The following is a 57,671-nucleotide window of genomic DNA, read 5'->3' as shown; positions in this document are numbered from 1 at the left end:
CATCGAAGTTATGTCGAGCTTCGTACCAGAGGGGGGAGTGAACTATTTCAACGCGAAAGAGTATTACGACTTTATCTTCAAGTTCATCATCGTCATCGGTATTGCGTTCGTGCTGCCGGTGTTCATGGTGGCTATGAACACCGCGGGAATTGTCACCGGAAGATCGCTCCTCAAAGGCTGGCGTGTCGCGGTGCTCGTGGCTTCATTGTTCGCAGCGATTGCGACCCCTGCGGCCGATATCTTCTCCATGCTCCTGCTCGCAGGAATCCTGGTCGTCCTGTATTTCGCAGCCAGCTTGCTGTCCCTGTTGTTCGACCGCCGCAAGAACAAGCGGCTCAAGGCCGAAGGCCTGCTTCCGGACGCTGCGGCATGACGTCCCCGGCCGAGCGGTATGCCGCGGCGCGTGACGCAGCAGCGCATCCAGAGACGGTTGCCTTCGCTGCAACGCAGAAGTTCGACCTCGACCCGTTCCAGATCGAGGGGTGCCACGCGCTTGAGCGCGGACACAGCGTGCTTGTGGCGGCTCCCACGGGTGCCGGTAAGACGATCGTCGGCGAGTTCGCGATCCATCTCGCCATGCAGACCCCGTCTGACAAAGCGTTCTACACCACGCCGATGAAGGCGCTGTCGAATCAGAAGTTCCGGGAGCTCGTCAACGTCTACGGCCCTGATGACGTCGGGCTGCTCACCGGTGACACCAACATCAACGGCAACGCCCGCATCGTCGTCATGACCACCGAGGTGCTTCGGAACATGATCTACGCGGATTCTGCGGCGCTCACTGACCTTCGCTACGTCGTCATGGATGAGGTTCACTACCTGGCAGACCGCTTTCGCGGGGCGGTGTGGGAAGAAGTCATCATCCACCTGCCGGCCTCGGTCCGGCTGATCTCACTGAGCGCCACCGTTTCGAACGCCGAAGAGTTCGGGGACTGGCTTGACACTGTGCGCGGTGACACAGAGGTCATCGTCTCGGAGATTCGGCCGGTGCCGCTGGAGCAGCACGTTCTCGTCCGCGACGACCTGCTGCCGCTTTTCGACGACCGCGCAGGAATCGCCACGGCGACGGTCAACCAGGAACTCATGCGCATCCGCTCTGCCACGGGCTCCCGCCACGACAACAACAAGAAGTCGCAGGCGTACCGCAGCGACCGGCATGCAGGGCGACAGAGCCCGCGGCCGCCGCGCGGTGGGCGCCGCCCCGTCCGTTCAGCAAACGTGCAGCGGATCGAACGGATGGATCGCCCCGATGTCATCCAACTGCTTGAGCGCACCAACCTGTTACCGGCGATCTTCTTCATCTTCAGCCGTGTCGGCTGCGACGCCGCCGTGCAACAGGTTCGGCGTTCCGGCATCCGCCTGACGACTCCTGAGGAGCGCGCAGAGATCCGGGAGTTCGTCGAAGAGCACACGCGCACCCTGCAGGACGAGGACCTTGGCGTGCTCGGATACTTCGAGTGGGTAGACAACCTCGAACGCGGTGTCGCATCCCATCACGCAGGACTGCTGCCCGCCTTCAAGGAAGTCGTCGAGGAGCTCTATCGACGAAAACTCGTCAAGGTCGTCTTCGCCACTGAGACACTGGCGCTCGGCATCAACATGCCAGCGCGCACTGTGGTGCTCGAGAAGATGGAGAAGTTCAATGGCGAAGCCCGTGTCGCGATCACCTCGGGGGAGTACACGCAGCTGACCGGACGTGCCGGGCGGCGGGGAATCGATGTCGAAGGACACGCGGTCGTCCAATGGACCGAAGGAATGGATCCGCAGGCTGTCGCCGCGTTGGCATCGCGACGCACCTACCCGCTGAATTCCAGCTTCCGACCGACATACAACATGGCGGTCAACCTGATCGACATGTTCGGGCGTCCTCGTGCGCGACAGATTCTGGAGTCGTCGTTCGCACAGTTCCAGGCTGACCGGGCGGTCGTCGGCCTTGCGCGGCAGGTTCGCGAGGCGGAAGAGTCGCTGGCGGGGTACCTGTCGGCGATGGACTGCGAACACGGCGATTTCCTCGACTACGCCAGCATCCGCCGAGAGCTCAGCGACCTCGAGAAAAAGAACCGGCAGGACTCACACGCGCCGCGCAGTGCGCGTGACAAGCGGATGAAGCGTATCCAGTCATTGCGCACCAGAATGCAGCGCCACGGCTGTCATGGGTGCCCGGACCGCGAGTCACACGCACGGTGGGCGGAGCGCTACTGGAAGCTGAAGCGCCAGACCGATCGCACCCGTAAGCAGATCGAGACGCGAACCGGCACCGTGGCGCGCGTTTTCGACCGTGTTGTCGACGTTCTCTTCACTCTCGATTACGTCACCGGGGCAGGAGACGACATCTCGTTGACGGACGCCGGAAGAACGATGCGTCGCATTTACGGCGAACGCGACCTGCTCGTCGCAGAATCACTGCGACAGGGACTCTGGAAGGGACTCGACGCGCCCTCGCTGGCGGCTATGGCGTGCTGCCTCGTGTACGAGCCTCGCCGTGACGAGGCGAACTCGGGGGAGCGCGGATTGCCCCGCGGAGCATTCCGTGTCGCGTACGAGAAGACCAGTGATCTGTGGGCACGGTTGGACGATCTCGAGCAAGATCATCAGCTGCCCGGGTCTGAACCGCTATCTGCTGGTTTGGCCGGTCCTATGCACGCCTGGGCTCGGGGTGCGCTGCTGGATCGAGTGCTCGTCGATGCCGATATGGCCGCCGGAGACTTTGTCCGGTGGGCGAAGCAGACCATCGACCTGTTGGATCAGCTCTCGCTTGTCGCGGAAGACATCTCGATCGCGCGTACTGCTCGTCAAGCGCTGGATGGCGTACGACGCGGCATCGTCGCCTACTCGGCAATGTAAGAATCAAACGGATGCCGAAACACCCCACCGCACGGATGCCGCGCCCGATTCTGCCATTGTGGCTCGCCGTGATCGCGGCCGCACTGTCGGGTGTGCTGATGGATCTTGCCTATCCGGCTGCTGCGGTCTGGGTGCTGGCTTTCCCCGCTGTCGCCCTGTTGCTGCTGGCGCTGATCGGGCGTCGGGCCGGGGGAGCGCTGCTGGTCGGACTCGTCTACGGTGCTGTGTTCTTCTTCCTGCTGGTGTCGTGGACGAGCCGCTATCTCGGCGCCATCCCGTGGGCGGCCCTCGCCACGGTCGAGGGCGTACTGACCGCTGTCGGAGTCATTCCCATCGCTCTGGCCTACCGATGGCTGCCGCGCGCCTTTCCAGGCCTTGTGGGGCGCCTGGTCACCCTCCCTGCCGTTGTTGCCGCGTTGTGGGTGGGCAGAGAGCTGCTCCTGGGGTCATGGCCCTACACGGGCTTCCCCTGGGCACGTTTGGGGATGACCCAGTCAGAGAGTCCATTGGCGTCCCTGTCGTCATGGGTGGGGGTGAGCGGGCTGAGCTTTCTCATCGTCTTTGCCGTCGCGATGCTTATCGAGGGCGTGCGGCTCCGGATATGGGAGAGACCGATTCGCCTGGCGCTGCCGGCTGCACTGGTTCTCATCCTGCTGGTCACACCAGCGTTTCCCACCACGCCAGTCGGTACCATGCGAATCGGCGCGGTGCAGGGCAACGGTCCGACAGGCTACTTCGATGACCGCGAGCCTTACGCCGTCATCCAGTCGCAGATCGATGCCACCGAACCGTTGATCGGGGAAGACGTCGACCTCCTGATCTGGCCGGAGGGCGCGAGCGGCTACGACCCGTTCCAGGACAAGAACACTGCCCGCAAGATGACCAGGACAGCGACGAGAATCGGAGCCCCACTGCTCGCCAACGCGGCCACAGCGCGGGGAGATCTGTACTTCAACACCTCGATGCTGTGGATGCCCGATGGCACGGCAGAGCAGTCGCACGACAAACGCTACCCGGTGCCTTTCGGTGAGTACGTTCCCGACCGGGAGTTCTATAACGCGATCGTGCCCGACTTGATCGGCTTGATCGGCCGTGAGTACACCCACGGCACGAATCCGCCCCTTGTCGATGTCGACGGCGTGGCTGTTGGTCTCGCGATCTGCTTCGATGTGATCTACGACGAAGTGATCACCGAGGGTGTGCTCGGGGGAGCGGAGGTGCTCGTGTTCCAGACGAACAACGCCGATTTCCGCGAGACCGATGAGAACCTGCAGCAGCTCGCATTCGCGCGGATGCGAGCGATCGAGACCGGGCGCAGTGTTGTCAACATCTCAACGGTCGGCACCAGCCAGATGATTCGTGCCGACGGTTCCACAATCGCCGCCCTGAACGCCGATGAGGCCGGTGCGATGCTCGAAAGTGTCGAGCTTCGCACCGGCCTCACTCCGGGTGTGCTTCTTGGTCCCTGGCTGCAGCAGATGCTGTTGTGGGGTGGACTGGGCGCGCTCCTGTTCGGGTGGTGGCGAGCCCGTCGACGGCGCTAGGCGCCGATCTTCTGCTCGCCAGCTCCACGACGCGCACGGATGAACGCGAGGCGCTCCTCGAGGAGTTCCTCCAGTTCGTCACGGCTACGACGTTCGAGCAACATGTCCCAGTGGGTGCGTGCAACCTTCTCGTCGGTAGCATCCGGCGTGATGGTCTTGCCATCGACAATGAGCACTGCCTCGGCGTTGCATGCCCGGCATTCCCATTTCTGCGGCGGTTCTGCATCGGCTGCGAACATCAGTGTCGTCACATGACCACACTGGTCGCACTTATAGGTGGTCTCGCGGCGTTCCATGAAAACGACGCCCTCTTCGCTCTGTAGGCTTTGGGCGCCGAGTCTGATGCCGCGCAGGCTGCGATCTGCCATTTTGTGGTCCTCTCGTCGCTGTCAGGTATACCGGGCTCGTCTGTGCGCACGCTCAACGTCCGCGCCTTCTCGGCGGTATTCACAGACGAATCTCAGTCCCGCGAGTTTCCGGGTCAGAAAAGGGTGCTGAGCGCCAAATCTGCCCGGTCCGTCACAATGCCATCCACACCTCCGGCAATGAGCCGTTGCATCGCTTCGGTGTCATTGATCGTCCACACGTGGACCTCAACATTATGGCGATGCGCGGCCCTCAAAAGAGCCGGTGTCAGTACCTGCAACCGGCCGTGGCGCTCGGGAATCTGCAGGGCATCGATGTCACGGAAGAACCTCGTGGAGGAGAGTCGGAGAACGCTGAGGGCACGCACTCGGATCATGCTCGATCGGCCGGCCGAGGTGGCGGGCCGCAGCTTCGCTCCGGCGGCCATCACTGCTTCGACCACACTGACCCGACGGGCATCCGAGAAGCTCGTCAGGAGCACGCGTTGCGCGTGCGGCGCAACGATCGCCCCGAGCGGAGCAACGGCGGCATCCGTCTTCACATCGATGTTGAATCGTGTCTCAGGAAACATCTCAAGCATTTCCCGAACGGTGAGCAGCCCGCCGTGCGGCGCGAGCAGTTCGACCAGCTCCGCGGTGCGCACGTCTTGGATGAGTCGGTCATCACCGAGCAGACGCGTCAATGTCTCGTCATGAAACAGCACGACATCGCCGTCGGCCGTCACACGACAGTCCGTCTCGATGTATTCGACTCCGGCCGCATGCGCACGGGCGAACGCGGCCGCCGTATTCTCCCAGGCGTCAGAGTCCCCATCCGTCGCAAGAGTGAGCCCGCGGTGGGCGAGGACTCTGGGTCGCCGGGTACCGGCGAAGAAGGGGTGGGTCACGCCCGGGGTGTACCCGATGCTGGGGGTGCATCCGGACGTGGCGTGAACGCGCTGCCCAGGCCCTTCAGCGCTTCGGTGAGCTCGCTGGGGATGATCCACAGCTTGCTGGATTCGCTGTTTGCGATCTTCGGCAGCATCTGCAGGTACTGGTAGGCGAGCAGCTTGTCATCGGGGGCGCCCTGGTGGATCGAGGCGAACACGTTCTGGATCGCCTCTGCCTCGCCCTGGGCGCGGAGAACGGCCGCCTGCTTGTCGCCCTCGGCACGGAGGATCTCGGCCTGGCGAGCACCCTCCGCTTCCAGGATGGCCGACTGCTTCGTTCCTTCGGCGGTCAGGATCGCCGCGCGCCGGTCGCGCTCCGCGCGCATCTGCTTCTCCATAGAATCCTGGATCGACAGCGGCGGGTCGATAGCCTTGAGCTCGACGCGTCCGACGCGGATGCCCCACTTGCCCGTCGCCTCGTCGAGGACAACGCGCAACTGGCCGTTGATGTTGTCGCGACTGGTGAGGGCCTCTTCCAGATTCAGGCCACCCACGACATTACGAAGAGTCGTGGTGGTGAGCTGCTCGACAGCGCCGAGGTAGTTCGCGATCTCGTACGTGGCGGCGCGGGCGTCGGTCACCTGGAAGTAGACGACGGTGTCGATCGACACCACAAGGTTGTCCTCGGTGATCACGGGCTGCGGGGGAAATGAAACGACCTGCTCACGCATGTCGATCAGCGGACGCAACCGGTCGATGAAGGGGACGAGGATGTTCAGTCCCGGAGTAAGGGTCTTGTGGTAACGGCCGAGACGCTCCACAACACCGGCAGTCGCCTGCGGGATGATGCGTACCGAGCGCGCAACCGTGACCACCACGAAGATGATGACGGCGATCGCGAGGATCCACCCGATGGCGGTGGGGATGAACGAGGAGTCGTTCACGAGGTCTCCTAGTCGTTGACAGGTTGGACGATGGCGGTGGCACCGTTGATCGAGCTGATCATGATCGGTGCGCCCTGAGGAATGGTGGCTCTCGTTGCGGCACGCGCGGTCCAGGTGTCGCCGTTGCTGATTTTCGCCTGGCCGGAGATCTGAGTGATGTCAGACAGAGCGGTGCCGCGCAGACCGATCAGAGCCTCGACATTGGATTTCGTCGGGTCTTCCCCGCGGTGCAGGCGGTGAACCAATGGCGGACGGATGAAGAGAATGAGCAATGCGGCGGCCGCGGCGGCCACGATCAACTGCGCCCACAGCGGCAACCCGACCAGACCGGTGACCAGGCCGACGGCACTGCCCAGTCCGAGCATCAGGAAGGTGAAGTCGAGGGTCAGCATTTCGATCACCAGGAAGACAGCGATCAGCACCAGCCAACCGATCCACGACCATTCGGTGACCAGTTCGATGAATACGGAAGCGTCGTTCATGCGCCCTCCTTTGTCGTCAACTTACCACGCACCGTGCACGTAGACCGGTAGTCCGAGAGCGCATTGCTAAAGTGGTGTGGCCGCGTGTTTCGCGGCATTCCCCGTCTTATAAGGAGCCACCGTGACCGACGTTCTGCCTTCAGGTTCACTCACCGACAAGGTTGCGCTCGTGACCGGTTCTTCGCGCGGCATCGGCGCGGACACTGTTCGCTATTTCGCCGAAGCAGGCGCGGACGTCGTCATCAACTTCCGCAACAAGGCACCGCGCGCTGAGAAGCTGGCCACGCAGCTGCGTGAACTGGGTGGCCGTGCACTTGTTGTCGGCGCGGATCTTACGGATCCGGCATCCGTCAGCACCATGATTGACCAGATAAAGGCAGAATACGGCCGCCTGGATATTCTGGTGCTGAACGCCTCCGGCGGTATGGAAGCAGGAATGGCCGAGGACTATGCGCTCTCCCTCAACAGGGATGCGCAGCTCAGCGTTCTGAACACGGCACTGCCGCTGATGGGGGAGGGCTCACGCGTGGTTTTCGTAACAAGCCATCAGGCGCACTTCATCCGCACGACGCCGACCATGCCCGAGTACGAGCAGGTCGCGCTGTCGAAGCGTGCCGGCGAGGATGCACTGCGCGAACTGATCCCTGCTCTTGAGGAGAAGAGAATCGGCTTCACGATCGTGTCCGGAGACATGATCGAGGGAACGATCACAGCCACGCTGCTCGAGCGCGCTAACCCGGGTGCCATCGCTGGTCGCCGGGAATCGGCGGGGAAGCTTTACAACGTCTCCGAGTTTGCTGCCGAAGTTGCTCGTGCCGCTGTCGAGCCGGTGCCGGCGGACAACACGCGCCTCGTGGGCGACACGAGCGGCTTCGTCACGCAGTGACGCTGGACTCGAATGCTGCAGCGTCGGGCGTCTGACCGCGGCCGAGCGTGATCGCTCGTACGATCTGCAGAATGCCGAGGACCACCAAGGTGATTCCGAGCACCCACCACAGTGCAACGGCGGCAAGCAACGGCGAGAAGATGACGATCACGCCAGCAGCGATGCTCAGAATCGCGTAGATGATCGTCCACGCCTTCGACCCGTCCCGGTTCAGCAGGCTGAGCGAGACGATACCGTCGACGATCCAGCTGACACCGAGGAAGATGGCAGTGACGAGGGCGAGGGTGACGGTTGCCGCCTGCAGGTTCACGTAGGCCATGATGCCCGCGACGATATAGAGGAGACCGAGCAGGATGTGGCCGACCCGAACCCAGCCGCCCTTCTTGCCCGAGAAGATGCCGAGTCCGATGTAGACCAGCCCGGCGATGATCAGGTACGACGCGATGATCGCGGTCACGATCATCGCGGTCTTGAGCGGCCACACGAGAAGCACGATTCCGGCGATCAGGGCGACAATGCCGGAAACCGCCAGCGTGACACGGATCGACTTGAACAATGAGCTGACGTCGGCAGCGGCTTCAGACATGAGAGGGAGTCCTTCGATCGAGGTCGTGCATGATGTGCTCAGCGTAGCGCTCAGCCATCGGCTATGTCAGCACCCCGTGGCAGGATCAAAGGATGCCGAGGCTGCGATCATGGTGTCGACATCTTGCTGCGCTCAACCAAGCCGCTTGAACCTCTCCGGAAGGAAGCTGATGTCCGAATCCGTCCACGTCGCCGACGCTCATGATCTGATCCGAGTTCAGGGCGCCAGAGAGAACAATCTCAAAGATGTCAGCGTCGACATACCGAAGCGGCGTCTCACTGTCTTCACCGGAGTATCGGGCTCAGGGAAGAGCTCGCTGGTCTTCGACACAATCGCGGCAGAGTCCCGCCGCATGATCGACGAGACCTACAGCGCGTTCGTGCAGGGCTTCATGCCGTCGGTGCCGCGCCCGGATGTTGACGTGCTCGAAGGATTGACGACGGCGATCATCGTGGATCAGGAGCGGCTTGGCGCGAACCCGCGCTCCACGGTGGGCACGGTCACGGACGCCAACGCGATGCTGCGGATCCTCTTCTCAAAGCTCGGAGATCCGTACATCGGCGGCCCGACGGCATTCTCGTTCAACATTCCCACCCAGAAAGCGAGCGGGGTGATGATCGGGCCCGGCGGTGAGAAGAAGATCGTCAAAGACACGATATATCTCGGTGGCATGTGTCCGCGGTGCGAGGGCAGGGGAGCGGTCTCCGACATCGACCTCGCCCAGGTCGTGGACGAGTCGAAGTCGCTAGATGAAGGCGCGATTATGGTGCCCGGCTACACGGCTGATGGATGGATGGTGAAGGCATTCTCCCAGTCGGGTTTCTACCCCGCCGACAAGGCCATCGAAGACTTCACGGAGAAGCAGCGGCATCTCTTTCTCTACGGCGAAGTCACCAAGGTCAAGGTCAGTGGCATCAACATGACCTATGAGGGGCTGATTCCGAAGATTACTAAGTCGATGCTGTCGAAAGACCTTGATGCGTTACAGCCCCATATTCGTACGTTCGTCGAGCGTGTGGCATCCTTCGCGACATGTCCCGAGTGCGATGGAACTCGTCTCACCGAAGGTGCGCGGTCGTCCAAGATCTCCGGCATCAACATCGCGGACGCCTGCCGCATGCAAGTGACCGACCTCGCCGCATGGGTGAATGGACTCGAACTGCGCGGGGCAGGTCCGCTGCTGGACGCGCTGCGCGCGAATCTCAACTCGTTCGTGACGCTCGGGCTCGGCTACCTCAGTCTGGATCGTCCGTCCGGGACGTTGTCCGGGGGAGAGGCCCAGCGGATCAAGCTGCTACGTCATCTCGGTTCGTCGCTCACCGATGTGACGTATGTATTCGACGAGCCGACAATCGGGTTGCATCCGCATGACATCCAGCGAATGAACTCCCTGTTGTTGCAGCTACGAGACAAGGGCAACACAGTCTTGGTCGTCGAGCACAAACCCGAGACGATCGCGATCGGCGATCATGTCGTCGATCTCGGGCCGGGTGCTGGCAACCACGGCGGTGAAATCTGTTTCGAGGGCACCGTCGAAGGGCTGCGTGCCAGCGGCACATTGACCGGACACCATCTGGATGATCGATCTACGTTGAAGGATGCGGTCCGCACCGGTAACGGGAAGATCGAGGTGCGCGGCGCGTCGACGAACAACCTGCAGAATGTCGACGTTGACATTCCCACTGGCGTGCTCACGGTGATCACCGGGGTGGCCGGTTCCGGCAAGAGCTCGCTCATTCACGGTTCGGTCTCGAAGCGTGACGGCGTCGTGGCTATCGATCAGAGTTCGATCAAGGGATCCAGGCGCAGCAACCCGGCCACCTACACGGGAATGCTGGAGCCGATTCGTAAGGCTTTCGCAAAGGCGAACGGTGTCAAGCCTGCGCTCTTCAGTGCTAACTCGGAGGGCGCTTGTCCCTCATGTAAAGGTGCGGGTGTGATCATCACCGAGCTCGGGTTCATGGACACGATCGAGACGCCGTGTGAGGACTGCGGGGGCAAGCGGTTCCAGGCTGGCGTGCTCGAGTACAAGCTCGCGGGTAAAGACATCACCGAAGTGCTGGATCTGCCGGTCTCGGAAGCGTTGGGATTTTTTGCGGAGGGGGAGGCGAAGATTCCGGCCGCAGTAAAGATTCTGCAGCGACTCAACGATGTCGGACTCGGGTATCTGTCGCTCGGCCAGCCGCTGTCAACGTTGTCGGGCGGTGAACGACAACGCGTGCGGCTTGCCATTCAGATGGCGGAGGACGGTGACGTTTACGTGCTCGACGAACCGACCACCGGTCTGCATCTCGCGGATGTCGACACGATTCTTGGAGTCCTCGATCGTCTGGTGGATGCTGGAAAGACTGTGATCGTGATCGAACATCACCAGGCAGTCATGGCACATGCTGACTGGCTCATCGATGTCGGCCCTGGCGCGGGCCACGAGGGGGGAACGATCGTTTTCGAGGGCACACCAGCAGATCTGGTCGCCCAGAAATCGACCCTGACCGGCGAGCACCTCGCGGCTTATGTCGGTGAGTGATGGCCCGAAACAATCCGAGATCGACGCTCGGATCCAGGCTTATCATGGTGGCATTTTTGACGAGAACGCCCGCCTTTCGACGCGCTCCGCTCAGGGGCCGCTGGAATTTCAACGAACACAGGCGCTGATCGCGGCGACCGTTCACCCTGATACGCGAATTCTTGATATCGGCGGGGGAGCGGGAGCACATGCCGCCGCTCTGCAGGCAGCCGGTCATGCCGTGACGCTTGTCGATCCCGTTCCCCAGCACGTGACAGCAGCGCAGGCCGCGGGTGTAACGGCATCGATTGCTGATGCTCGCGAGCTGCCGTTTCCCGATCAGCCATTCGACGCCACACTCATGCTCGGCCCGCTGTATCATCTGGCTGATGCTGCGGATCGAGCGCTTGCGCTGCAGGAAGCGATGCGCGTCACGCGCCCGGGCGGTAGCCTTTTCGCTGGTGCGATTTCGCGGTATATCGCGTTTGGGCAGGTGTTTCTTACGCGCGAACGGGAATCGGGGGATTCCGACGAATGGATCGCATTGCTGCAGGATGGGCGGCCGTCGCCGCGGATGCGGTTTCCGGCTGGACACTTCCACACGGCCGAAGGGCTGGCACAAGAAATCGCAACCGCCGGATTCGTGGACGTCACTGTTCATGGAGTCGAAGGGCCCGCCGGGATGCTTCTAGAACAGCTGTCAGTTGACACCGACCCCGAGACACGGGCGGCCGTGGCGCACCTGGCGTCTGTCGCGTCAGCGATGCCCGGCATCCGCGACTTCAGCGGCCATCTGCTCGCCGTCGGACGCGTGCATGGGTGATCGCGTGCAGTTGGTGTCCGCACGTAATGAGGAGTGGGCCGCACGTTACACGGCGATCGCTGCTCGCATCGCTGATGTCCTGCCTGACGCAGAGATCAGGCACATCGGGTCAACGGCGGTTGCGGGATTCGAGTCCAAAGATGTGGTCGATGTGCTCGTCGGCGTGCACGCTGCGGCCGTCTCGGAAGCCGCGAACGTGCTGAGCGCGTCAGGTTTTGATCTCGAAGGTGAACGCAGCGAGCACGCGTGGTTGAGTTCGCCGGATCGGCAAGATCGATCAGCGATCATTCATGTCGTCGTTTTTCTCGGCGAGCAATGGCGTAGACGCCTGGCTTTCCGTGACCTTCTGCGTCGAGATCCGGCCGCACGACGACGTTATCTGGCGGTCAAGCGTGCTGCAGCTGCAGCAACGAACAACTGGGGTGACTACACGGCCAGAAAAGCGTCTGTGGTGAGCGAACTTCTGAATGAAGTTGGACCCGTGAATGAACGCCGATAATGCACATTATGTCAGGTGAAAGCGACATCGTCTGTTGCGAGACTCGCAATGCTCTCCTCTCCTGACCGAGCCCCGCGTACGCAGCAAAGTACGATCGTTGGCACGCGGTTCTTTGGGAGGGAAAGCATGTTCACCGGTCTCAGCGCATTCCCGCTCACCCCATTTCGTGATGACACCTTCGACGAGGCTGCCTATGCGGGCCTGATTCGCCGGCTGGTAGCCGCTGAAGTGGACTCGATCACGGCGTTGGGCTCTACCGGCTCGTACATGTATCTGAGCCGTGATGAGCGCGCGCGGGTCGCCCGAGCAACGGTGCAACTCGCTGAGGGCGTTCCCGTCATGGTTGGCATCGGTGCTCTGCGCACTTCCCTCGTCCAGCGCCTTGCTGACGACGCCCAAGAGGCAGGTGCGTCCGCGGTCTTGTTGGCCCCGGTCACATATCAGAGTCTCGGGGACGATGAGGTGTTCGCGCTCTTCGATGACGTCAGCGCGGACCTATCGGTGCCGCTGGTTGTGTACGACAACCCCGGCACCACGCACGTGAGATTCTCTGATGACCTATACGCCAGTGTGGCCGCGCTCCCCCACGTAGCATCCATCAAAATCCCTGGCGTTCCCCACGATTCTGCGGCCGCAGCATTGCGGGTTTCCGGCATTCGCGACCACATCCCGGAAACCGTGACCATCGGGGTGTCCGGAGATGCCTCGGCCGCGATGGGACTGAACGCCGGGTGCGACGCGTGGTACTCCGCGATCGGCGGCACGCTGCCCGTCCTCGCGCAACGGATCACCCGTGCAGCGCGTATCGGAGAGGCCGCCGATGCACGCGCAGCGTCAGCACGGCTGCAGCCGCTCTGGGCATTGTTCGCCGAGTACGGCAGTCTCCGCGTTATAGCGGCAGTTGCGGAACATCTGGGCCTGGTGGCCGCCGGCTGCCTTCCCCGGCCCGTTCTCGGGCTCAGCGATAATAGCCGCGCTCAGGTAATCAAGGTCGTCGCCGAGCTCCAGCTACGCGACTAACGCGCGTGCGTACAGGTGCATATACACGGCCCCTCCCCTGACCGGCCGCGCGAGGATCGCTGTACGGCGTTGATAGGCTCTCCCCCGATGACAACGCCTGCTGTAGACGCAATCGAAGCCGCTGCAAGATGGACCTCTTCACAGATCAAGGAATGGTCGCCGAGGTGGCGGGAGAACCTGACCGGGTGGTTGGAACCAAGCCTCACGCTCGTGGGAGATGCCGAATGGGGCGGGCAGTTCCGCGACATGGTTCAGCTTCCGATCCAGGATCCGCTGGCGTGGGCGAACAGGCGAGTTGAGCTGGCGGATGGCCATTGGGCGATCGTAGGCATTCGGTTTCGTGGGCAAGACATCGAGAAGCCCTTCGTGGACGTCCTAGCGACATCTCTGGCCCCGAGTCCAGAAGGGATCGCGGCGCTCAGTGCAGTTTTGCCGCACTTCGATGATTTTTCACCCCTCTGCTTCCGTGTGAATCTGCCTTCCCTTGACGAACGATTCTTGGCGCTTGCAGATACTGCCGTGGATGCTGGGCACGCGACATCGGATCTACTGATCGTCGCGCGACCGGTGGTGGAGATGCTTGATCAGCCGCTCGCGCAGCGGTACGACGATGTCACACTCGAAAGGTGTGACCCTGAACGAGCAGCGCAACGTGTTGCCGCTGTCTACGCAGAGCTCACCCCGTCGCGACCGCAGCTCCATCAATGGGCTACACCAGCCGATGTCGACGCGCTAGCGGATGCTGCTGAAGAAGGCCTCCTCTTCGACATCTTGGTCGGCGGCACCTCAGCGGGTATCGTCGCTGCGGCACGCGAAGATGCCTACGGATTCACTGGTTTTTGCATGCAGGAGATCGTGATCGACTCAGCACATCGCGGACAGCGGATAGGCATCGCTGCGCTGCAACGGCTGTGCAGGAAGGTTCCTGCGAACCCTAACGATCTGCTGTGGGGCCACATCCACCCCGACAACGTCCCATCGCTGCGCAATGCGCAGGAAAGCGGACGAAAGGTCGTGACCGCTCACGTATGGGTCACGCCGAGTGGGTACTCGGGAATGCCTGGATAACGAGGGCGCTCGCCGGCTAACGCCGCGTAGCGGTGCCCGGCGATCTGCGGATCGCGATTCGCATCCTCACCAAAAGTGATCTACTGTTCTTAACCACATGAACAGTTGGGAGTGCGATGCGCGTTGTGGTTTCGACGGCCTCCGCTACGCCGATCTACGAGCAGATCAGGAGGCAGGTGCGCTCATCGATCCTTTCGGGTGAGGTGCAGCCAGGACAGACTCTGCCGTCACTGCGGCAGCTCGCCGCAGACCTCCGCGTGAGCGTCATCACCGTTACCCGCGCCTACAACGACCTCGCTGCGGAGGGACTCGTGCACAGTGAGCATGGTCGCGGCTTCGTGGTCTTGGAAGTCGAGCCCGGTATCGCAACCGCGGCGCTACGCGTTCGGGTTGATGACGCGCTGCGCGAGGTCGTGATCGCCGCTCGACAAGCCCGATTGAGCCTGACCGACATCCACAACCACCTCGATGAGATCTGGAGGAAAGATGACTGATTACGTAGCGAAGATCACGGACCTGCACGTACGACGGCCGACCTTTGAGGTCGACGGTGTCTCACTCACACTTTCTCGCGGCACCGTCGTCGGCCTTGTTGGCCCTAACGGGGCTGGAAAGACCACGGTCATCCGCGCCCTGCTCGGCCTGCTGATTCCCGAATCGGGTGGGGTAGAAGTTTTCGGGCGTCCTGCGGGCGCATCGCACGCGCTCGCGCGCACCGGCATCGTCCTCGATCAGCCGACCGCCGCCCCGGAGTGGCGCGTGAGTTCACTCGGGCGACGTCTCGCACCGTTCTACCCAGGGTGGAACAGCGATCGGTTCAGCGAGTTGCTCGATCGGCTTTCGGTGCCGCCGGGTCAGCGCGTAGGTGACCTGTCGCGAGGGCAAGGCGTGAAGTTGTCGTTAGCCGTGGCGCTCGCGCAGTCTCCTGAGTTACTGATCCTCGACGAGCCGTCCAGCGGCCTCGATCCAGCCAGCCGCCGAATCATCGGGGACCTCATCCGAGAGTTCATGTTCGACCCGTCCCACGCGGTGTTGTTTTCGACCCACATCACTACAGATCTCGACAGCCTCGCCGACGAGCTCGTCGTCCTCGTCGATGGTCAGATCGCCTATCAGGGTGCGCTCCTCGACGCCGCTGAGGAGTTCGCGATGGCTCGCGGTTCCGGCACCACCCCCGCCGGCCCGCTCATCGGGCTGGAGCGTGCGGGCGAGCAATGGTCCGCGCTGATCCGACTGTCCGATTCTGCGGCATTCGGCCAGGAGGTGATCATCGATTCGGCAAGCATCGACGACATCGTTATCCACCTCGCGTCGCAGCGGCGGGAGGTCACCGCATGATCGCCGCGTTCACCCGACTGGACCTGTCCTCTTGGTTCCCTCGCACGCAGACCGCCCTCACCTTGCTCTTCGTTGTCGTTGTGGGCGTGCTCCTTCCCGTTCCCGGCATGGCGATCGTCGCAGCCGCTCTCGTCACCTCATTGATGGTGTCGGCCCCGTTCCTCGGCGATGAGCGGGGGCGCTTGGACACTCTCTACGGAGTGCTGCCGGTTTCCCGCAGCACCGTTGTGATCGGACGCACGCTGTCGATCATCGCCTACTACCTCGTGGCAGCAGTGTTGGCGACAGCCGTCACCGTCGTCAGCGCGATAGTGCGGGGTGGGCAGATCGAGACCGAACTGCTTCTCATCGCCCACACCGTCGCGCTGGCGTTCGTCGGGCTGTCGATGGCGCTGCAGCTCCCGGTTCTCTTCCGTATCGGGTACACGCGGGGTCGGCTGATGGCTTACACCCCAGCGTTCGCCGTAGCGGGCATTGCCTGGCTTCTGCAGACGACAGGCGCACTGGTTCCAGTTCAGCAGGCCTTCGAACGAGTCCCCGTCGCGGCGATCTGCGGAGCCGGCGCGTTGATCGGCATCCTCGGAATCATCTGCGCGGTCATCATCTCCGCGCGGCTCTATCGCACCCGGGAGCTGTGACGGGCGCGCAACCCCCGTGTTGGACTGCAGCAATCTAGAATCGGCGGTGTGTCAATTCTGACTGCCCAGCGCATCGCGAAGACAGTACTATCCGATGGAACTTCCGTTCGAACCAGGCATCCCTGTCGGCCCTACTGCACTCGCCGAATACGCCAAAGTTCTGGCGGCCGCGCTCTAATACCGCCGTCCATTCCATTTCCCTGGCATCCGCGCGCGCGGAAGCACGCTGAGTAGAGTCGCTAGGTCAGGCAGTATTGACGCATGAATAATGGAGCACGGACGACTGATCAGGACTACGTCCGCGTACAGGCTCGCTATCGCGGTCGCCTCGGTGTCGAGGTCGGCATCTTCGTCGCCGTTGATCACCTGCGCCGTGCCGCGGTTCTCAGCCCCGATGAAGAAGATCAGTACTTCGACATCGACGACTGGTTCCAGACGCACTTGCCCAATCCCCCGTTCTACGAAGACGGGAACTCGATCGAGGCTGTCACCTGGTTCAAGACACCGATCCCGGCAGCCATGTCCGAACGGATCGACGTTCTATGCCGAATCCTGACCGCACACAGCGTCCCTCACGATGTGGTGACGACGGACGATCCTGGTCCCCTCATCTACGAAGACGAGTTCCAAGCGGGAATCATTCCGCGCGTACGCCACGAGCAGACTGCGATGCCGGAAGGGCGGAAGCTCGGGCCGACCAGCGCCGGCACGAAGCGTCAGTTCGCACAACCCGCGACAAGGAGTTGAAGATGTCTGACATCGCCCGCATCAGCGCAGCCGCGCGCACCGCAGGACTGCGAATCGCCGTGGCAGAATCTCTCACCTCGGGGCAGCTCGCCAACACGGTAGGCGCCGGCGAGAAAGCGGGCGAATGGTTCGCCGGTGGAATCGTCGCGTACCTCCGCGATGTCAAGGAGAAACTCCTCGGAGTAACGCCCGGCATCGACCTCTGCTCTGCACAGTGCGCGGAGGAACTGGCACGCGGCGCCGCTGCCGTTTTCAACGCGGACGTCTGCGTATCCACCACCGGCGTCGGTGGTCCGGACCCCGAGGACGGACACCAGCCGGGGACGGTATACATCGGCTGGGCCGCCCGCGGGACCGTCGGGCACCTGCGTCTGGCGTTGCCCGGTGATCCCCCAGCAGTCCTGGATGCCACGGTCGAAGCAGCCCTCCGGGTGCTCGTTGCACGGGTGGAGCGACTCGCACAGTAGCGTGGACAGGTGACCGTTTCCTCGACGCCTCTGCACTCCACGCCCGGCTGGCGAGGATGGCTCATATGGTCTGTGGGCGTAGCCGCTTATATGCTGGCGGTCGCGAACCGCACATCACTGGGCGCCGTCGGAGTTGACGCCGCAAACCGGTTCCATGCCGACGCGTCGACACTCTCGCTGTTCGCTGTCGTGCAGCTCGCTGTCTACGGTGGGATGCAGATCCCCATTGGTGTGCTGCTGGACAAGTACGGTGCGCGGCCGATGATCACGATCGGGATGGTTCTTATGGCGGCGGGGCAACTCGTCATGGCCGTCTCCCCCAGCATCGGCATCGCGATCCTCGCTCGCATTCTTCTCGGTGCGGGTGATGCGGCCGTCTTTCCTGCAGTACTCCGGCTCGTGGCAACATGGTTCCCCGCCCAGCGCGGCCCAGTCATGGTGCAGTTCACCGGAATCATCGGGCAGGCCGGTCAGCTGATCGCACTGGTCCCGCTGGCTGCGCTCTTGCATGCCACAACCTGGACGATCACCTTCGGGAGCATCGCGGGCCTGGGCATGCTTTTCGCAGTTCTGGTCTTCGTCATCGTCCGCAATCACCCGCCGGAGCAGATCGCCGATGTCTCGGTGAACACCGACACCGGTGTTGTGCGGGTAGTGACCTCTACAGTCGACACGGGCGTCGGCATCCGCGCCGCCTGGGCACACCCGGGCACCCGACTCGCATTCTGGTCGCACTTTACGACCCCGTTCGCTGGAACGGCGTTCGTGTTGCTCTGGGGTATGCCGTTCCTGACGGCCGGAGAAGGGCTGTCGGACACCGCCGCAGCCGGTCTCATCTCGATATATGTCGTTTCGGGAATGTTGCTGGGACCTATGATCGGAACCCTCTCCCAGCGTTTGCCGAACCAACGTTCCTTGGCGTTGGTCCTCCCCGCTGTCAGCATCCAGTTCCTGGCATGGATCGCGGTAATCGCCCAGCCGGGGCCAGCGCCGCTCTGGTTGCTTTATGTATTGGCCGTTGCTCTGGCAACGGGCGGCCCTGCGTCGATGATCGCTTTCGATCATGCCCGCACACACAATCCGTCACACCGGCTGAGCACAGCAACAGGCCTCACGAACGCCGGCGGCTTCATCGCGGCGCTGCTGGCAGTGTTCCTCATCGGACTCGCGCTCGACCTCCAAGGGGCAGGCAACCCCGAGACCTACTCCCTGAGCGCCTTCCGCGTGGCATTTCTCACGCAGGTACCGGTCTGGCTTCTCGGGGCAACCTTCATAGTTGTTGAACGGCGCCGGACTCGCGTGCGGATGGGTATCGCACCCAAGACCCGCCGGACCCGATAGTCAGTACGCGCCAGGGTCGTCCGCGCGTGTGGACTTCCGGGTGACCTGCTCCCCCGCGGCGGGGTCGATCGTGCGCGTGACGGTTTCTGACCTGCGGCGTCGAGCCATCAGGACCAAGCCCACAATGAACACGACGACGCCTGCCCCCATCAGGATGTACCCGATCAAGTCAAGGTCCGCCCACTCAACCTGGATGTTGATAGCGAAAGTGAGAATTGCGCCGATCACGAAGAGGACGACGCCAGTTCCGATGCTCATATTCATACCTTTCGGCCGAGGGTGCCGAGCGCGATCGCGTCAACACCACCACCAGTATGCCGCGCGTTGTGTAGCCGCACCATAGGGGTTGACACGGAACGGGTTCACCCGCGTCGAGGGGTCCATCCCATCGGTAGCGGACCGGATGCAGCCGCGCGCTCGCGATCCACCGCTGCTGACCAGCCCTGAGCGGAATTCGTAGAGTCGAACCCGCCTCGGGCCAACCGCATCCCCACGTCTTCATGGTGCATACGTGGCGCTCCCCCGCGCCGTACCGAAGCGCGTACGTTCCACGCGTCGTCAGCGTAGCCACCGCCGCGAAAGACCCGGTAGTCGTCATAGCGCGCCGGATCAAGCAGATCCCAACACCATTCCCACACGTTGCCGAGCGTGTCGAACAGCCCGTTCAAATTCGGCATCTTGCCACCGACATGCTGCGGATGCGGCACGCCATCTGCGCTGGTCCAGGCAATGTCGGCGAGCAGACCGTAGTGAGGTCCGCTTGAGCCCGCCCGGCACGCGTACTCCCATTCGGCCTCGGTCGGCAGGCGATACCCGTCACTGTCAACGTGCCAGGTCACCTCTTCGCCGTCGAAGGTATAGGCAGAATCCAGACCTTCCCATTCGGATGCTGCGTTGCAGAAGCGAATGGCGCGCAACCAGCTCACGTCCGCAGCCGGACGACGGGGATGACGAGAAGCGATGCCGAGAACCTCTGCCATCTGCTCCTGCGTCACCGCGTACATTCCGATCTCAAACGGTTCCAGCTGCACGGTGCGCTGAATCTTGCGCCGCGCGTCCTTGAGGAGCACCGACCCGGCCGGAATCCGCGCCATCTCGAAGTCGCTCATTGCGCCGCCGAGGAGCGTGGTTCGACATCCATCCGGATGGCGAAGACACGCATGAAGTACTGGCAGAGCGGTCCAACCAGGAGCGCGAAAGCGAGGGTGCCGAAGCCGACATTCCCGCCCAAACTCCAGCCGATCAGCACCACAGTCACTTCCAATCCGGTCCTGACCGCCCAGATCGGCCACCCCGTTCGCGCGTGTAGCCCGGTCATGAGGCCGTCTCGGGGCCCAGGGCCGAAATGCGCGCCGATATACAGTCCGGTTGCGACGGAGAGCACGACCAGCCCGATGATGAAGAATCCGATACGCAGCCAGAGCGGCTGCCCGGTCGGAATCAGCAACAGCCCGATGTCTGCGGATGGGCCGACGAGGAGCGCGTTCAGCAAGGTCCCGATACCGTAACGCTGCCGCAACGGCAGCCAGAACAGCAGAACGACGATGCTCACGAAAATCGTGATCACCCCGAATGTCAGCGGTATGTGTCGTGCGATCCCTTGGGACAGGACGTCCCAGGGAGCAGCGCCGACCTCGCCGCGAAGCATGAACGCGATGCCGACGCCGTAGAGGAACAGTCCGATCAGCAGCTGTGCAGAGCGTCGTGGCAGACGGCGACCACGAACACGGATCACTGGGGCGACCGTTCCACCCACGTCGGATACTTCGCCTGGCGCCCATCACCCGAAGATTTGCGCGTGAGCCGCCGCTTCACCCACGGTCCCACATGCTGCCGGTAATAGGCCATCCCCGCTGGACCGGCAATGGCAGCGGCGCTCGGTGACCACCACTCGGTCGGCGGCTCATACCCCAGGGCGTGCAACACGCGAGCCGCAACCCGGTGATGGCCAGCGGAATTCATGTGCAGCCGGTCCTCTGACCAGTAGGGCGCCGTTGACAGTTCGCGGTCGGGCCAGTTGAGCGCACGAACGACGTCCGGACGGTTTGCCACGCGTCGGAGCACAGCGGCAGACAGTTCGTCACCGCGCCGCTGGATGAGGGAGCCGAGCGGAAGTTGCCCTGCCGGATTGGCGCCGGAAAGCAGGATGAGCGTCACCCCGTGGTCATCACAGCGACGAAGCACGCGCGAGAACGTATCCGCGATGTGCTCGGGATCGGTGCGAGGCCGGAGCATGTCGTTTCCGCCGCCGTTGAATGAGAGATGGGTCGGGTTCAACGCCAGAGCCGGCTCCAGCTGCTCCTCGAGGATCGGCCAAGCAAGTTTTCCGCGAATGGCGAGATTGGCGTACTGGATCGAGTGTCCGGCAGCATCCGCCCATCCCTGGGCGGCGATGTCAGCCCAGCCACGCACTCGTCCATCAGGCAATTCATCGCCGACGCCCTCGCTGAAAGAGTCGCCGATCGCCACAAATCTCACACCAGTCACTGCCCCAGCCTATGCCGGGTCGGCCCCCAACAGCCTCACCGATCATCCAACGACTGGCCACGCTTGTCGACGAGCCCCCACGCCGCCACCGCGGCGACGATGAAGAACGCAGCGAACACGACGAAGAGAAGCTCCACTCCCCCAGCGACGAGCAAAACCGGAACCAGCACCGGCGCGATGATAGAGGCGATCCGTCCGACGCCGGCGGCCCACCCTGATCCGGTGGCGCGCACCGACGTCGGGTAGATCTCCGGTGTCACCGCATACAGCGCGCCCCAGGCACCGAGATTGAAGAAGGACAAGGCCATTCCGGTGCCGATGATCGCGGTATCCCCCTCGGCACTGCCGAACAGCACTGCCGAGGCAGCCGAGCCGACGAGGAAGACCGAAAGCGTCGCCCGGCGTCCCCACACCTCAATCAGCCACGCCGCCACCGCGTACCCCGGCAGCTGCGCGAGTGTGATGAGCAGAGTGAATCCGAAGGATCGCACCAGATCGTATCCGGCATCCACGAGGATGCTGGGGATCCAGATGAATGCGCCGTAGTAGGCAAAGTTCACGCAGAACCAGACCAGCCAGAGGCACAACGTACGGACGCGGAACTCGCTCGCCCACAGCGTGCTCAGCCGCGAGGTATTCGTCAGAGCCGGGCGAGACGGAGCGGCGGGAGGCGTGGCGGGTGCGCTGACGATATCGGCATCCGCTTCGAATCGGGAAACGATCCGCTCTGCCTCGGCCAGGCGCCCACGTGAGGCTAGCCAGCGCGGTGACTCCGGGAGTCCCCAGCGAATGACGAGGGCGTACACCGCAGGAATCGCGCCGAGCGCGAACGCCCATCGCCAGCCGTCATCGGATGCCGGGATTACGAAGTACCCGATCAGCGCTGCAGCCGTCCAGCCGACCGCCCAGAACGCTTCGAGGATAACGATCAGCCGCCCACGGATGCGTGCCGGGGCGAACTCGCTGACGTAGGTGGATGCGACGGGAAGCTCGGCTCCCAAACCCAAACCCACGAGGAATCGCAGTACCAGCAGAACCGTGATGCCGCCGGCCAGCGCGCTGGCCCCGGTCGCTATACCGTAGACCAACAGCGTCAGTGCGAATACCTGTCGCCGACCGAAGCGGTCAGCCAGCAAGCCGCCCAGGCTCGCGCCCAGAGCCATGCCGATGAATCCGACCGACGCGATCCAGCCGCTTTCGGCCTTGCTGAGGTCCCACTGCTGTGCGAGCGCTGCCAGGATGAACGAGATGAGTCCGACGTCCATCGCGTCCAATGCCCAGCCCACCCCCGAACCGGTGAGCAACCGGCCGTGTCGACGGGTGAAAGGCAGTTGATCGAGCCTGGCTGCCAGCGAAGACCGGCTCGGAACGACATCGGTCATGACAGCAGCTCCCGTACGCGCGGGATGACCTCGGTACCGTACAGCTCGATGCTCCGCATCATCTGCTCATGCCCGAGAGTTCCGGTCGCGTACTTGAGATCGAACCTACTGATCCCCAGGGTGCGGACAGTGTCGGCGATCTTCTGAGCCACCCGTTCCGGAGAGCCGGAGTAGATCGCTCCCGCAGACCCGACATCGTTCTGGAATCGAGCGCGACTGTACTCGGGCCACCCGCGTTCGCGGCCGATGGTGTTGTTCATCGCCTCGAACCCCGCGTAGGCGCCATCCCACGCTTCCTCATCGCTGTCCGCGATATGCCCGGGAGAGTGCACGGCGATGGGATGCTCCGGTGTGCCGAACGCCGCAATCGAGCGGTGATACAGCTCGACGAACGGCTTGAACCGTACCGCCGGTCCGCCGATGATTGCCAGCATGAGTCCCAGACCGTGCCGCGCGACGCGGACGACTGATTCGGGGCTGCCCCCGACGCCGACCCACGTGCGCAGCCCGTTCTCGGTCTTGGGGAACACGTCTGCGTTGTCGAGCGAGGCGCGCATCGTTCCCGACCACGTCACAGGTTTCTCCTTGAGTAGCTCAACGAACAGCTCGAGCTTCTCTTCGAACAGCGCTTCGTAGTCGCGCAGGTCGTATCCGAACAGCGGGAACGACTCGGTGAAGGACCCCCGTCCAAGCACCACCTCGGCGCGGCCGTTCGAAACGGCATCCAGCGTCGCGAAGCGTTCGTAAACGCGCACGGGATCATCGGAGGAGAGCACAGTGACAGCGGTTCCGAGTCGGATTCGCTGCGTACGCGACGCGATCGCCGCCAACACCATTTCCGGTGCGGATACGGCAAACTCAGCGCGGTGGTGTTCACCGACTCCGAAGAAGTCCACGCCGACGCGGTCCGCGAGCTCGGCCTGCGCCACGATGTTTCGTATGGTCTCTGCTCCGGTGAGCAGGGTGCCATCAGCTGAGCGCGTGATGTCGCCGAAGGTGTCGAGACCGAACTCGAGGGCCATCTTTCCTACTTCTGGAGGAGGGCTGCGCGCAGCGTGTCTAGACCGACGCCACCGAGATCAAGGGCGCGCTTGTGGAAGTCCTTGATGTTGAAAGCGTCGCCCTGCCGCGCTTGGTAGCCGTCGCGCACCTGTTCCCAAATGCGCTGGCCGACCTTGTACGACGGAGCCTGGCCCGGCCAGCCCAGGTACCGATTGACCTCGAACTGGACGAATTCGTCCGACATGTTCACGTTCTGGCGCATGAAATTCAGTGCGTAATCAGCGTCCCAGGTCCCTGTGCCCTCCAGGCGGGGCTTGCCGAGGTGCACTCCGATATCGAGCACGACACGGGCCGCGCGCATGCGCTGTCCGTCCAGCATGCCGAGCCGGTCGGCCGGGTCATCGAGATAACCCAGCTGCTGCATCAGACGCTCGGCGTAAAGCGCCCAGCCTTCCGCATGCCCTGACGTGCCAGCCAGGAGCCGCCGCCAGGAGTTCAGCTCGGCGCGGTTGTACACCGCCTGTCCGATCTGCAGGTGGTGCCCTGGAATCCCCTCGTGGTAGACGGTGGTGAGCTCGCGCCAGGTGTCGAACTCGGTCACGCCCTCCGGCACCGACCACCACATGCGACCGGGACGTGAGAAATCGTCGGTGGGACCGGTGTAATAGATTCCGCCCTCTTGCGTGGGGGCGATCATGCACTCGAGCGTGCGAATCTCCTCCGGAATGTCGAAGTGCGTTGCACCGAGCTCGGCTACGGCGCGGTCGCTGGTTTCCTGCATCCACCGCTGCAGCGCATCGGTACCGATGAGCTTGCGGGACTGATCAGCCTCGAGGTGCGCTACCGCTTCTTCGACGGTGGATCCCGGCAGGATCTCGTTCGCGATCGCCGTCTGCTCCGCGATCATGCGAGCAAGCTCTTCGCGACCCCACTCATACGTCTCGTCGAGGTCGATCTCGGCTCCGAGGAAGCGACGAGAGTGCAGCGAGTAGAGTTCCCGGCCGACAGCGTCGACGTCGGATGCTGCCGGTGCCAGTGTGTCCGTCAGGAATCTACGCAGCTCGTCGTAGGCGGTGCGGGCGGCATTCGCGCCCGTGGCAAGATCCGCAGCGAGCGACGTCGGAATCTCGCCCCCGTCTAGAGCTGCGCCAGCAACGAAGTCGGTGAAGAAGCCATCCGCGGCGGTGTAGCGGACGATCTGATCGGCGACTTCGCGCACCTGTCGCTGCGACGGTACGACCCCCTGGGCGATGCCCTCGGCCAGGGTGGCGGCGTAACCTTCCAGCGCGCTCGGCACCGCAGCCATACGTTTGGCGATCACCGACCAGTCTTCGGCTGTCGCTGTCGGCATCAGGTCGTACACCTGCCGGATGTCCTGCACAGCCGAGGCGATCACATTCAGATCCCGCAGGTGCCACTGCGCCTCGTGGAACTCGAGCTCGAGTCGTAGTTCACTCGTCAGATCGGTTTGCGTGACCTCATCCACGGCGTCGACAGGGGCAGCCGCCTGTAACGCCGCGAGTGTCTTGGCCGCCTCCGCCGCATATTGCTGCTGCCCGTCGGGGCTGAGGTCACCGTAACGGTCGTTGACATCGTTTCGACCGATGTACGTGCCCAGCGTCGGGGCCAGCGTTACGAGAGTATCCACCCAATCTTCGGCGATCTGATCGATCGCAGTGGGTGTGCGAGGGGTAGTCGTCATGCCCTCAGCGTAGCGCCGCCACGGTCTCTCGCGGCTTAGTGCGCGGCCTCGTTCCAGTCACGACCGCGACCGACCTGCACATCAAGCGGCACAGTAAGGCTCGCGGCATCCGCCATTCGCGCACGAACGATCTGCTCGGTTGCATCCCACTCCCCTGGCGCCACCTCGACCACGAGCTCATCATGAATCTGCAGGAGCACACGCGAACGCATCTGTGCACGCCGCAGGTCATCATGAATCTCCACCAGTGCGATCTTCATGATGTCGGCGGCACTGCCCTGGATCGGTGCGTTGAGCGCGGCTCGCTCGGCGTTCTCACGCAGCACGCGGTTAGGGCTGTTCAGGTCAGGGAACGGGCGACGACGACCGAAGATCGTCTCGGTGTAACCGTCTTCCTTCGCCTTCAGAACCGACGCGCGCAGATAGTCGCGCACCGCACCGAAACGAGCGAAGTACTCCATCATGAGCTTCTTCGCTTCGGACTGCTCAATACGCAACTGTTTCGACAGGCCGAAAGCGCTGAGGCCGTAGACCAGACCGTACGACATCGCCTTGACCTTGGTGCGCATCGCCGAGGTCACTTCTTCTGGCGTTACGCCGAAGACGCGTGCGCCGACGAAACGGTGCAGGTCCTCTCCGGTATTGAACGCTTCGATCAGACCTTCATCGCCAGAAAGGTGCGCCATGATGCGCATCTCGATCTGCGAATAGTCGGCGGTCAGCAGAGTTTCATAGCCTTCACCGACTTGGAACGCGCTGCGGATGCGGCGGGATTCCTCGGTGCGCACCGGGATGTTCTGCAGGTTCGGATCAGTGCTGGAGAGCCGACCGGTCTGGCTGCCTGTCTGCACATAGGTCGTGTGAACGCGGTGGTCCTCTTTGATCGCGGTGTCCAGCGACTCGATGATCTGGCGAAGTTTCGTCGCTTCTCTGTGCTGTAGCAGCAGGTCGAGGAACGGGTGCGGGTTGCTCTCTTGCAGATCGGCGAGAACCGCAGCATCCGTCGAGTACCCGGTCTTGGTCTTGCGGGTCTTCGGCAGCTGCAGATCTTCGAACAGCACCTCTTGAAGCTGCTTCGGTGAGCCCAGATTGAACTCGCGTCCGACCAGCGCGAACGCGTCGATGGCGATCGCATCGGTACGACGAGCGAGTTCTCCGGAGAAAGTGGAGAGCACATCGTGCGAAACAGAGACGCCGGCTTCTTCCATATCGGCCAGAGCCAGGAGCGTCGGAAGCTCGATATCGGTGAGAACGGATGCCACAGGTTCAGGCAGGTCGTCGCGCAAAGCTGCCGCTGTGCGCACCGTGAACCACGCCTCCTGCGCGGGCGTTGCCCCATCAGTCTCGGGGACGAGTTGCGAAGGATCAGCCACCGGGAGTTTCTCGCCCAGGTAGCGCTCGACGAGATGAGCGAGCGTCTTGTCGGGGAAACTGGGCCGCAGCAGCCAACCTGCCAAGAGCGTGTCGTACATCACACCACCCAGCCGGATACCTGCGCGCAGAAGCGCCTTGATCTGAGGCTTTGCGTCGTTCAGAACCGTGGGCGCGTCAGACTCGAGCCACGAGCGCAAGGCCTCGACGGTGCCCTCAGACCAGTCGGTTTCACGCAGTTCAGTGAGACTTGCAACGCCGACTCGGCTGATCTTCCCGGCGGCGACGGCGAGCGTAAGACCGAGCTCACCTGTTTGGCTCGTGATCCATTGTGCGAGTTCGACCGCGGAGACCTCGCTGGGCGTGGGCATCTGCACTGCCGGTTCGTCGTGGGTCGGCTCATCGCCTGCTCCGACTGCGTCGAAGACTCGGGGCAGCAGGGTGCGGAACTCCAGCCGCGCGAAGATGTCGCGAACGGCTTGTGCGTCGATCGGAGCGACAGCGAGGTCGCCCGGCAGAACGGGCAGTTCGACATCTGTGAGAAGTCGGTTGAGCCTGCGGTTTCGTCGCACAGCATCCATGTGCTCGCGGAGGTTACCTCCGACGACGCCCTTGATCTCTTCTGCCCGCTCGAGCAGGTCATCCAGGGTGCCGAACTGCGTGAGCCATTTGACGGCCGTCTTCTCCCCCACCTTCGGCACGCCGGGAAGGTTGTCGCTGGTCTCGCCCACGAGAGCTGCGATGTCGGGGTACTGCTCCGGGCGCACGCCATATCGCTCCATGACTGCGGCAGGGTCGTAACGCTTAAGCTGCGAGACGCCCTGAACAGATGGATAGAGCAGGGTCACCTCATCAGTGACGAGCTGAATCGTGTCGCGGTCGCCCGAGACGACGAGGACGTCGTACCCCTCCTGAGCGCCCTGAGCCGCCAGCGTGGCGAGGATGTCATCGGCCTCGAAGCCCTCTTTCGTCAGCACCGGGATCGACATCGCCGCGAGGACGTCCTGCAGCAGCGGAACCTGACCGCGGAACTCCTGCGGAGACTCGGAGCGAGTCGCCTTGTATTCGGGGTACTCATCCGTGCGGAACGAATGCCGGGAAGTATCAAAGGCGATGGCCAGGTGAGTGGGCTTCTCGGCCTTGATGAGATTCACCAGCATCGACAAGAAGCCGTAGATGGCGTTGGTGTGTTGATTGTCCTTCGTGGTGAAGTTTTCGACCGGCAGTGCGAAGAATGCGCGATAGGCGAGCGAGTGGCCGTCAACGACCATGAGGGTAGGCTTTGCGGAGTCCGTCACACAGTAAGCCTAACGAGGACGACGGACACCCGCTGAGGAGGATCCGTGAGTGAGAGCGTCCAGATGACCGGTTTGGATTGGGCGATGCAACGAGGCTTGGGCGCACTCGCAGACAAGATGGGGATCATCTTCACCGAGTTCACGCTCGAACGTGCGGTCGCGACGATGCCGGTTGAGGGCAACACACAACCGGTGGGGCTGCTCCACGGCGGCGCCTACGTCGTGCTCGGCGAGTCTCTGGGATCGATGGCCGCGAATCTGCACGCAGGTCCCGGGCGTCTCGCCGTGGGCGTTGACATCAACGCCACCCACACGCGCTCCGCGACCACGGGAATCGTGACGGGCGTCTGCACGCCGATTCACCTCGGGCGCAGCGTCGCCGTGCACGAGATCGTCGTGACAGACGATCAGGGGCGTCGCTGCTCGACCGTCCGCATCACGAACATGATCAAGGACCTCCCCGCCTGATCACGAGGCCTCGCCACGGTCACGTATCGCTAGTAGTCGGGCCAGTTTCTCGTCGACGTCTTCGAACTTGTCGAGTCGCCGGTCCACTCCTCCAAAACGAGCGTCGCTGATGCTGTCGGTTCGTCATCTGCTCAAAACGGCCCCGTTGCTGGAGCAGCGTTCCCCCGGTTGTGATGAGTTGGGCATACGCCTCCGCGGGGCCGTAACCCTGGATCGGGAGACTCTCGTCGTAGTCTTCGCTGTCCGCCGTCAACGCTCCGTCAGGATTTCAATGACGGTGGCCAGCTTGACCTCGATGCCATCGAGGCGTTTGTCGACACCATCGAAGCGCTTGTCCATGCCATCGAGGCGCTTGTCGACACCATCGAAGCGCTTGTCGATGCCATCGAGGCGTTTGTCAACACCATCGAAGCGCTTGTCCATGCCATCGAAGCGCTTGTCCACACCATCGAAGCGCAAGGTATGCGCCTTGAGTATCTCGTAGAACTCTTCTGCGTCGTTCTTGTTCTGCTCGACACGACGCTGTAACTCCGCGTTGCTCATCACCATGCACACGAGGTTACGCCTTAGCAATCACGAGAGAAACCCGGGTGCTGAGAATTGTGGAGGACCACCGAGAGAAGGCAATCGGTGCAGAAGAAGTCACCAATTAGAGGATCCGCTGGAACAACACGTGGTCCTGCCACTCCCCCGCAATCCGCAGGTACTTTCTGTTGGCATCGTATGCGGCGGCCATCGCGGCGCCGTCCCCCGCCTAGATCGCTCGGAGACGGATTCCGTCGCCGAGGTCGGTCATTCCTTCTTGGGCGCGAGCTGCTCGATGATCGCCTTGGCGACATCCTGCATCGTCAGTCGGCGATCCATGGATGCCTTCTGGATCCAGCGGAACGCCTCAGGCTCGGACAGTCCCATCTTCTCGTTGAGCAGGCCCTTGGCACGGTCAACGAGCTTGCGGGTCTCGAAGCGCTCGACCATGTCGGCGACCTCAGCTTCGAGCGTGATGATCTGCTCGTGACGCGCGAGAGCGATCTCGATCGCCGGAAGAAGGTCGTTCGGAGTGAACGGCTTGACGACGTAGGCGAGCGCACCGGCTTCGCTGGCTCGTTCGACGAGCTCTTTCTGGCTGAAGGCCGTCAGCAGCACCACGGGGGCGATGTTCGCCTTGTGCAGGCGCTCTGCAGCGCTGATTCCGTCGAGCTGCGGCATCTTGACGTCCATGATGACCAGATCGGGACGCAACTCTGTAGCCAATGCCACAGCGGTCTCACCGTCACCTGCTTCACCGACGACATCGAAGCCGTTGTCACGAAGAATCTCGACGATGTCGAGACGAATCAGCGATTCGTCTTCGGCGACGACGACGCGTCGCGGGGCGGATGCCGTGGGCTGCTCAGACAGTTCTTGCTCGGTCACATACACATTCTAGTCGAGACTCGCTGTGCCGCTGCCGCACCCGCCGAGCGTGGACAAGATCACCCCTCACTCTGCGCTAAAGTCGAATACGCAACATGTGAGCCGGCGTGGCGGAATGGTAGACGCGGAGCACTCAAAATGCTTTGTTCGCAAGGACGTGTGGGTTCGAGTCCCACCGCCGGCACTCACTTGTATTAACGTCGCTGCAGCAGGTAGACGTACCCGCCGCCGACGGGGTTGTCCCACAGCATGGTGTCTTCATCCCAGGCTGTGACCGTATAGCCGTACTTACCGCCCGGCAGCTCGATCGTGGTGTCGCTCAGAGTGACATCCGCTGCGTTCTCTGCGTACTCGGTGGCTCCCGGAACATGCTGGCAGTACAGCAGCCGATCCGAAGCGGGGAACACGAACCTGTGGTCATTAGGCACCTCCTCGAAGCCCGATCCCTCATCCGTGTGAGTGTGCTGCCACGCTCCGACGAGTACCTCGGACAATTCAAGACCGTGTTCTTGAGGGGTGTCGACGGAGCCCGTGATCCGCGGTGAGTTCCAATCACACGACTCCTCCTGCGTGTTGTCGACCGGCTCCTGCGTGTTCTCGACCGGCTCCGCCGTGGAGCCGCCGTCAGACGCGGTGGCTGGTTCAGAAGCCGAGGCCTGCTCATCGGCGACTCCACCGGGCGCGGCTTCCTCGGGTGCTGCGGGCACGGTGCAGCCCGCAAGCGCGAGCACAACGGCGAGCGAACCGACAGCGAGGCCCCACCTGAATCTCGAGGGCGCCACTTTCCATCCCAAAGAACCAGGAGCGTCGGTCAAATGATTCTGCGGATGCGTCATGATCTCGGTCTACCGGATGGCCCTCACAGATTGCTCACATCCCGCCCGCGGTTGCAGCCCGGGCATGCGAAAGGGGCGGTACCGAAGCACCGCCCCTTCCTCAACGCGCTGAGAGTTACTTGCTCTCCTTGTAGATCGGCGCGGCGCCGTTGACGGCGTCTCCGACCTTGTGAACGCGGATGTCGTTGGTCGATCCGACGATTCCGGGAGGGGAACCGGAGATCACGACGACCTTGTCCCCTTCCTTGGCCATGCCGTTCTTGAGCAGGTACTCGTCTACCTGCAGGAACATCAGGTCGGTGTGCTGCACCGGGTCCACCAGCGTCGAGTGCATTCCCCAGGTCAGCGCCATGCGCCGACGAATGCCGGGCTCCGGCGTGAAGGCCAGCATCGGGATGCGCGAGCGCAGACGCGACAGGCGACGAGCCGAGTCACCGGACTGGGTGAACACGCACAGGTACTTGGCATCGACGAAGTCGGCGACCTCAAGAGCTGCCAGCGTGATGGCACCACCCTGGGTGCGTGGCTTGTTCGTAAGCGGTGCGATGCGCTCCAGGCCGTGCTCTTCAGTGGACTCGACGATGCGTGCCATCGTCTCGACGACGACAACCGGGTACTCGCCCACGCTCGTCTCGCCCGAGAGCATCACAGCATCCGCACCATCCAGCACGGCGTTCGCCACGTCGGAGGTCTCAGCGCGAGTCGGAACCGGGCTCGAGATCATGGACTCGAGCATCTGCGTTGCGACGATGACCGGCTTCGCATTACGACGGGCCAGTTCCACTGCGCGCTTCTGCACGATCGGCACAGCCTCGAGCGGCAGCTCGACGCCCAAGTCACCACGGGCGACCATGATTCCGTCGAAGGCGTCCACGATCTCTTCGAGCGCGTCGACAGCCTGCGGCTTCTCGATCTTCGCGATGACGGGGACCTTGATGCCCTCTTCTGCCATGATCTCGTGCACACGCTCGACATCGCTGGCGTCGCGCACGAAGGACAGCGCGATCAGGTCGGCGCCGATGTTCAGGCCCCAACGAAGATCTGCCTCGTCCTTCTCGCTCAGCGCGGGAACGTTGACAGCGACACCGGGCAGGTTGATGCCCTTGTTGTTCGAGACGGGACCGGCGACGATCACCTTGGTGGTCACGACCGTGCCATCGGTCTCGACGACCTCGACGCGCACCTTGCCATCATCGATGAGCAAGAAGTCGCCGGGCTTGACGTCGTTCGGGAGACCCTTGAAGGTGGTTCCGCAGATCTCGCGGTTTCCGACGATGTCTTCCGTGGTGATCTTGAAGATGTCACCCTCAGCGAGGTCGTACGGGCCGCCCTCGAACTTGCCGAGACGGATCTTCGGACCCTGAAGGTCGACGAGAACCGCTACAGCCTTGCCCGCGTCATCCGCCGCGCGACGAACGTTCGCGTAGTTGGCGTCGTGAACCGAGTAGTCACCGTGGCTGAGGTTCAGTCGAGCAACGTCGACTCCTGCTTCGATGATGGCTCGAACATTTTCATAGCTTGAAGTTGCCGGGCCCAGCGTGGCGACTATTTTCGCGCGTCTCAAGTAATTCTCCAGGGTAAGAGGTGAGGGAACAGAACTGGCGACGTTGCCTTAGCCAGCCTACGCGGGCTGCAGGCCGATCGCGACATCATTCGGCATAACGGGCGACGGCAATACCGACTCCCCCATCAGGAACCGGTCGACACTTGCTGCCGCAGCCCGCCCTTCAGCAATCGCCCACACGATGAGCGACTGGCCGCGGCCAGCGTCACCGGCGACGAAAACGCCGGGAATCGTAGACGCGTACGCCCCATCGCGCGCGAAGCCACCCGATGTCGTCACCTCTGGCCGCAGCTCATCGGTGAACAGATCGTGTTCGGGACCGGTGAATCCCATCGCGATCAGGATCAAGTCCGCCGGGATCTCACGCTCCGTACCGCTCTTGGGCACACGCTTGCCGTCGACGTACTCAGTTTCAGCGACGCGCAACGCGCGTACCTCACCGGCCGCGTTCGCGAGGAACTCGACAGTGGATGCCAGGTAGTGACGTTCACCGCCTTCTTCATGCGCGGACTGCACCTCGAAGATGTTCGGCATCATCGGCCAGGGCTGATGATCGGGCCGTTCGGTGCCGGGTTGCGTGCCGATGGCCAAATTCGTGACGCTCAATGCCCCCTGCCGGTGCGCGGTTCCGATGCAGTCAGCACCGGTATCTCCGCCGCCGATGACGATGACGTGCTTGCCCTTGGCCGTGATCTGATCTGTCACCGTGTCACCGGCAACGGCATGGTTCGACTCCACGAGGTACTCCATCGCGAAGTGCACACCGTCCAGATCACGCCCCGGCAACGGTAGATCGCGTGGCACCGTCGAACCGGTGGCGATCACCACGGCGTCATAACGTGCCCGCAGATCCGCCCAACTGATGTCCCGGCCGATCTCCACTCCGGCGCGGAAGCGGGTGCCCTCTTCCTGCATCTGATGCAGGCGGGCCTCGACGTGAGACTTCTCCATCTTGAAGTCCGGGATGCCGTACCGCAGCAGCCCGCCGATACGGTCGTCCCGCTCAAAGACAGCAACCGTGTGTCCGGCCCGCGTCAACTGCTGAGCGGCCGCGAGCCCCGCCGGGCCCGAGCCGACGACAGCGACGGTCTTCCCGGTGAGTCGCTCAGGCGGCTGCGGCTCCACCCACCCTCTGTTGAAAGCGTTGTCGATGATCGAGACCTCGACCTGCTTGATGGTCACCGCGGGTTGGTTGATTCCCAGCACGCATGCGCTTTCGCACGGTGCAGGACACAGCCGGCCCGTGAACTCGGGAAAGTTGTTCGTCGCGTGGAGGCGTTCGATAACCGAACGATCCTCGCCGCGCCAGGTCAGATCGTTCCACTCGGGAATGAGATTGCCGAGCGGGCACCCCTGGTGACAGAACGGCACACCGCAGTCCATGCAGCGGCCTGCCTGACGGCGCAGCACCGCCGTCTCCCCCGGCTCGTAGACCTCTTTCCAATCCATGATGCGAACCGGAACGGGGCGCCGTGCGGGCAGCTCGCGCTCCGTCACCTTCAGAAAGCCCTTGGGATCAGCCACCGGTCACCTCCAGGATCCGGCTCCAGACTGCGTCGCCATCCGGATCGATACCGGCTGCCTCTGCTTCCTGGCGCATGGACTGCACCGCCGCGAAGTCACGCGGCAGTACTTTTACGAATTCGGATGCCACGACATCGAAGCCGTCCAGCATCCGCTGAGCCAATGGAGAATCGGTACGCTCGGCATGCTCGGCGAGCAGGCTGCGCAGTACTTCGAGATCCGCCCGGTCGAGCTCTCGCAGCTGCAATTCTCCGCTTTCCTGAGACTGCTGGTTGACGTTCTCGGTACGCAGCGCGTGAACGTAAGCCACACCGCCGGACATCCCGGCGCCGAGGTTGCGCCCGGTGTTTCCCAGAATCACGGCCACACCACCGGTCATGTATTCCAAGGCGTGGTCGCCGACTCCTTCGACGACCGCGGTCGCACCGGAGTTTCGCACCAGGAACCGCTCCCCTACGACTCCGGAGATAAACATCGCTCCCGAAGTCGCGCCGTAGCCGATGACGTTGCCGGCGATCACATTCTCATGCGGGGCATAGCTCGAGCTGCGCGGTGGGCGAACGACGATATCGCCTCCGGACAGCCCCTTGCCCACGTAGTCATTCGCGTCGCCCTCGAGTCGGAGGATGATTCCTGCGGGCAGGAACGCTCCGAGCGACTGCCCAGCGGTGCCGTGCAGGGTCACATCGATCGTCTCGCGCGGCAGTCCCGCTGCGCCGAACCGGGTAGTCACCTCATGACCGAGCATGGTGCCGACGGCGCGCTCGGTGTTGCGAATCGGCAACGCGGCGACGACCGGAGCCTTCTCCTCGAGAGCATCCTTCGCCATCGTTATGAGCTGAACATCAAAGTGCTTATCGAGTTCGTGCTCTTGCGGGCGTCCACTCCGACGAGGCTCGGATGCGGGGAACTCCGGTCCTTCCAGGATCGGGGAAAGATCCAGACCGTCCGCTTTCCAGTGAGCTATCGCCGCATTCGCCTCGATGAGGTCGGCGCGGCCGATGATCTCATCAAGCGAACGGAAACCGAGTTCGGCGAGGATCTCGCGCACCTCTTCAGCGATGAACTCCATGAAATTGACGACGAATTCCGGTTTACCCGTGAAACGCTCGCGCAACACCGGGTTCTGCGTCGCGACGCCCACTGGACAGGTGTCCAAATGACATACGCGCATCATGATGCATCCGCTGACGACCAGCGGAGCGGTTGCGAATCCGAATTCCTCCGCACCCAGCAGTGCACCGATGATGACGTCGCGTCCGGTTTTGAGCTGTCCATCAACCTGCACCACAACGCGATCGCGCATGCCGTTGAGCATGAGTGTCTGCTGAGTTTCAGCGAGGCCCAGCTCCCAGGGTGTCCCCGCGTGTTTCAGCGAATTGAGTGGACTCGCTCCCGTCCCGCCGTCGTGTCCGGAAACCAGGATGACATCGCTGAGCGCCTTCGCGACACCGGCGGAGACCGCACCGATGCCGGATTGGCTCACGAGCTTGGTGTGGATCCGCGCCCCGGGGTTCGCGCGTTTCAGATCGAAAATGAGCTGCTTCAGATCTTCGATCGAGTAGATGTCATGGTGCGGTGGCGGCGAAATGAGACCGACTCCCGCGGTGGCATGACGCGTCCGCGCAACCCAAGGGTAGACCTTGCCCGGTGGCAATTGCCCGCCTTCGCCGGGCTTCGCACCCTGTGCGAGCTTGATCTGGATATCGTCGGACTTCGTCAGATACAGACTCGTCACGCCGAACCGACCGGATGCAACCTGCTTGATAGAACTGCGTCGTTCAGTATCCAGCAGCCGATCGACGTCCTCGCCGCCCTCACCGGTGTTCGATTTGCCGCCGATACTGTTCATGGCGATGGCCAGGGTCTCATGCGCTTCGCGTGAGATAGAGCCGTAGCTCATTGCGCCGGTCGAGAATCGCTTCACGATCGAACTCACGGATTCGACCTCATCCAGTGGCACAGCAGGGTGCGCTCCCTGACGCAGCCGGAACAGCCCGCGCAGCGTCTTCAGCTCAGCAGCCTGGTCATCAACGAGCTTGGTGTATTCGCGGAAGATGTCGTATCGCCGATTACGCGTGGAGTGCTGCAGTCGGAACACCGTCTCGGGGTTAAACAGGTGAGGCGAGCCGTCACGTCGCCACTGGTACTCCCCACCGGTCCACAGGCGCTCATGTGCACGCGCTGCCGCGTCCTCCGGATATGCATAGTCGTGACGGGCCTGATTCTCCGCGAACACGTCTTCGATGTCGATGCCGCCGAGTTTGGTCTCGGTTCCGGTGAAGTATGCGTCGACGAACTCCTGGCCCAGACCAACTGCTTCGAACACCTGAGCGCCCGAGTACGACGAGATCGTGGAGATGCCCATCTTGGACATGATCTTCAAAACGCCCTTGCCGAGCGCGTAGATCAGGTTGCGGACCGCCGTCTCCGGGGTGATCCCGGTGATGAAGCCGGTACGAACCAGATGCTCGACAGTTTCCATCGCCAGGTACGGGTTCACCGCGGAGGCCCCATAGCCCATCAGGGTCGCCACATGATGCACCTCACGCACATCGCCTGCTTCGACGATCAGGCCGACCTTCATGCGGTTCTCGCGCCGGATTAGATGGTGATGGATTGCCGAGACCATGAGCAGCGACGGGATCGGGACGAGGTCCTTGTTCGAGTCCCGATCGGAAAGAATGATGAATTCGGCCCCGCTGGCGATCGCGTCGTCGACCTCGGCACACATCTGGGTGAGCCGTTCCTGCATCGTATGAGCGCCAGCGTCGAAATGATAAAGGCCACTGATCGTGACGGCCGAGCGATTCGGCAGCGCCCGGTCGATATAGCGGATCTTCGCCAGTTCGTCGTTATCGATCACCGGGAAATCGAGGGTGACGGTACGGGTGTGCTCCGGACCCCAGCTCAGCAGGTTCCGCTCCGGGCCGAGCCCGAGCCGAAGGCTGGTGACGACCTCTTCCCGGATCGAATCCAGCGGCGGGTTCGTCACCTGAGCGAACTGCTGGGTGAAGTAGTCGAACAGCAGACGCGGACGCTCGCTGAGCACGGCGATCGGTGTGTCAGATCCCATCGCGCCCAAAGGCTCTGCGCCGTGCTGTCCCATCGGCGTGAGCAGAATGCGCACTTCTTCTTCGGTGTAGCCGAATGTGCGCTGGCGCCGCGTGATGGATGCCGGCGGGTGCACGATGTGTTCGCGCTCGGGAAGTTCCGCTAGCCGCACGGTGCCCTCATCGAGCCATTCCTGCCACGGATGCATCGTCGCAAGGTCGTGCTTGATCTCCTCGTCCTCGATGATCCGCCCGGCCTCGGTATCGACAAGGAACATCTTGCCCGGCTGCAACCGTCCGCGGCGCTTGATGCGCTCCGGCTCGAACTCCAGGACGCCGGTCTCGGAGCCGATCACGACCAGCCCGTCCGTCGTCTCGGTCCAACGGCCCGGGCGCAACCCGTTGCGATCAAGGGTTGCGCCGACCAGTGTGCCGTCGGTGAAGATGAGAGCGGCGGGGCCGTCCCAGGGCTCCATGTGATTGGAGTGGTACTCGTAGAAGGCGCGCAGGTCCGGCGCGATGTCCGTCTGCTTCTCATAGGCCTCCGGCACCATCATCATGATCGCGTGGGGCAGGCTGCGGCCGGTGAGAGTCAGCAGTTCCAGGACCTCGTCGAAGGATGCCGAGTCGCTGGCTCCGGGGGTGCAGATGGGCAGCAGCGGGCGAATGTTTCCGAGCAGCTCCGATTCGAGCTGGGACTGTCGTGCACGCATCCAATTGCGGTTGCCGCCGACGGTGTTGATCTCGCCGTTGTGCGCCAGCATCCGCAGCGGCTGCGCGAGCGGCCACGACGGGAAAGTGTTCGTCGAGTAGCGGGAGTGCACAACCGCAAGCTCCGAGGCGAACCGCTCGTCCTGCAGATCCGGGTAAAACGGCTCGAGCTGAAGGGTGGTGACCATTCCCTTGTAGCCGATGGTTCGGCTGGACAGGGAAACGAAATACGCCCCGAGCTCATGACCCGCGCGCTTGCGAAGCCGATACGCGGCGCGATCCAGCGCGATACCGGAGAGTCGCTGCTGATCCGCGGGAGCAGGATTCGTGGCGACGAAGAGCTGCTCGAACGCAGGACGCGCTTCGTCGGCGAGCTTGCCGAGGTTCTGGTTGGCGGTGGGAACCACTCGCCAGCCCAGCACCGTGAGGCCCTCTTCGCGAGCGATCTTCTCAACGCCCGCCTTCTGGGTGCGGCGCTCTGCGGCGTGCAACGGCAAGAAGGTGAGGCCTGCGGCGTACTCGCCTGCGGCGGGAAGATCGAAGTCGGTAACTTCGCGGAGGAACGCATCTGGCATCTGCGTGAGGATGCCTGCCCCGTCGCCCGTTCCGGAGTCGGAACCGATAGCGCCGCGGTGCTCGAGGTTGCGTAAGGCCTCTAGTGCTAACTGGATGATGTCGTGCCCCGCGCTTCCGCGGAGCGTTGCGACCATGGCTAGGCCGCAGGCATCCTTTTCGAATGCCGGGTTGTACATGCCCTGCTTCGGGGGGTAAGCGCCTGATGCGCCATAGGGAGGTTGAAAGTACACCTGTACCGTCCTCAGATACTCAAGTGACACTGGGGACGACGTTGGCCCGCTCGTTCAGTGCAATGGATTCCTTACTCGGCGAGTGAGGCTTCGGGAGCTTCCCTCACTCAGGGAGCGGTGCTTGTGGCGGTGGCTCCGGTGGAAACTTCGACGGGAGGCTCGCTCACATCGACGAAGTCGTCGAGATTGTTCTGCGATTCTACAACAGCGTCGGCATCCTTCCGGCCCCGTCCGGGGACGTACGGCGATGCCTCACGTCCGGTGTGACGGCGGCTCTGCACGATCAGGATGACGATACCGACGACGACGCTGAGAATCGCTGCCCACACGTTGCTGCGCAGACCCAGGATGATCTCGCTCGGGTCGATACGAATCGATTCCCAAAGGATGCGGCCGGCGCTGTACCAGATGAGGTAGATCGCGAAGACCTTGCCCCACTGCAGGCTGAGCTTGTGACCGATCCACAGCAGGAAGAAGACGCCGAGCACGTTCCAGATGACCTCATAGAGGAACGTCGGGTGAAATAGGGTGCCCTCGGCAAGGCCGGGAGGGAAGGCTACATTGTCCGATTCGATCTCCAGGCCCCAGGGAAGATCGGTGGGAAGGCCGAACAGTTCGTGGTTGAACCAGTTGCCGAAACGACCCATCGCCTGTGCCAGCAGCAAGCCGGGCGCGAGAGCGTCTGCGAATGTCCAGAACCGGATGCCGGTCCACTTGCAGCCGAGGTATGCGCCGACGGCACCGCCCAGAAGCGCACCGAAGATGGCGATACCGCCCTCCCAGATCGCCCAGACCGAACCCGGCTCCAAGGGATTCCAGGTGTTCTTGCCTTCTCCGAAGTAGAAGTTCGGATGCGTGAGCACGTGGAAGATGCGCGCGCCGATGATCGCCAGCGGAACGGCGAGGATCGCGATGTCGATGACAACCCACGGCTCTGCTCCACGCCGGGTCAGCCTGTTATTGGTCAGAAGCGTGGCCACCACAATGCCGGCGATGATGCACAGCGCGTAGAAGTGAATCCGCAGCGGACCGAGGTCGATGTAGCTGACAGCGGGGCTCGGGATGCTGGTGAGCACGCCGGTGAAGGCTGTGTGGAGCGCGAGGGACATGAGTGCGATTCTAGTTCCCGTGTGAGGTGGCCGCCGACGAAGTGCCGGCGGTGAGGGTTTTGGTGACGTCGGCCAGGGCATCCAGTCCCCCGTCGCGCAGAGCGCGTACGAGGGCGGTTCCAACGATCGCGCCGTCGGCGTAGTCGACGACGTCCGCGATCTGGTCGGCGGTGGAGATGCCGATGCCGACACAGGCGCGAGTCGCGCCGTGCGTACGCAGGCGGCTGACCAGCGTGCGCGCTGCCTTATCGAGTTGCGCACGCTCGCCCGTGATGCCCATGGTGGAGACCGTGTAAATGAATCCGGTCGAGGACTTCACGACGAGCTCGAGGCGTTCGTCGGTGGAGGTGGGGGCTGCCAGGAAGATCCGATCCAGACCGGTGCGTTCGCTGGCGGCGATCCACTCCCCTGCCGCTTCTGGCGTGATGTCTGGAGTGATGATCCCCGCACCGCCGGCCGCCAGAAGGTCATCGGCGTAGCGGTCGATGCCGTACTGCACGATCGGGTTCCAATAGGTCATCACCACGACGGGCACATCAGTGGCCGCCGCGATGGCCTTCACCGCAGTGAACAGGTCGCGGGTTCTGAAACCCGCTGCCAGTGCGCTGCGGGTGGCTTCCTGGATGATTGGTCCGTCCATCACCGGGTCGCTGTAGGGCGGACCGAGTTCGATGACGTCGGCGCCGTTCTCAGCGAGTGTGATCGCGGCCTGGATGCTGGTCTCAAGATCCGGGAAACCAACCGGCAGGTAGCCGATGAACGCACCGCGTCCAGCATCCTGAGCCTTTTGCAGGGCGCGTTCGATACGACTCATCGGGCAGTCTCCATACCGGCGGCGCTGTCATACAGATCGAAGTAGCGCGCGGCCGTATCCATGTCTTTGTCGCCGCGTCCGGACAGACACACCGCGATGATCGCATCCGGCCCGAGTTCTGCACCCAACCGAAGCGCGCCGGCCAGTGCATGGGCCGATTCAATCGCCGGAATGATGCCCTCGGTGCGACTCAGAAGTCGTAGCGCCTGCATCGCCTCATCATCGGTTGCGGGAATGTACTCCGCACGGCCGATATCGGCGAGCCAGGAGTGCTCGGGGCCGACGCCGGGATAGTCCAAGCCCGCCGAGATCGAGTGGGACTCGATCGTCTGGCCGTCCTCATCCTGCAGCAGGTACGTACGTGCACCGTGCAGCACGCCCGGACGACCACGCTCGATCGATGCCGCATGCCTGTCGGTGTCCACGCCGTCACCGGCAGCTTCCACACCGTAGAGCTTCACGTTCTCGTCATCCAGGAAAGCGTCAAACATACCGATCGCGTTCGATCCGCCGCCCACGCACGCCACGACGGCGTCAGGCAGACGACCGACCTCGTCCAGCAGCTGCTGGCGGGCCTCTTCTCCGATGATCTTCTGGAAGTCACGCACCATCGCGGGGAACGGGTGGGGACCGGCGGCGGTACCGAAGATGTAGTTGGTGGTCTCGACGGTGGCGACCCAGTCGCGGTACGCGTCGTTGATCGCATCCTTGAGGGTGCGCGAACCGGTGGTGACGGAAACGACCTCGGCACCCAGCAGACGCATGCGCGCAACGTTCAATGCCTGACGCTCGGTGTCGACTTCGCCCATGTAGATCGTGCAGTCCAGGCCGAACAGCGCTGCCGCTGTCGCTGTGGCGACACCGTGCTGACCGGCTCCGGTCTCGGCGATCACGCGTGTCTTGCCCAAGCGCTTGGTGAGCAGCGCCTGACCGAGCACGTTGTTGATCTTGTGGCTGCCGGTGTGGTTCAGATCTTCACGCTTGAGGAACACCCGTGCGCCGCCGGCATGGGCCGCGAAGCGCTGCACCTCGGTCAGCGCCGAGGGCCGGCCAGCGTAGCTGCCCAGCAGTCCGGCGAGCTCTGCACGAAACGCCTCGTCAGCGATGGCTTCTTCGTAGGCCACGGTCAGTTCATCGATCGCTGCGATGAGCGACTCCGGCATGTACCGGCCGCCGAACTCGCCGAAGAACGGACCCGGCTGGTCGCGCAGGCTCATCCCACCTCCAGGAAACTCTTCAGGGTGGCGACCGGGTCCCCGGTCACCAGCGCTTCGCCGATCAGCACCACGTCTGCTCCTGCAGAGCGGTAGCGCGCGACGTCGGCGGGCTCGAGCACAGCAGACTCAGCGATCTTCACAGCATCCGCAGGAATCCGGTCCACCAGAGTGCTGAACAGGTCGCGGTCCAGCTCCAGCGTCTTGAGATTGCGAGCGTTCACTCCGATGAGTGCTGCGCCCAGGTCGATCGCTGCTTCGAGCTCCTCTGCCGAATGGGTCTCCACCAGCGGGGTCATCCCGAGTTCCGTGATCAGGGTGTAGAGCTGCTGCAGCACCTTCGGCTCCAGACCTGCAACGATCAGCAGGGCGAGATCGGCCCCCGCCGCGCGCGCTTCGAGCACCTGATACGGGGTGGCGATGAAGTCTTTGCGCAGCACCGGAACCGAGACGCGATCGGTGACGGCCTCGAGGTCGGCCAGGCTTCCGCCGAAACGGCGCTCTTCGGTGAGCACGCTGATCGCCGAGGCGCCACCGAGCTCGTAGAGGCCCGCCTGGTGCGCAGGATCCGGAATCTCGGCGAGAGCACCGCGAGAAGGACTCGCGCGCTTGACCTCGGCGATGATCTTGACGCGTTCTGCCGGAGCGAGTGCGGCCAGCGCATCCCTGGCCGCTGGGCGCGCGAGCGCGGCCTTTTCGACCTCGGCGAGGGGGCGTGTCAGCGCACGACGCTCAGCGTCCTGAACTGCGCCGGCCGTCAGGTCGGCGAGGACCATCAGTGGCCCTTCGGCGAGTACTTGGGTCCGTTCACTCCCCATCCGGCTTTCGCCAGAATCGGGCCGAGAAGAGCGCCGACGACGATGATGCCGACCGAAATCCACACAAACAGCGGCGCTTCGAAGCAGAACGCTACCGTGCCGGCCGCGACGCCGATCAGCATGACCACCACAGCGGTCCAAGCCGCAGGCGAGTGTCCGTGGCCGGGGTCAGCAATGGGGTTGGTCATGTTCTCCTCCGAGGCAGTCATGGGGTATTGCAATCAGTCTATCCGGGTCACTGGGTGGGGTCTGTCCCGCGCGACAGGTCATCCCAGGAGTCAATGGCATCAACGGTGCCCTCAGCGTCGTGAACGGTGTCGGTGCGGTAGCGCTTGCCCCCGCTCTTCCACCGCCTCGCCGTCGACAGCACGAACAGCGCGGTGGCGATCAACAGCACCCATCCGATCAGAGCAGCCCACGGCCACAGAGATGGAGAGAGCGTTTGGATGACGTCGGCAACGGCTGTTCCGCCGGCAAGACCCGTGGTCTCAGTCACCGTCGGAGCGTACGCGGCCTCGGGCGCCTCGATGAGGATCTCGGCCGTCCACCAGGTCAGAAAGCCTCCGGCGAGCAGCGCAATGGCCGCAAAGACATAGCGCAGCACCACTCCGGCGATGGCCAGCGCCGCGCCGAGCGCGAGCACGGCAAGACTCAGAGGTGCCAGCAGCGCGAGAGCATCCGCACCGGGGATCAGAATCGGCTCACCGCCATCGGAGCGCTGGAGTGTCAGCCAGGTCTGCGTAGACGAGATGATTCCGATGCCGCCCGCGAGCAGAAATCCGATGGCCGCGGTGCTGCGGCCGCGCTTGACCGCGTTCATTCTGGGGTGCCTGACTCCGCCTGTTCAGCGGAAAAGGCGACAGCTTCGAGGTCGTTCGCATCGAAGCATGTGCGTGTTCCGGTGTGGCACGCGGGTCCGATCTGCTCGACGAGCAGCAGGATGGCGTCACCGTCGCAATCCAGACGCGCTTCGCGCACCTGCTGCACGTGGCCTGAGGTATCGCCCTTGCGCCAGTATTCCTGCCGTGAGCGGGACCAGTAGGTGACGCGACCGGTAGTCAGAGTGCGCCGAAGAGCCTCAGCATCCAGCCAAGCCAGCATGAGAACCTCACGCGTGTCCCACTGCTGCACGATCGCGGGCGCCAAGCCGTCGGCGTTCCACACCACCTGGGCGATGCGCGCTTCCAGATCAGTCATCAGCATCGCCCCGCTCGCTAGATGCCGCGTCTCGAACCAGAATCCCCTCAGCACGCATAGCGGCTTTGACGTCACCGATGGTGAACGCCCCAGAGTGAAAGACACTCGCGGCCAGCACAGCATCCGCACCGGCCTTGATCGCGGGCGCGAAGTCGGTGACAGCGCCCGCGCCGCCGGAAGCGATCACGGGAACCGACGAGACTTCACGCATCAGGCGCACCAACTCGAGATCGAAGCCGTCGCGGGTACCGTCGGCGTCGATGGAGTTGACCAGCAGTTCACCGGCACCGCGCTCGATCGCCTCACGTGCCCAGTCCAGTGCGTCCAGCGTTGTTGCCGTGCGTCCGCCATGGGTGGTGATCATGAAGCCGGATGCCGTAGTCGTCGACCTTTTGATGTCGAGCGAGAGTACGAGCACCTGCGAGCCGAAACGATCCGCGATCTCGCCGATCAGATCGGGTCGCGCGATCGCGGCTGAGTTGACACCGATCTTGTCTGCGCCAACGCCCTGCAGCCGGGCGACGTCCTCGACGCTGCGAATGCCCCCACCAACGGTGAGCGGAACGAAAACCTGTTCGGCGGTGCGCTGAACGACGTCATAGGTGGTCGCGCGCTCATCGACCGTGGCGGTGACATCGAGGAAGGTGATCTCGTCGGCTCCCTGCGCAGCGTAGTGCGCCGCGAGTTCGACAGGATCGCCCATGTCGCGCAGGTTCTCGAAATTCACGCCTTTGACGACGCGACCTGCTGCAACATCGAGGCAGGGGATCACTCGGCTGGTGAGAGTCATCAGAGCCTCGCAGCGTGGATCGCGGTGACCAGCAACGCTCTGGCGCCCAGAGCGTACAGATCATCCATCACACCGTTGATGCCCTTCTGCGGGATCATCACACGCACGGCCACCATGGAATCGTCCTTCAGCGGCGAAATCGTCGGCGACTCGCGGCCCGGAGCGATCGCAACAGCTTTTTCGAGCAGTTCGACCGGAAGCACGTAGTCCAGAAGTGCATACCGTCGTGCGACGATTACACCGCGCAGGCGACGCAGCAGTTTGTCGGTTCCCTCCGCGTCGCCGGGACGGCTGATGAGAACGGCTTCGGATTCGATGATGACCGGACCGAAGATCTCCAGCCCCGCCTGCCGCAGGGTGGTGCCCGTCTCCACGACATCGGCGATCGCATCGGCAACGCCCAAGCGCACAGCGGACTCTACGGCCCCATCGAGCGACACCAGGGTGGCCTCGATGCCGTGCTCGCGCAGGAAGCGGTCCACCAGACCGGGATAAGCGGAGGCGATGCGCGCTCCTGAAAGCTCCTCGATCGTGGAGTACTGCCCGCTGGGAGCAGCGAAACGGAAGGTCGACCGCGCGAATCCGAGTTCTTGGATCTCCCGCGCCTGCTGGGGGACATCGCGCAGCAGGTCACGGCCAGTGATGCCCACATCGAGCGCACCCGATGCCACGTACGTGGCGATGTCACGTGGGCGGAGGAAGAAGAACTCAACGCCGTTGGGTGCGTCGACGAGGTGGAGAGTCTTGGAATCACGGCGGCCGGCATAACCGGCTTCGGCGAGCATCTCGGCGGCGGTCTCAGACAGTGAGCCCTTGTTGGGGACAGCAATACGAAGCATGGGGCGCTTTCAGATCAGAGGGGAAGGGTCGGGAACGCTTCACAGATGTCGGTAGACATCCTGAAGGCTCAGTCCCTTCGCGATCATCATCACCTGCAGGTGATAAAGCAGCTGCGAGATCTCCTCGGCAGTTTCATCGTTTGATTCGTACTCGGCAGCCATCCATACCTCGGCTGCCTCTTCTACGATCTTCTTGCCGATCGTGTGTACACCGCCGTCGAGCTCGGCGACGGTTCCGGATCCGGTTGGGCGGGTCTCGGCCTTGACGCTGAGCTCAGCGAACAGCTCTTCGAAAGTCTTCACGATTCCAGGCTAGCGGCTCGCGCACGCTCTCGAAGCCCGTGGATGGCCGCTTCGATGTTCTCGGCACCGAATACGGCAGATCCCGCGACGAATGTGTCGGCGCCCGCCTCGGCTGCCTGCGCAATCGTGTCGAGTGATATGCCGCCGTCGACCTGGAACCAGACCGTCGAGTTGCGCCGCCGAGCTTCCTCGACCAGCGCACGCAGCTTCGGCATGGTCGATGACAGGAAGCCCTGACCGCCGAAACCGGGTTCGACAGTCATCACGAGGATCTGATCAAACTCATCCATGATCTCGTAGAGGCTGTCACCGGCAGTGTCCGGTTTGATGGCGACCCCGGCGCGGGAGCCGATCTCACGGAGGCGTCGGGCAAGTTCCACTGGACGGGCCGCTGCTTCCAGATGGAAGGTGACGCTGGCTGCGCCCAGCTCGGCGTACCCCGGCGCCCAACGATCGGCATCGGAGATCATGAGATGAACATCCAGCGGCACCGGGCTCGTCGCTTGAATACGTTCCACCATTTGCGTCCCGAATGTCAGATTGGGCACGAAGTGATTGTCCATGACATCGACGTGCACGAAATCAGCGGATGCGATGCGTTCCAGATCCGCCTGCATATTGACGAAGTCCGCGGACAGGATGCTGGGGTTGATGCGCGGGGCCGAGGGAAGGCTCATGGGGTCATTCTCCTAGCTCATAGTGCGCTGCAGGAGCGCGAGGAACATCGCGTCGGTGCCGTTGCGGTGCGGCCACAGCTGCACTCTGCCGGTCCCGTCGGATGCGAGGTCGATGGGACTGTCGACGAGGGATGCGAGGATCGCCGCGGCATCCAGTTCAACGACGTCATCGCGGGTGCGCAGCACCTCGGCGACCACGCCGCTGGTCTCGGCGAGGTGCGGCGAGCACGTGACGTACGCGACCACACCTCCCGGTGCGAGAGCATCGATGGCACCGGCGAGCAGCTGCTCCTGCAGCGGAACCAGCTCGGCGACATCGGCCGGCGTTTTGCGCCAGCGGGCTTCGGGGCGACGACGCAGAGCGCCCAGTCCCGTGCAAGGCGCGTCGACGAGGATCCGGTCGAACCGCGCAGGGTTCGCTGCAACCAGGTCACGCCCGTCCTGCTCGTGGACAGTGACCTCACCGGGGACGGCCCGCAACGCCTTGCGGACGAGCCCTGCGCGTGCCGGGATCACCTCGTTGGCTTCGAGCGTAACCTCGTGCTGGTTCGCGATGGCCGCAAGCAGTGCTGTCTTGCCGCCGGGGCCGGCACAGAGGTCGAGCCACTGCTCCCCCGCCGCAATCGGCTTCGCAGCGGCCAGCGCGAGGGCGACGAGCTGCGAGCCCTCGTCCTGCACGCGGATCCTCCCGCCGGCTTCGGAGATCATCTTCAGCGGGTCTCCGCCCGGTGAAGCGAATGCGGTCGGTGCGTAGGGACGGGCGGGAGTACCGCGCTCGGCGAGGCCGGGAAGGGCGACGAGGGTGACCTGGGGCGAGATGTTGTCGGCCTCGAGGAGCTCTTCCAGCTCTTCGACTCGGCCTTCGGCAGCGAGTGCACGCCGCAGTGCGCGGATGATCCAAACCGGGTGCGCGGTGCGCAGCCCCAGCCGCTCATCGTCCGAGCGTGCCGCCGCTTCGATGCGTTCCTGCCACACACCGGGTGTGTCTTGAGAGATTCGACGCAGCACGGCATTGGTGAATCCGGACGGCCCCCGACCGACAGCATCAGAGACGAGGTTCACGGACTCGTTGACCGCTGCGTGCGAGGCGACGCGGGTAGCGAGCAGCTGGTGGGTGGCGAGGCGCAGAGCGTCGAGCACCGGCGCGTCGATCTCGTCCGCTGGCCGGCCGGCAGCGGCGGCGATGATCGCGTCGTAGGTGCCGCGTCGGCGGAGCGTGCCATAGGTGAGTTCGGTCGCCAGCCCCGCATCCTGCGGGTTCAGCTGGGCCTCGGCGATCGCCGAGGGCAGCAGCAGGTTCGCATAGGCATCAGAGTCGCTGACGGCGCGGAGAACGTCGTAGGCGACGCGTCGCGCAGGAGACACCTGGCGTGCCTGTGGCGCACGCGCGGGGCGGCGCTGCTGTGCTCCGCGTGCCGGGGAACTCTGTCTGGCGTTACCGCGCCTCTGCTGGCCGGTCATGCGCCGAACCGCACGTTCTCGTCGGCGCGGAGACCCCGCCACCAGTCGGTGGCATTCATCGCGCCCTTGCCAGCGGGCTGCACGCGGGTCACGGCCACGGGTGATGTTCCGGTGCCGACCAGCAGCGCCTGTTTCGTCGTCCAGACAGTTCCGGGCGCCTGCGCCTCGGCGTCGATCGGCGCCATCGCCAGGACCTTCACGCGAAGTCCTTCGACCGTCGTATGGGCGCCGGGTTCGGGCGTGACGCCGCGGAACCGGGCGAACAGCTCGGCCGCGGACTGCGTCCACTCCAGCGCACCGTCTTCGAGGGTGAGCTTGGGGGCGACGGTGGCCTCGCCCTGCTGCGCAACAGCCACGCCGGTGCCATCAGCGATGGATGCGACGACATCTGCTGTCAGGCCTGCCCCGTCGTCCGCGAGGATCCGCAGGGCGACGTCCGCGGTCGCGTCCGCCGCAACCGGCACCGTGCGAGCGGCATAGACGTCACCGGCATCCAACGCGGGAACCAGCTGGAAGACGCTGGCGCCGAGTTCGGTATCCCCGGCGATCAGCGCGCGCTGCACGGGGGCAGCGCCCCGCCACTGCGGCAGCAACGAGAAGTGCAGGTTGATCCACCCGTGTTCAGGAGCAGACAGCAATGGCTCGCGCACCAGCCCGCCATAGGCGACGATGACGCCCAGTTCAGGCTCCAGCGCCGTGATCTTTTCGGTGGCCTCGTCATCCAGGCGTGCGGCCTTGATGATCGGCAGCCCCAGCTCCTCGGCAGCCTGAGCCACGGGTGAGGGGGTGAGGACGCGTTTACGCCCCAGCGGGGCATCCGGTCGGGTGATGACGGCTGCGATCTCGTGCGAACGCACGAGGGTTCGCAGAGTCGGGACGGCTGCGGCGGGGGTGCCGGCGAAGACGAGGCGCATAAAGGTTCTCCGGAAGGAAGGGATTAAAGCTCTGGATCGAGGATATCGAGCCGCAGTGATAGTGGGATGCGGTTGTTGCCTGCTTTGCCCCGTCGCCGTTTGACAGCTTCGGCTACGACCGCAGCACGAAGTGTCGTCGCCACTGTCGCGCCGGCGGCGTACTCGAAGCGGACGAGCGCCCGGACACGGTCCTCATCGGATTCGATCGGCACCGGGCCGAGAATGGCGTCAGCCGGTAACGGCAGTGCACGCAGGCTCGTGAGTGCGCGCTCCACGGATGCCCCGATCCCCTCGATCAGGGCGACTCTCGCTGCCGGCGGCATGTGCAGCGGTGCACGCTCCGCCAGCTCGGAACGGGCGTAACCGGACTGGTTCCAGGTCGCCAGCGCCCGAGCCACCGGTCCATCGACGCCGACCAGGTGGATCGGTGCTCCGGGAGCTGCCAGAGCGGCGGCATTCGACCACCAGCGCAGGCACGACTCACCGACGCGGAGGTCGGGGGCCTGCAGCATTCGGGAGCCGTCCAACAGCACAACGGCACGATATCCACCCTCGGCGATCGGCTCCGCTCCCCTGGTGGCGACAACGAGTGCGGGCTTGTCCGACACCGATTCGACCGGGTGGGCGCCATCGGCGATGATCACGCGCACGCCGGGGAATGCGCGCCCCAGCTCGTCTGCGGTTCGCTCACTCCCGGATGACGCCAACCGCAGCTGAGTGGATGAACACGAGGGGCACGCCCACGCCCGAGCCGACCGTCCGCACCAGCCGCACACCGGCACGGCACCGCGATGGCGCGCGCCCAGCGGGCCGCCACAGGGTGCACAGCGTGCGGGCGCGCGGCATTCAGCGCAGACGAGAGTGGGCGAGAATCCGGGTCGGGAAACCTGAACCAGCACCGGGCCGGATTCGGTGGCAGTGCGGGCCGCTGCGAAAGCGCTGGAGTGCACCCGCTGCGTGGGCGCTTCCAGTTCATGCTGTGTGCTCAGCACGACCTTCGGCAGGACCCGGCGCGCTGCACGGACGTCCTGCAGCCAGCCGTGGATCACCAGTCGCTCAACGTCGGTGGTCCGGCTGTGCGCAGCCACCAGCAGCGCAGAGGATTCCTGCTCCTGCCGCAGCAGCGCCGCGTCCCGAGCGTGCACGTAGGGTGCGAGGGGCTCGCCGAGGAGCGAGTCGCCGTCATCCCAGATCGCCACGAGTCCCGCACGCACCGGCGAATACACGGCCGAGCGGTTTCCGACAACCACGCAGGGCGCGTCTTCCAGTGATCGCAAGAACCCGCGATAGCGGTCTGGATTTGTCTGCCGCGAATCGTGGCGCACGATGGCTTCGGCGGGCAGCATCGTCTCCAACGCCGTCAAAAGACGATCCAGATCGCGGTGATCGGGAACCACGAGGATCGATGATGCACCGGCAGCAAGGGTGTGGGTGGCGGCGGCCGCGAGCAGCTGTGTCCACCGCGGCATATCGTCGCGGATTCCGGGGATCGCTTCGACCCCTGCTCGTCCGCGTTCCTCGAGCACGGCGCTCAGTCCCTCGTACTCGCTGAGTACTGCGCTGGCTCGGGCGATCGCATCCGGACCCAACACAGGAACCGGTGCATCCGCCTTCCAGGCCTTCTCTACACGCACCTGTCGTTTGGGGATCACCAGACGCAGAATGTCGGATGCCGACCCTGCTGCCCGGTCCGCGGTACGACGCGCGAGCCGGTAGAGGCGATCCGGTAGAACGGCGATCTGCGATACGACGTTGTCCACCTCGGAGAGTGGGCGCTCAGCGTCATCCTCTTCAGCCACCTCGACAACGTAACCATCGACAAGACGTCCGGCGCTGCGCAATGGCACCCGCACCCGAACCCCGGGAGAGACGTCGCCGAGTTCCGCCGGTAGCGCGTAGTCGAACAGCCGGTCCAGCTGGGGCAGCGGAGAATCCAGCTGCACCCGCGCGATGCGCCGGCTCATCGCCGGGCTCCGCGCGTGCCCATCACAGTCCTGCGGCGCGGCGCAACTCGTCTGCGCGGTCGGTTCGCTCCCACGTGAAGTCGGGAAGCTCACGGCCGAAGTGTCCGTATGCTGCGGTCTGCCGGTAGATCGGACGCAGCAGTTGCAGCTCTTCGATGATTGCCTGGGGTCGGAGGTCGAAGACGGTGCGAATCGCCTCGGTGATCACCTCGTCGGTGACCTTTCCGGTTCCGAATGTCTCGACATACAGTCCGACCGGACGCGCGACGCCGATCGCATAGGCGACCTGCACTTCGAGTCGATCGGCCAGGCCAGCTGCCACGGCATTCTTCGCCACCCAGCGCATCGCGTAAGCGCCCGAGCGGTCGACCTTGGACGGATCCTTGCCGCTGAACGCACCACCGCCGTGGCGCGCTGCACCGCCGTAGGTGTCGATGATGATCTTGCGACCGGTCAGCCCGGCGTCGCCCTTGGGGCCACCGGTCACGAAGGGGCCCGCCGGGTTGATGAAGTAGCGGTCAGCTGCCGGCATCTCCAGGCCCGTGCTCTCCAGAACCGGGTCGATGACGAGGCGCCGAACCTGTTCCTTGAGCTCATCCTGTGCAATGTCGGGGTGGTGCTGCGTGGAGAGTACGACGGCATCGATCGTCTTGGGCGTGAAGCCCTCGTAACCGAGTGTGACCTGGGTCTTGCCGTCCGGCCGCAGGAAGGCCAATTCGCCGGAACGGCGCACCTCGGTGAGGCGCTCCGCGATCCGGTGCGCAGTGTGCCCCGCCATCGGCATCAGTTCCGGCGTCTCGATCGTCGCGAACCCGAACATGATGCCCTGATCGCCTGCGCCCAGGCTGTCGAGCGCATCGACCGAGCTGCCATCACGCTGTTCCTGTGCCTGGTCAACGCCGTGGGCGATATCGGTGGATTGCTCCCCCACCGAAATGCTCACGCCACAGGAATCGCCGTCAAAACCGGTCTCACTGGACGTGTATCCGATGCTGTTGACGACCTCGCGGACGATCGTCGGAATATCGACGTACGCCTCGGTGCGGATCTCTCCTGCAACGTGCACGAGTCCGGTGGTGACCAGGGTCTCCACCGCGACTCGTGAACCGGGGTCTTTAGCGATCAGCCCATCGAGGATGCTGTCAGAGATCTGGTCGCAGATCTTGTCAGGGTGTCCCTCGGTGACGGACTCAGACGTGAAAAGGCGCAGCGCGCTCATCGACGAAGCAGCCCTCACTCGACGTGGCGAAGGCGCAGCTTGTCCTCGTTGATCTCGTGAAGCGCGATGGTGAGCGGCTTGTCCTCGACGGACGAGTCGACCAGCGGTCCGACGTTGTCGAACAGGTTGCCCTCGTGGAGATCTGCGTAGTAGTCGTTGATCTGACGCGCACGCTTGGACGCGTAGATCACGAGCTCGTACTTCGAGTCGACGCGGTCGAGCAGGTTGTCGATGGGGGGATCGATGATGCCCTTGGTGTGGTGTCCGGCCATGGTGGGACCTCCAGATCAGGCGACGGGTTCGTCGCGAAGTCGAATCGGCGGGCGCGCGCCCCTTTGACGGGCTCCGGGAACGCTCAGCGCGCAGACGCCTCAGACAATCCTACGACCTCGCGCGCAGCTCGGGCGACTTCCTCGTTCACAATCAGATAATCGAACTCATTCTGCGCGGCCAACTCGACCTTCGCAGTGCGCAGTCGACGGGCGCGCTCTTCTTCGTCCTCGGTCCCTCTTCCGACCAGCCGGTGCACGAGTTCATCCCACGAAGGCGGCAGCAGAAACACCAGCGTCGCCGACGGCTCTGCCGCACGGACCTGACGCGCTCCCTGCAGATCGATCTCGAGCAGCACAGTCTTGCCCTCGGCCAGGGCGGCATCGATCGGGCGCCGCGGTGTGCCGTACCGCGAACGATTATGAACGACCGCGTGCTCCAGGAGCTCTCCCGCTGCAACCATCCGATCGAACTCGGCCTCGTCGACGAAGAAATAGTGCACGCCATCGGTCTCGCCAGGGCGCGGCGCGCGGGTGGTCGCCGACACCGAGAGGTGGATCTCAGGGTGATGCTCGCGGATGTAGGCGGCAACGGTGCCCTTGCCGACCGCAGTGGGCCCGGCAAGAACCAACAGTCGGCTGCGTCCGGCGCGCGGACCGTGCTCAGGGAATCGAAGATCAAGCCACTGCAGGAGGCTCGTGCGCTGGCGGACGCCGAGACCGCCCAAGCGCTTCACAGGCGAAATATCGAGGTCAAGCAGAATCCGGTCGCGTTTGCCGACACCGATGGCCGGCAGTGCGATCAGAAAATCCGTGATGCGCATGGAACCGGCAACCGAGTCCGCATCATCGAATGCCTGCCGGGCGACAGCCTGCGGCGCTACGACACGCATCGTGAGCGAACGCTTCACCGCAGCACGCGCACGACGACGCTCGACGGCGCGACGGGCCGCGGCGGCGCGATCTACTTCGGGGATGCTGCGCTCAGCCATTCAGAGCCTCCTGATACTCCGCAACACGGGAGTCTATTGTCGCGGTCAGAGCCTCGAAACCGGCTGACAGGATGCTCCGACTCTCGGTCGCAATAACCATCGCTGCTGCATCGCCGAAGCGTGCGGAGAGGTCGGCGGGTCCTGCACCCTGCGCGCCGAACCCGGGCGCGAGGATGGGTGCCGGTGGGGCGAACGGTGAAATGCCGACATCCGACCATTCGACGGTTGCGCCGATGACGAAACCAACGCTCGCCCAGCGCCCGGCTGGTGTGACCTGGGCGTTACGACTGCTGACCTGTTCGATGATCGATCCGGAGACGGTCTGCCCGACATCCACGCCCGAATCCGCAATCGTGCGCGCCCGCTGCACACCGTGCGCCTCGGGGTTGCTTGTCGCGGCCAGGACGAACACGCCCTTGCCATGACTCTCCGCGAGCGAGAACGTGTGGTCCAGCGTGCCGATGCCCAGATAAGGGTTCACCGTGAGCGCATCTGCCTCGAGCGGCGAGCCGGGCGTAAACCAGGCCGCAGCATAAGCATCCATCGTGGTGCCGATGTCGCCGCGTTTGGCATCCGCAATCACGAGCAGATCGGCGTCACGAGCGGCTCGGAGCACATCTTCCAGCGCAGCGAATCCGGCCGAACCGAAGCGCTCGAAGAACGACACCTGCGGCTTCACCAGACCGACGCGTCCGATGGCAGCATCCACGGTCCGCAAGCCGAAATCGCGTACGCCTGCCGCTGAATCAGGCAGGCCCCAGGCCTGCAGCAACGATCCGTGCGGATCGATACCCACGCAGAGCGGGCCGCGTGTGCTGAGCACTGCGCGGACCCGCTCTCCGAAGCGTTCGGTCACAGGGCTGCCTGTCGGTCGATCGCATACTCCTGCAGGCTCTTGACGCTGAAGCCCTGGTCTGCGGCATCCATCCCGCTGACGGCAGCGCCGAGCACGGCGATGGTCGTGAACAGCGCCTTGTCTGCGGCCACGGCTGCCGCGCGGATCTCGTAACCGTCTGCGCGTGCGGCCCCACCGGACGGCGTGTTCACGATGATGTCGATCGCGCCGTTGTTGATGAGGTCGACGATATTCTCGCGGCCGTCCTGCTGGGTCTCACTGAACTTCGACACGACCTGCACCTTGATGCCGTTGCGCGAGAGAATCTCGGCCGTGCCCTCGGTTGCGACAAGGTCGAAGCCCAACTGCTGCAGACGGTGCGCGGGCAGGATCACTGCGCGCTTGTCTGCGTCGGCGACCGAGATGAACACCGTGCCGGACGTGGGCATGCCCCCGTACGCGGCAGCCTGGCTCTTCGCGAATGCGGTCGGGAAGTCCTTGTCGATTCCCATGACCTCACCGGTGGAGCGCATCTCCGGGCCGAGCACGGAGTCAACGATCTTGCCGTCCTTGGTGCGGAACCGCTTGAACGGAAGCACCGCTTCCTTGACGGAAACTGGAGCATCCAGCGGGACGCGGGAGCCGTCAGACTGCGGCAGCAGACCTTCGTCCTTGAGCTCGGCGATCGTTGCACCCACCATGATGCGGCTCGCGGCCTTCGCCATCGGAATGCCGAGTGCCTTCGACACGAAGGGAACGGTGCGGCTTGCGCGCGGGTTCGCCTCGATCACGTAGAGCACATCCGCGCTGACGGCGAACTGCACGTTGAGCAGGCCCCGTACACCGACGCCCTCGGCGATCGCGAGAGTCGCCTCACGCACACGGTCTACGTCGCTGCGACCCAGCGACATCGGTGGCAGCGTGCAGCTGGAGTCGCCGGAGTGGATGCCAGCCTCTTCGAGGTGCTCCATCACACCGCCGATGTACAACTCGCTTCCGTCGTACAGCGCGTCCACATCGAGCTCGATGGCGTCGTCCAGGAACCGGTCGACGAGCAGCGGTGTGCCGGGACCGACGATGACCTCACCGGCGGTGCGCACGAAGTAGTCGCGCAGGCTCGGGGTGTCGTAGACGATCTCCATGCCGCGGCCGCCGAGCACGAAGCTCGGGCGCACGAGCACCGGGTATCCGATGTCCTCGGCGATCACAACGGCGCCGTCGGCGTCCGTCGCCGTGCCGTGGCGGGGCGCGACGAGGCCGGCCCTGTCGAGCAGCTGCGAGAACAGCTCGCGTTCCTCGGCGATGTCGATCGCCTCGGGGCTGGTGCCCAAGACCGTGTAGCCGGCGGCCTGGATCCCCTTCGCGAGACCCAGCGGGGTCTGTCCGCCGAGCTGGCAGACGACGCCGAGGATCGTGCCGCTGGCGGCTTCCGCGTCGAGCACCTCGAGGACGTCCTCAAGCGTCAGCGGCTCGAAGTAGAGACGGTCCGAGGTGTCGTAGTCGGTGGAGACGGTCTCCGGGTTGCAGTTGACCATGACGGTCTCGTATCCGGCATCCGACAGCGCGAAGGATGCGTGCACGCAGGAGTAGTCGAATTCGACACCCTGGCCGATGCGGTTCGGGCCGGAACCGATGATGACGACCTTGGTGCGCTCGGAGGGAGCGACCTCGGTCTCAAGGTCGTAGCTCGAGTAGTGGTACGGCGTCGTGGCCGGGAATTCGCCGGCGCAGGTGTCGACGGTTTTGAACACCGGGCGCACACCGAAACCATGGCGGATGCTTCGAACCGCTGCCTCGTCGATACCGCGGATCTCTGCGAGCTGCGCGTCGGAGAAGCCGTGATCCTTGGCATAACGGATCGTGTCGGCGTCGAGCTCTGCGGCCGTGCGCACGTGCTCGGCGACCTCGTTGATCAGTACGATCTGGTCGATGAACCAGGGGTCGATCGCCGTGGCTTCGAATGCCTGCTCGATCGTCGCGCCCTTGCGCAGCGCCTGCTGCAGCACGACGATTCGACCGTCGGTGGGGGTCTCCGAAACCTTCAGAAGCTCTTCGACGCTGCGGGATTCCTCGCCCCAGTGGAAGCTCGAACCACGCTTCTCCAGCGAGCGGAGCGCCTTCTGCAGCGCGGTGGCGTAGTTGCGGCCAATGGCCATCGCCTCGCCGACCGACTTCATAGTGGTCGTCAGCGTGGCATCGGCCGCCGGGAACTTCTCGAACGCGAAGCGCGGAACCTTGACCACGACGTAGTCGAGCGTGGGCTCGAAACTCGCCGGCGTCACGCCGGTGATGTCGTTCGGGATCTCGTCGAGGCGGTAGCCGAGCGCGAGCTTGGCGGCGAGCTTGGCGATCGGGAAACCGGTCGCTTTGGAAGCGAGCGCGCTCGAGCGCGAAACACGCGGGTTCATCTCGATGACGATGATGCGGCCGTTGGACGGGTCAACGGCGAACTGGATGTTGCATCCACCGGTGTCCACGCCGACGGCGCGGATGATGTCGATGCCGATGTCGCGCATCTTCTGATACTCGCGGTCGGTCAGGGTGAGCGCGGGTGCCACGGTGATCGAGTCGCCGGTGTGCACACCGACCGGGTCGACGTTCTCGATAGAGCAGACGACGACCGTGTTGTCGGCCGTGTCACGCATGAGCTCGAGCTCGTACTCCTTCCAGCCGAGGATCGACTCTTCCAGGAGCACCTCGTTGGTCGGTGAGTCGTGCAGACCGGCGCCGGCGATGCGACGGAGGTCGGTTTCGTCGTAGGCGAACCCGGAGCCGAGGCCGCCCATGGTGAAGCTGGGGCGGACGACCAACGGGTATCCGAGCTCTGCAGCACCGGCGAGCACCTCGTCCATGGTGCGGGCGATGCGGCTGTCAGCGACATCGGCACCGGCATCCAGCACGAGCTGCTTGAAGATCTGACGATCTTCGCCCCGGTTGATGGCCTCGAAGTTCGCGCCGATGAGCTCGATATCGTACTTCTCGAGGATGCCGTGGTTGTGCAGCTCGATCGCGGCGTTCAGGGCGGTCTGACCGCCAAGCGTCGGGAGGATCGCGTCGGGGCGCTCCTTGGCGATGATCGTCTCGATGACCTGCCAGGTGATTGGCTCGATGTAGGTCGCATCCGCGAAGTCAGGGTCGGTCATGATCGTGGCCGGGTTGGAGTTCACGAGGATGACGCGCACGCCCTCTTCGCGCAGCACGCGGCACGCCTGGGTTCCGGAGTAGTCGAATTCGCAGGCCTGGCCGATGACGATCGGGCCGGAGCCGATGACGAGGACGGACTTGATGTCGTCGCGCTTGGGCATTAGTTCTTGTCTCCCTGGGTGGCGATGACCAGATCGCGGAAGCGGTCGAAGAGATAGTTGGCGTCGTGCGGACCGGCAGCGGCCTCGGGGTGGTACTGCACCGAGAATGCCGGGATGTCGAGGGCGCGGAGGCCCTCGACGACGTTGTCGTTCAAGCCGACGTGGCTGACCTCGACCAGCCCGTAGCCGTTGGGGCTCTCGAAGGACCCTTCCAGCGGCGCTTCTACGGCGAACCCGTGGTTGTGCGCGGTGATCTCAACCTTGCCTGTCGACTTGTCGAGCACCGGCTGATTGATGCCTCGGTGGCCGAACGGCAGCTTGTAGGTGCCCAGTCCCAGGGCCCGCCCGAGCAGCTGGTTGCCGAAGC

55 protein-coding genes and 1 tRNA gene (2 of these 56 only partly in view) are annotated in these 57,671 nt (G+C 63.9%); 17 read left to right on the top strand and 39 right to left on the bottom strand.

Features of this window, described 5'->3' with window-relative positions; translation table 11 throughout:
* The 3 genes in view from tatC to lnt are tightly spaced (at most 11 nt apart) and all read left to right on the top strand, a layout consistent with a single transcriptional unit that may run on beyond the window.
* Positions 1–373 carry the 3' end of a twin-arginine translocase subunit TatC gene (tatC, locus tag ACSU1L_RS02855; protein ID WP_438254862.1) on the top strand. Its footprint begins 395 nt before the window's first position, so only the last 373 of its 768 coding nucleotides appear in the window; its start codon lies off the left edge, out of view; its stop codon occupies positions 371–373.
* Complete coding sequence (locus tag ACSU1L_RS02850) at positions 370–2,844, top strand: DEAD/DEAH box helicase (RefSeq protein WP_439254657.1); 2,475 nt, start codon at positions 370–372, stop codon at positions 2,842–2,844. The genes tatC and ACSU1L_RS02850 overlap by 4 nt, the downstream gene beginning before the upstream one ends.
* 11 nt (positions 2,845–2,855) lie before the next feature.
* Entirely contained in the window at positions 2,856–4,388 is a 1,533-nt protein-coding gene (gene lnt / locus ACSU1L_RS02845) for an apolipoprotein N-acyltransferase (protein ID WP_439254656.1), read from the top strand.
* Here the strand turns inward: lnt and ACSU1L_RS02840 are convergent.
* The 4 genes from ACSU1L_RS02840 to ACSU1L_RS02825 form a co-directional block, all read right to left on the bottom strand.
* Positions 4,385–4,756, bottom strand: a complete 372-nt coding sequence (locus ACSU1L_RS02840) for an RNA polymerase-binding protein RbpA (RefSeq protein ID WP_439254655.1) — start codon at positions 4,754–4,756, stop codon at positions 4,385–4,387. The genes lnt and ACSU1L_RS02840 overlap by 4 nt on opposite strands.
* 113 nt (positions 4,757–4,869) lie before the next feature.
* On the bottom strand, positions 4,870–5,640 hold the full coding sequence (locus ACSU1L_RS02835; protein WP_438254611.1) for a glycerophosphodiester phosphodiesterase family protein: 771 nt from the start codon (positions 5,638–5,640) through the stop codon (positions 4,870–4,872).
* Positions 5,637–6,566: an SPFH domain-containing protein gene (locus ACSU1L_RS02830; protein ID WP_438254610.1), complete on the bottom strand. Its 930-nt coding sequence runs from the start codon at positions 6,564–6,566 to the stop codon at positions 5,637–5,639. The genes ACSU1L_RS02835 and ACSU1L_RS02830 overlap by 4 nt, the downstream gene beginning before the upstream one ends.
* Before the next feature lie 8 nt (positions 6,567–6,574).
* Positions 6,575–7,048 carry an NfeD family protein gene (locus ACSU1L_RS02825; protein ID WP_438254608.1) on the bottom strand — a complete coding sequence of 158 codons (474 nt, stop codon included), beginning with the start codon at positions 7,046–7,048 and terminating at the stop codon, positions 6,575–6,577.
* Between the two features lie 121 nt (positions 7,049–7,169).
* Here ACSU1L_RS02825 and ACSU1L_RS02820 point away from each other — a divergent pair, with 121 nt between their 5' ends.
* A complete protein-coding gene (locus ACSU1L_RS02820; RefSeq protein WP_439254654.1) occupies positions 7,170–7,934 on the top strand; it encodes an SDR family oxidoreductase in 765 nt (254 codons plus the stop codon).
* Here ACSU1L_RS02820 and ACSU1L_RS02815 read toward each other — a convergent pair.
* Positions 7,924–8,520, bottom strand: a complete 597-nt coding sequence (locus ACSU1L_RS02815; protein ID WP_439254653.1) for an HdeD family acid-resistance protein — start codon at positions 8,518–8,520, stop codon at positions 7,924–7,926. The genes ACSU1L_RS02820 and ACSU1L_RS02815 overlap by 11 nt on opposite strands.
* Before the next feature lie 169 nt (positions 8,521–8,689).
* Between ACSU1L_RS02815 and ACSU1L_RS02810 the strand changes: the two genes are divergently transcribed.
* The 11 genes from ACSU1L_RS02810 (at position 8,690) to ACSU1L_RS02760 (ending at position 18,967) form a co-directional block, all read left to right on the top strand.
* Positions 8,690–11,047, top strand: coding sequence for an ATP-binding cassette domain-containing protein (locus ACSU1L_RS02810; protein ID WP_439254652.1), 2,358 nt, complete (start codon positions 8,690–8,692; stop codon positions 11,045–11,047).
* Positions 11,040–11,849: a class I SAM-dependent methyltransferase gene (locus tag ACSU1L_RS02805; RefSeq protein ID WP_439254651.1), complete on the top strand. Its 810-nt coding sequence runs from the start codon at positions 11,040–11,042 to the stop codon at positions 11,847–11,849. The genes ACSU1L_RS02810 and ACSU1L_RS02805 overlap by 8 nt, the downstream gene beginning before the upstream one ends.
* 4 nt (positions 11,850–11,853) lie before the next feature.
* Entirely contained in the window at positions 11,854–12,348 is a 495-nt protein-coding gene (locus tag ACSU1L_RS02800) for a GrpB family protein (protein ID WP_439254650.1), read from the top strand.
* Positions 12,349–12,474: 126 nt separating this feature from the next.
* Positions 12,475–13,368, top strand: coding sequence for a dihydrodipicolinate synthase family protein (locus ACSU1L_RS02795; RefSeq protein WP_439254649.1), 894 nt, complete (start codon positions 12,475–12,477; stop codon positions 13,366–13,368).
* An 87-nt stretch (positions 13,369–13,455) separates the two neighbouring features.
* Positions 13,456–14,436, top strand: coding sequence for a hypothetical protein (locus ACSU1L_RS02790; RefSeq protein WP_439254648.1), 981 nt, complete (start codon positions 13,456–13,458; stop codon positions 14,434–14,436).
* Positions 14,437–14,552: 116 nt separating this feature from the next.
* Positions 14,553–14,930, top strand: coding sequence for a GntR family transcriptional regulator (locus ACSU1L_RS02785; RefSeq protein ID WP_438254596.1), 378 nt, complete (start codon positions 14,553–14,555; stop codon positions 14,928–14,930).
* Positions 14,923–15,774 carry an ABC transporter ATP-binding protein gene (locus ACSU1L_RS02780; RefSeq protein ID WP_439254647.1) on the top strand — a complete coding sequence of 284 codons (852 nt, stop codon included), beginning with the start codon at positions 14,923–14,925 and terminating at the stop codon, positions 15,772–15,774. Before ACSU1L_RS02785 ends, ACSU1L_RS02780 begins: the two co-directional genes overlap by 8 nt.
* The gene (locus ACSU1L_RS02775) at positions 15,771–16,412 is read left to right on the top strand and encodes an ABC-2 transporter permease (protein ID WP_439254646.1); all 642 of its coding nucleotides are present in this window, start codon (positions 15,771–15,773) and stop codon (positions 16,410–16,412) included. The genes ACSU1L_RS02780 and ACSU1L_RS02775 overlap by 4 nt, the downstream gene beginning before the upstream one ends.
* 261 nt (positions 16,413–16,673) lie before the next feature.
* Positions 16,674–17,159 (top strand): hypothetical protein, encoded by a 486-nt coding sequence (locus tag ACSU1L_RS02770; protein ID WP_439254645.1) that lies wholly within the window; start codon positions 16,674–16,676, stop codon positions 17,157–17,159.
* A 2-nt stretch (positions 17,160–17,161) separates the two neighbouring features.
* Positions 17,162–17,626 carry a CinA family protein gene (locus ACSU1L_RS02765; protein ID WP_439254644.1) on the top strand — a complete coding sequence of 155 codons (465 nt, stop codon included), beginning with the start codon at positions 17,162–17,164 and terminating at the stop codon, positions 17,624–17,626.
* Positions 17,627–17,716: 90 nt separating this feature from the next.
* Positions 17,717–18,967, top strand: coding sequence for an MFS transporter (locus tag ACSU1L_RS02760; protein WP_439255037.1), 1,251 nt, complete (start codon positions 17,717–17,719; stop codon positions 18,965–18,967).
* On the opposite strand, the gene ACSU1L_RS02755 is transcribed toward ACSU1L_RS02760, so the two are convergent.
* The 8 genes from ACSU1L_RS02755 to polA all read right to left on the bottom strand — a co-directional run bounded on the left by ACSU1L_RS02755 (position 18,968) and on the right by polA (position 28,209).
* Positions 18,968–19,225 carry a DUF6458 family protein gene (locus ACSU1L_RS02755; RefSeq protein ID WP_439254643.1) on the bottom strand — a complete coding sequence of 86 codons (258 nt, stop codon included), beginning with the start codon at positions 19,223–19,225 and terminating at the stop codon, positions 18,968–18,970.
* A gap of 104 nt (positions 19,226–19,329) precedes the next feature.
* Positions 19,330–20,076, bottom strand: a complete 747-nt coding sequence (locus tag ACSU1L_RS02750) for a formylglycine-generating enzyme family protein (protein ID WP_439254642.1) — start codon at positions 20,074–20,076, stop codon at positions 19,330–19,332.
* Positions 20,073–20,702: a YczE/YyaS/YitT family protein gene (locus ACSU1L_RS02745; protein WP_439254641.1), complete on the bottom strand. Its 630-nt coding sequence runs from the start codon at positions 20,700–20,702 to the stop codon at positions 20,073–20,075. Before ACSU1L_RS02745 ends, ACSU1L_RS02750 begins: the two co-directional genes overlap by 4 nt.
* Positions 20,699–21,454 (bottom strand): SGNH/GDSL hydrolase family protein, encoded by a 756-nt coding sequence (locus tag ACSU1L_RS02740; RefSeq protein WP_439254640.1) that lies wholly within the window; start codon positions 21,452–21,454, stop codon positions 20,699–20,701. The genes ACSU1L_RS02745 and ACSU1L_RS02740 overlap by 4 nt, the downstream gene beginning before the upstream one ends.
* A 35-nt stretch (positions 21,455–21,489) precedes the next feature.
* Entirely contained in the window at positions 21,490–22,836 is a 1,347-nt protein-coding gene (locus ACSU1L_RS02735; RefSeq protein WP_439254639.1) for an MFS transporter, read from the bottom strand.
* Positions 22,833–23,858, bottom strand: coding sequence for an LLM class flavin-dependent oxidoreductase (locus ACSU1L_RS02730; protein ID WP_439254638.1), 1,026 nt, complete (start codon positions 23,856–23,858; stop codon positions 22,833–22,835). The genes ACSU1L_RS02735 and ACSU1L_RS02730 overlap by 4 nt, the downstream gene beginning before the upstream one ends.
* A 5-nt stretch (positions 23,859–23,863) precedes the next feature.
* On the bottom strand, positions 23,864–25,540 hold the full coding sequence (locus tag ACSU1L_RS02725; protein ID WP_439254637.1) for a DUF885 domain-containing protein: 1,677 nt from the start codon (positions 25,538–25,540) through the stop codon (positions 23,864–23,866).
* 35 nt (positions 25,541–25,575) lie between these two features.
* Positions 25,576–28,209, bottom strand: coding sequence for a DNA polymerase I (gene polA, locus ACSU1L_RS02720; RefSeq protein ID WP_439254636.1), 2,634 nt, complete (start codon positions 28,207–28,209; stop codon positions 25,576–25,578).
* Positions 28,210–28,272: 63 nt separating this feature from the next.
* Here polA and ACSU1L_RS02715 point away from each other — a divergent pair, with 63 nt between their 5' ends.
* Complete coding sequence (locus ACSU1L_RS02715) at positions 28,273–28,677, top strand: hotdog fold thioesterase (RefSeq protein WP_439255036.1); 405 nt, start codon at positions 28,273–28,275, stop codon at positions 28,675–28,677.
* 249 nt (positions 28,678–28,926) lie between these two features.
* On the opposite strand, the gene ACSU1L_RS02710 is transcribed toward ACSU1L_RS02715, so the two are convergent.
* Together ACSU1L_RS02710 and ACSU1L_RS02705 are read right to left on the bottom strand one after the other, a co-directional pair.
* The gene (locus ACSU1L_RS02710; protein ID WP_439254635.1) at positions 28,927–29,226 is read right to left on the bottom strand and encodes a hypothetical protein; all 300 of its coding nucleotides are present in this window, start codon (positions 29,224–29,226) and stop codon (positions 28,927–28,929) included.
* A gap of 243 nt (positions 29,227–29,469) precedes the next feature.
* Complete coding sequence (locus ACSU1L_RS02705; RefSeq protein ID WP_438254580.1) at positions 29,470–30,090, bottom strand: ANTAR domain-containing response regulator; 621 nt, start codon at positions 30,088–30,090, stop codon at positions 29,470–29,472.
* Positions 30,091–30,191: 101 nt separating this feature from the next.
* Between ACSU1L_RS02705 and ACSU1L_RS02700 the strand changes: the two genes are divergently transcribed.
* Positions 30,192–30,274 (top strand) — tRNA-Leu (locus ACSU1L_RS02700).
* Between the two features lie 10 nt (positions 30,275–30,284).
* Here the strand turns inward: ACSU1L_RS02700 and ACSU1L_RS02695 are convergent.
* The 24 genes from ACSU1L_RS02695 to carA form a co-directional block, all read right to left on the bottom strand.
* Positions 30,285–30,872: a hypothetical protein gene (locus ACSU1L_RS02695; protein ID WP_439254634.1), complete on the bottom strand. Its 588-nt coding sequence runs from the start codon at positions 30,870–30,872 to the stop codon at positions 30,285–30,287.
* A 169-nt stretch (positions 30,873–31,041) separates the two neighbouring features.
* On the bottom strand, positions 31,042–32,490 hold the full coding sequence (pyk, locus tag ACSU1L_RS02690) for a pyruvate kinase (RefSeq protein ID WP_439254633.1): 1,449 nt from the start codon (positions 32,488–32,490) through the stop codon (positions 31,042–31,044).
* A gap of 57 nt (positions 32,491–32,547) precedes the next feature.
* Positions 32,548–34,014, bottom strand: coding sequence for a glutamate synthase subunit beta (locus ACSU1L_RS02685; RefSeq protein ID WP_439254632.1), 1,467 nt, complete (start codon positions 34,012–34,014; stop codon positions 32,548–32,550).
* On the bottom strand, positions 34,007–38,530 hold the full coding sequence (gltB, locus tag ACSU1L_RS02680) for a glutamate synthase large subunit (RefSeq protein WP_439254631.1): 4,524 nt from the start codon (positions 38,528–38,530) through the stop codon (positions 34,007–34,009). The genes ACSU1L_RS02685 and gltB overlap by 8 nt, the downstream gene beginning before the upstream one ends.
* Before the next feature lie 161 nt (positions 38,531–38,691).
* Positions 38,692–39,693 (bottom strand): prolipoprotein diacylglyceryl transferase, encoded by a 1,002-nt coding sequence (gene lgt, locus ACSU1L_RS02675; protein ID WP_438254569.1) that lies wholly within the window; start codon positions 39,691–39,693, stop codon positions 38,692–38,694.
* Between the two features lie 10 nt (positions 39,694–39,703).
* A complete protein-coding gene (gene trpA, locus ACSU1L_RS02670) occupies positions 39,704–40,507 on the bottom strand; it encodes a tryptophan synthase subunit alpha (protein ID WP_438254567.1) in 804 nt (267 codons plus the stop codon).
* Positions 40,504–41,724, bottom strand: coding sequence for a tryptophan synthase subunit beta (gene trpB, locus ACSU1L_RS02665; protein ID WP_439254630.1), 1,221 nt, complete (start codon positions 41,722–41,724; stop codon positions 40,504–40,506). The genes trpA and trpB overlap by 4 nt, the downstream gene beginning before the upstream one ends.
* Positions 41,721–42,497 carry an indole-3-glycerol phosphate synthase TrpC gene (trpC, locus tag ACSU1L_RS02660; RefSeq protein ID WP_439254629.1) on the bottom strand — a complete coding sequence of 259 codons (777 nt, stop codon included), beginning with the start codon at positions 42,495–42,497 and terminating at the stop codon, positions 41,721–41,723. Before trpC ends, trpB begins: the two co-directional genes overlap by 4 nt.
* Positions 42,497–42,727, bottom strand: a complete 231-nt coding sequence (locus ACSU1L_RS02655; protein ID WP_438254857.1) for an HGxxPAAW family protein — start codon at positions 42,725–42,727, stop codon at positions 42,497–42,499. Before ACSU1L_RS02655 ends, trpC begins: the two co-directional genes overlap by 1 nt.
* Positions 42,728–42,774: 47 nt before the next feature.
* Positions 42,775–43,359, bottom strand: a complete 585-nt coding sequence (locus ACSU1L_RS02650; protein ID WP_438254564.1) for a Trp biosynthesis-associated membrane protein — start codon at positions 43,357–43,359, stop codon at positions 42,775–42,777.
* Positions 43,356–43,742, bottom strand: coding sequence for a phosphoribosyl-AMP cyclohydrolase (gene hisI, locus ACSU1L_RS02645; RefSeq protein ID WP_438254563.1), 387 nt, complete (start codon positions 43,740–43,742; stop codon positions 43,356–43,358). Before hisI ends, ACSU1L_RS02650 begins: the two co-directional genes overlap by 4 nt.
* Entirely contained in the window at positions 43,729–44,526 is a 798-nt protein-coding gene (hisF, locus tag ACSU1L_RS02640; protein ID WP_438254562.1) for an imidazole glycerol phosphate synthase subunit HisF, read from the bottom strand. Before hisF ends, hisI begins: the two co-directional genes overlap by 14 nt.
* Complete coding sequence (gene hisG / locus ACSU1L_RS02635) at positions 44,526–45,365, bottom strand: ATP phosphoribosyltransferase (RefSeq protein WP_438254561.1); 840 nt, start codon at positions 45,363–45,365, stop codon at positions 44,526–44,528. The genes hisF and hisG overlap by 1 nt, the downstream gene beginning before the upstream one ends.
* 39 nt (positions 45,366–45,404) lie before the next feature.
* Positions 45,405–45,668, bottom strand: a complete 264-nt coding sequence (locus tag ACSU1L_RS02630) for a phosphoribosyl-ATP diphosphatase (RefSeq protein WP_439254628.1) — start codon at positions 45,666–45,668, stop codon at positions 45,405–45,407.
* Positions 45,665–46,345, bottom strand: a complete 681-nt coding sequence (gene rpe / locus ACSU1L_RS02625; RefSeq protein ID WP_439254627.1) for a ribulose-phosphate 3-epimerase — start codon at positions 46,343–46,345, stop codon at positions 45,665–45,667. The genes ACSU1L_RS02630 and rpe overlap by 4 nt, the downstream gene beginning before the upstream one ends.
* Before the next feature lie 12 nt (positions 46,346–46,357).
* Positions 46,358–47,710: an RsmB/NOP family class I SAM-dependent RNA methyltransferase gene (locus tag ACSU1L_RS02620; protein ID WP_439254626.1), complete on the bottom strand. Its 1,353-nt coding sequence runs from the start codon at positions 47,708–47,710 to the stop codon at positions 46,358–46,360.
* Between the two features lie 92 nt (positions 47,711–47,802).
* Positions 47,803–48,720: a methionyl-tRNA formyltransferase gene (gene fmt, locus ACSU1L_RS02615; RefSeq protein WP_439254625.1), complete on the bottom strand. Its 918-nt coding sequence runs from the start codon at positions 48,718–48,720 to the stop codon at positions 47,803–47,805.
* A 23-nt stretch (positions 48,721–48,743) separates the two neighbouring features.
* Complete coding sequence (locus ACSU1L_RS02610) at positions 48,744–50,684, bottom strand: primosomal protein N' (RefSeq protein ID WP_439254624.1); 1,941 nt, start codon at positions 50,682–50,684, stop codon at positions 48,744–48,746.
* A 22-nt stretch (positions 50,685–50,706) separates the two neighbouring features.
* A complete protein-coding gene (gene metK / locus ACSU1L_RS02605) occupies positions 50,707–51,903 on the bottom strand; it encodes a methionine adenosyltransferase (RefSeq protein ID WP_439254623.1) in 1,197 nt (398 codons plus the stop codon).
* A 14-nt stretch (positions 51,904–51,917) separates the two neighbouring features.
* A complete protein-coding gene (gene rpoZ / locus ACSU1L_RS02600; RefSeq protein WP_438254551.1) occupies positions 51,918–52,175 on the bottom strand; it encodes a DNA-directed RNA polymerase subunit omega in 258 nt (85 codons plus the stop codon).
* A gap of 83 nt (positions 52,176–52,258) precedes the next feature.
* On the bottom strand, positions 52,259–53,164 hold the full coding sequence (gmk, locus tag ACSU1L_RS02595; protein WP_438254550.1) for a guanylate kinase: 906 nt from the start codon (positions 53,162–53,164) through the stop codon (positions 52,259–52,261).
* Positions 53,157–54,020, bottom strand: coding sequence for an orotidine-5'-phosphate decarboxylase (gene pyrF, locus ACSU1L_RS02590; protein ID WP_439254622.1), 864 nt, complete (start codon positions 54,018–54,020; stop codon positions 53,157–53,159). Before pyrF ends, gmk begins: the two co-directional genes overlap by 8 nt.
* A complete protein-coding gene (carB, locus tag ACSU1L_RS02585) occupies positions 54,017–57,304 on the bottom strand; it encodes a carbamoyl-phosphate synthase large subunit (RefSeq protein WP_439254621.1) in 3,288 nt (1,095 codons plus the stop codon). Before carB ends, pyrF begins: the two co-directional genes overlap by 4 nt.
* Positions 57,304–57,671, bottom strand: partial view of a glutamine-hydrolyzing carbamoyl-phosphate synthase small subunit gene (gene carA, locus ACSU1L_RS02580; RefSeq protein ID WP_439254620.1) — the 3' end only. Its footprint extends 775 nt past the window's final position; only the last 368 of its 1,143 coding nucleotides appear in the window; the start codon falls outside the window, past its right edge — the gene reads right to left on this strand; its stop codon occupies positions 57,304–57,306. The genes carB and carA overlap by 1 nt, the downstream gene beginning before the upstream one ends.

The organism is Microbacterium sp. A94 (assembly GCF_051842855.1).
In the GTDB taxonomy this organism is placed as follows: Bacteria; Actinomycetota; Actinomycetes; order Actinomycetales; family Microbacteriaceae; genus Microbacterium.
The sequence above is the reverse complement of the archived record's forward strand: the minus strand, read 5'-3'. Positions and strand labels throughout refer to the sequence as shown.

Coding starts and splice junctions, on each gene's coding strand:
- ACSU1L_RS02780 (WP_439254647.1), top strand. CDS start 14,923: ATGACTGATTACGTAGCGAAGATCACGGACCTGCACGTACGACGGCCG.
- ACSU1L_RS02785 (WP_438254596.1), top strand. CDS start 14,553: ATGCGCGTTGTGGTTTCGACGGCCTCCGCTACGCCGATCTACGAGCAG.
- ACSU1L_RS02840 (WP_439254655.1), bottom strand. CDS start 4,756: ATGGCAGATCGCAGCCTGCGCGGCATCAGACTCGGCGCCCAAAGCCTA.
- ACSU1L_RS02850 (WP_439254657.1), top strand. CDS start 370: ATGACGTCCCCGGCCGAGCGGTATGCCGCGGCGCGTGACGCAGCAGCG.
- rpoZ (WP_438254551.1), bottom strand. CDS start 52,175: ATGGCCGGACACCACACCAAGGGCATCATCGATCCCCCCATCGACAAC.
- hisG (WP_438254561.1), bottom strand. CDS start 45,365: ATGCTTCGTATTGCTGTCCCCAACAAGGGCTCACTGTCTGAGACCGCC.
- ACSU1L_RS02810 (WP_439254652.1), top strand. CDS start 8,690: ATGTCCGAATCCGTCCACGTCGCCGACGCTCATGATCTGATCCGAGTT.
- metK (WP_439254623.1), bottom strand. CDS start 51,903: ATGAGCGCGCTGCGCCTTTTCACGTCTGAGTCCGTCACCGAGGGACAC.
- hisI (WP_438254563.1), bottom strand. CDS start 43,742: ATGCTGATGACTGATCTGGAAGCGCGCATCGCCCAGGTGGTGTGGAAC.
- ACSU1L_RS02795 (WP_439254649.1), top strand. CDS start 12,475: ATGTTCACCGGTCTCAGCGCATTCCCGCTCACCCCATTTCGTGATGAC.
- trpB (WP_439254630.1), bottom strand. CDS start 41,724: ATGAGCCTGCGCGACCAGCCGGGTCCGTTCTTCGGCGAGTTCGGCGGC.
- ACSU1L_RS02725 (WP_439254637.1), bottom strand. CDS start 25,540: ATGACGACTACCCCTCGCACACCCACTGCGATCGATCAGATCGCCGAA.
- ACSU1L_RS02650 (WP_438254564.1), bottom strand. CDS start 43,359: ATGAACGCGGTCAAGCGCGGCCGCAGCACCGCGGCCATCGGATTTCTG.
- ACSU1L_RS02790 (WP_439254648.1), top strand. CDS start 13,456: ATGACAACGCCTGCTGTAGACGCAATCGAAGCCGCTGCAAGATGGACC.
- carB (WP_439254621.1), bottom strand. CDS start 57,304: ATGCCCAAGCGCGACGACATCAAGTCCGTCCTCGTCATCGGCTCCGGC.
- fmt (WP_439254625.1), bottom strand. CDS start 48,720: ATGCGCCTCGTCTTCGCCGGCACCCCCGCCGCAGCCGTCCCGACTCTG.
- ACSU1L_RS02825 (WP_438254608.1), bottom strand. CDS start 7,048: ATGAACGACGCTTCCGTATTCATCGAACTGGTCACCGAATGGTCGTGG.
- trpC (WP_439254629.1), bottom strand. CDS start 42,497: ATGGTCCTCGCCGACCTGACGGCCGGCGCAGTTCAGGACGCTGAGCGT.
- ACSU1L_RS02755 (WP_439254643.1), bottom strand. CDS start 19,225: ATGAGCATCGGAACTGGCGTCGTCCTCTTCGTGATCGGCGCAATTCTC.
- ACSU1L_RS02765 (WP_439254644.1), top strand. CDS start 17,162: ATGTCTGACATCGCCCGCATCAGCGCAGCCGCGCGCACCGCAGGACTG.
- hisF (WP_438254562.1), bottom strand. CDS start 44,526: ATGACTCTCACCAGCCGAGTGATCCCCTGCCTCGATGTTGCAGCAGGT.
- ACSU1L_RS02760 (WP_439255037.1), top strand. CDS start 17,717: ATGCTGGCGGTCGCGAACCGCACATCACTGGGCGCCGTCGGAGTTGAC.
- ACSU1L_RS02775 (WP_439254646.1), top strand. CDS start 15,771: ATGATCGCCGCGTTCACCCGACTGGACCTGTCCTCTTGGTTCCCTCGC.
- ACSU1L_RS02710 (WP_439254635.1), bottom strand. CDS start 29,226: ATGGTGATGAGCAACGCGGAGTTACAGCGTCGTGTCGAGCAGAACAAG.
- gmk (WP_438254550.1), bottom strand. CDS start 53,164: ATGGCTGAGCGCAGCATCCCCGAAGTAGATCGCGCCGCCGCGGCCCGT.
- ACSU1L_RS02715 (WP_439255036.1), top strand. CDS start 28,273: ATGACCGGTTTGGATTGGGCGATGCAACGAGGCTTGGGCGCACTCGCA.
- ACSU1L_RS02730 (WP_439254638.1), bottom strand. CDS start 23,858: ATGGCCCTCGAGTTCGGTCTCGACACCTTCGGCGACATCACGCGCTCA.
- lgt (WP_438254569.1), bottom strand. CDS start 39,693: ATGTCCCTCGCGCTCCACACAGCCTTCACCGGCGTGCTCACCAGCATC.
- ACSU1L_RS02815 (WP_439254653.1), bottom strand. CDS start 8,520: ATGTCTGAAGCCGCTGCCGACGTCAGCTCATTGTTCAAGTCGATCCGT.
- trpA (WP_438254567.1), bottom strand. CDS start 40,507: ATGAGTCGTATCGAACGCGCCCTGCAAAAGGCTCAGGATGCTGGACGC.
- ACSU1L_RS02735 (WP_439254639.1), bottom strand. CDS start 22,836: ATGACCGATGTCGTTCCGAGCCGGTCTTCGCTGGCAGCCAGGCTCGAT.
- ACSU1L_RS02655 (WP_438254857.1), bottom strand. CDS start 42,727: ATGACCAACCCCATTGCTGACCCCGGCCACGGACACTCGCCTGCGGCT.
- ACSU1L_RS02770 (WP_439254645.1), top strand. CDS start 16,674: ATGAATAATGGAGCACGGACGACTGATCAGGACTACGTCCGCGTACAG.
- rpe (WP_439254627.1), bottom strand. CDS start 46,345: ATGAGCCTTCCCTCGGCCCCGCGCATCAACCCCAGCATCCTGTCCGCG.
- ACSU1L_RS02610 (WP_439254624.1), bottom strand. CDS start 50,684: ATGAGCCGGCGCATCGCGCGGGTGCAGCTGGATTCTCCGCTGCCCCAG.
- lnt (WP_439254656.1), top strand. CDS start 2,856: ATGCCGAAACACCCCACCGCACGGATGCCGCGCCCGATTCTGCCATTG.
- gltB (WP_439254631.1), bottom strand. CDS start 38,530: ATGTACAACCCGGCATTCGAAAAGGATGCCTGCGGCCTAGCCATGGTC.
- ACSU1L_RS02750 (WP_439254642.1), bottom strand. CDS start 20,076: ATGAGCGACTTCGAGATGGCGCGGATTCCGGCCGGGTCGGTGCTCCTC.